This window comes from Micromonospora sp. NPDC049257, assembly GCF_040678915.1.
Classification (GTDB): Bacteria; Actinomycetota; Actinomycetes; order Mycobacteriales; family Micromonosporaceae; genus Micromonospora; species Micromonospora antibiotica.
Window position 1 is genome coordinate 138,979 of the sequence record NZ_JBFAQU010000013.1, and the last position, 57,671, is coordinate 196,649.

Annotated in this window: 54 protein-coding genes and 1 tRNA gene (2 of these 55 only partly in view); 15 read left to right on the top strand and 40 right to left on the bottom strand. The window is 72.2% G+C overall.

The annotated features are described in order from the left end of the window. From mobF to AB0K25_RS20195, 10 genes are all read left to right on the top strand, one after another. Positions 1 to 3,334, top strand: partial view of a MobF family relaxase gene (gene mobF, locus AB0K25_RS20150; protein ID WP_363821823.1) — the 3' portion only. Its footprint begins 935 nt before the window's first position; only the last 3,334 of its 4,269 coding nucleotides appear in the window; its start codon lies beyond the left edge, outside the window; it ends in the stop codon at positions 3,332 to 3,334. Continuing rightward, positions 3,334 to 4,407: a hypothetical protein gene (locus AB0K25_RS20155; protein WP_363821826.1), complete on the top strand. Its 1,074-nt coding sequence runs from the start codon at positions 3,334 to 3,336 to the stop codon at positions 4,405 to 4,407. Before mobF ends, AB0K25_RS20155 begins: the two co-directional genes overlap by 1 nt. Before the next feature lie 212 nt (positions 4,408 to 4,619). After that, entirely contained in the window at positions 4,620 to 5,189 is a 570-nt protein-coding gene (locus AB0K25_RS20160) for a hypothetical protein (RefSeq protein WP_363821828.1), read from the top strand. 161 nt (positions 5,190 to 5,350) lie between these two features. Then, on the top strand, positions 5,351 to 5,860 hold the full coding sequence (locus AB0K25_RS20165; protein WP_363821831.1) for an endonuclease domain-containing protein: 510 nt from the start codon (positions 5,351 to 5,353) through the stop codon (positions 5,858 to 5,860). Positions 5,861 to 6,074: 214 nt separating this feature from the next. Further along, positions 6,075 to 6,458 carry a hypothetical protein gene (locus AB0K25_RS20170; protein ID WP_363821834.1) on the top strand — a complete coding sequence of 128 codons (384 nt, stop codon included), beginning with the start codon at positions 6,075 to 6,077 and terminating at the stop codon, positions 6,456 to 6,458. A 121-nt stretch (positions 6,459 to 6,579) separates the two neighbouring features. Further along, entirely contained in the window at positions 6,580 to 6,876 is a 297-nt protein-coding gene (locus AB0K25_RS20175; protein WP_363821836.1) for a hypothetical protein, read from the top strand. 7 nt (positions 6,877 to 6,883) lie between these two features. Further along, positions 6,884 to 7,414 (top strand): hypothetical protein, encoded by a 531-nt coding sequence (locus AB0K25_RS20180; protein WP_363821838.1) that lies wholly within the window; start codon positions 6,884 to 6,886, stop codon positions 7,412 to 7,414. Positions 7,415 to 7,548: 134 nt separating this feature from the next. Then, on the top strand, positions 7,549 to 8,082 hold the full coding sequence (locus tag AB0K25_RS20185; RefSeq protein WP_363821935.1) for a hypothetical protein: 534 nt from the start codon (positions 7,549 to 7,551) through the stop codon (positions 8,080 to 8,082). 25 nt (positions 8,083 to 8,107) lie between these two features. Beyond that, a complete protein-coding gene (locus AB0K25_RS20190) occupies positions 8,108 to 8,845 on the top strand; it encodes a TIGR02391 family protein (protein WP_363821841.1) in 738 nt (245 codons plus the stop codon). A gap of 947 nt (positions 8,846 to 9,792) precedes the next feature. Next, positions 9,793 to 10,239 (top strand): hypothetical protein, encoded by a 447-nt coding sequence (locus tag AB0K25_RS20195; RefSeq protein WP_363821844.1) that lies wholly within the window; start codon positions 9,793 to 9,795, stop codon positions 10,237 to 10,239. A gap of 189 nt (positions 10,240 to 10,428) precedes the next feature. Here AB0K25_RS20195 and AB0K25_RS20200 read toward each other — a convergent pair whose 3' ends face one another. The 15 genes from AB0K25_RS20200 to AB0K25_RS20270 all read right to left on the bottom strand — a co-directional run bounded on the left by AB0K25_RS20200 (position 10,429) and on the right by AB0K25_RS20270 (position 25,734). After that, positions 10,429 to 11,769, bottom strand: a complete 1,341-nt coding sequence (locus AB0K25_RS20200; protein WP_363821847.1) for an MFS transporter — start codon at positions 11,767 to 11,769, stop codon at positions 10,429 to 10,431. Between the two features lie 84 nt (positions 11,770 to 11,853). Further along, positions 11,854 to 13,236, bottom strand: a complete 1,383-nt coding sequence (locus AB0K25_RS20205; protein WP_363821850.1) for an amino acid permease — start codon at positions 13,234 to 13,236, stop codon at positions 11,854 to 11,856. After that, positions 13,233 to 13,766, bottom strand: a complete 534-nt coding sequence (locus AB0K25_RS20210) for a MarR family transcriptional regulator (protein WP_363821853.1) — start codon at positions 13,764 to 13,766, stop codon at positions 13,233 to 13,235. The genes AB0K25_RS20205 and AB0K25_RS20210 overlap by 4 nt, the downstream gene beginning before the upstream one ends. A gap of 194 nt (positions 13,767 to 13,960) precedes the next feature. Next, complete coding sequence (locus tag AB0K25_RS20215) at positions 13,961 to 15,013, bottom strand: M23 family metallopeptidase (protein WP_363821855.1); 1,053 nt, start codon at positions 15,011 to 15,013, stop codon at positions 13,961 to 13,963. A gap of 23 nt (positions 15,014 to 15,036) precedes the next feature. Next, positions 15,037 to 15,540: a hypothetical protein gene (locus tag AB0K25_RS20220; protein WP_363821858.1), complete on the bottom strand. Its 504-nt coding sequence runs from the start codon at positions 15,538 to 15,540 to the stop codon at positions 15,037 to 15,039. Next, positions 15,537 to 15,758, bottom strand: coding sequence for a hypothetical protein (locus tag AB0K25_RS20225; RefSeq protein WP_363821861.1), 222 nt, complete (start codon positions 15,756 to 15,758; stop codon positions 15,537 to 15,539). Before AB0K25_RS20225 ends, AB0K25_RS20220 begins: the two co-directional genes overlap by 4 nt. Beyond that, positions 15,755 to 16,015, bottom strand: coding sequence for a hypothetical protein (locus AB0K25_RS20230; RefSeq protein WP_363821864.1), 261 nt, complete (start codon positions 16,013 to 16,015; stop codon positions 15,755 to 15,757). Before AB0K25_RS20230 ends, AB0K25_RS20225 begins: the two co-directional genes overlap by 4 nt. After that, positions 16,012 to 16,611 carry a hypothetical protein gene (locus tag AB0K25_RS20235; protein WP_363821867.1) on the bottom strand — a complete coding sequence of 200 codons (600 nt, stop codon included), beginning with the start codon at positions 16,609 to 16,611 and terminating at the stop codon, positions 16,012 to 16,014. Before AB0K25_RS20235 ends, AB0K25_RS20230 begins: the two co-directional genes overlap by 4 nt. Then, the gene (locus AB0K25_RS20240) at positions 16,611 to 18,416 is read right to left on the bottom strand and encodes a TraM recognition domain-containing protein (RefSeq protein WP_363821870.1); all 1,806 of its coding nucleotides are present in this window, start codon (positions 18,414 to 18,416) and stop codon (positions 16,611 to 16,613) included. Before AB0K25_RS20240 ends, AB0K25_RS20235 begins: the two co-directional genes overlap by 1 nt. A gap of 47 nt (positions 18,417 to 18,463) precedes the next feature. Next, positions 18,464 to 20,038 carry a hypothetical protein gene (locus AB0K25_RS20245; RefSeq protein WP_363821873.1) on the bottom strand — a complete coding sequence of 525 codons (1,575 nt, stop codon included), beginning with the start codon at positions 20,036 to 20,038 and terminating at the stop codon, positions 18,464 to 18,466. Further along, entirely contained in the window at positions 20,035 to 21,531 is a 1,497-nt protein-coding gene (locus AB0K25_RS20250; protein WP_363821876.1) for an SCO6880 family protein, read from the bottom strand. The genes AB0K25_RS20245 and AB0K25_RS20250 overlap by 4 nt, the downstream gene beginning before the upstream one ends. Before the next feature lie 13 nt (positions 21,532 to 21,544). After that, positions 21,545 to 23,740, bottom strand: a complete 2,196-nt coding sequence (locus tag AB0K25_RS20255; protein WP_363821878.1) for a hypothetical protein — start codon at positions 23,738 to 23,740, stop codon at positions 21,545 to 21,547. A gap of 4 nt (positions 23,741 to 23,744) precedes the next feature. Next, on the bottom strand, positions 23,745 to 24,284 hold the full coding sequence (locus AB0K25_RS20260; protein WP_363821880.1) for a hypothetical protein: 540 nt from the start codon (positions 24,282 to 24,284) through the stop codon (positions 23,745 to 23,747). A gap of 180 nt (positions 24,285 to 24,464) precedes the next feature. After that, positions 24,465 to 24,839 carry a hypothetical protein gene (locus AB0K25_RS20265; protein WP_363821883.1) on the bottom strand — a complete coding sequence of 125 codons (375 nt, stop codon included), beginning with the start codon at positions 24,837 to 24,839 and terminating at the stop codon, positions 24,465 to 24,467. Positions 24,840 to 24,867: 28 nt separating this feature from the next. Continuing rightward, positions 24,868 to 25,734, bottom strand: coding sequence for a hypothetical protein (locus AB0K25_RS20270; RefSeq protein WP_363821886.1), 867 nt, complete (start codon positions 25,732 to 25,734; stop codon positions 24,868 to 24,870). A gap of 520 nt (positions 25,735 to 26,254) precedes the next feature. Between AB0K25_RS20270 and AB0K25_RS20275 the strand changes: the two genes are divergently transcribed. Next, complete coding sequence (locus AB0K25_RS20275) at positions 26,255 to 26,692, top strand: helix-turn-helix transcriptional regulator (protein WP_363821889.1); 438 nt, start codon at positions 26,255 to 26,257, stop codon at positions 26,690 to 26,692. Between the two features lie 356 nt (positions 26,693 to 27,048). Next, the gene (locus tag AB0K25_RS20280) at positions 27,049 to 27,552 is read left to right on the top strand and encodes a MarR family transcriptional regulator (RefSeq protein WP_363821892.1); all 504 of its coding nucleotides are present in this window, start codon (positions 27,049 to 27,051) and stop codon (positions 27,550 to 27,552) included. 174 nt (positions 27,553 to 27,726) lie between these two features. Here AB0K25_RS20280 and AB0K25_RS20285 read toward each other — a convergent pair whose 3' ends face one another. Next, on the bottom strand, positions 27,727 to 27,993 hold the full coding sequence (locus tag AB0K25_RS20285; protein ID WP_363821895.1) for a hypothetical protein: 267 nt from the start codon (positions 27,991 to 27,993) through the stop codon (positions 27,727 to 27,729). 201 nt (positions 27,994 to 28,194) lie between these two features. Here AB0K25_RS20285 and AB0K25_RS20290 point away from each other — a divergent pair, with 201 nt between their 5' ends. After that, positions 28,195 to 29,376, top strand: coding sequence for a site-specific integrase (locus tag AB0K25_RS20290; protein ID WP_363821897.1), 1,182 nt, complete (start codon positions 28,195 to 28,197; stop codon positions 29,374 to 29,376). A gap of 114 nt (positions 29,377 to 29,490) precedes the next feature. Here AB0K25_RS20290 and AB0K25_RS20295 read toward each other — a convergent pair. The 22 genes from AB0K25_RS20295 to AB0K25_RS20400 all read right to left on the bottom strand — a co-directional run bounded on the left by AB0K25_RS20295 (position 29,491) and on the right by AB0K25_RS20400 (position 54,411). After that, positions 29,491 to 29,564 (bottom strand) — tRNA-Pro (locus AB0K25_RS20295). 183 nt (positions 29,565 to 29,747) lie between these two features. Next, positions 29,748 to 31,145 carry a ribosome biogenesis GTPase Der gene (gene der / locus AB0K25_RS20300; protein WP_091254560.1) on the bottom strand — a complete coding sequence of 466 codons (1,398 nt, stop codon included), beginning with the start codon at positions 31,143 to 31,145 and terminating at the stop codon, positions 29,748 to 29,750. Continuing rightward, positions 31,142 to 31,822 carry a (d)CMP kinase gene (gene cmk / locus AB0K25_RS20305; protein WP_208566873.1) on the bottom strand — a complete coding sequence of 227 codons (681 nt, stop codon included), beginning with the start codon at positions 31,820 to 31,822 and terminating at the stop codon, positions 31,142 to 31,144. Before cmk ends, der begins: the two co-directional genes overlap by 4 nt. Positions 31,823 to 32,015: 193 nt before the next feature. Continuing rightward, positions 32,016 to 32,786 carry a pseudouridine synthase gene (locus tag AB0K25_RS20310; RefSeq protein ID WP_208566872.1) on the bottom strand — a complete coding sequence of 257 codons (771 nt, stop codon included), beginning with the start codon at positions 32,784 to 32,786 and terminating at the stop codon, positions 32,016 to 32,018. Beyond that, the gene (gene scpB, locus AB0K25_RS20315; RefSeq protein ID WP_219460101.1) at positions 32,773 to 33,759 is read right to left on the bottom strand and encodes an SMC-Scp complex subunit ScpB; all 987 of its coding nucleotides are present in this window, start codon (positions 33,757 to 33,759) and stop codon (positions 32,773 to 32,775) included. Before scpB ends, AB0K25_RS20310 begins: the two co-directional genes overlap by 14 nt. Then, positions 33,756 to 34,853, bottom strand: a complete 1,098-nt coding sequence (locus AB0K25_RS20320) for a ScpA family protein (RefSeq protein ID WP_363821902.1) — start codon at positions 34,851 to 34,853, stop codon at positions 33,756 to 33,758. Before AB0K25_RS20320 ends, scpB begins: the two co-directional genes overlap by 4 nt. A gap of 65 nt (positions 34,854 to 34,918) precedes the next feature. After that, positions 34,919 to 35,842 (bottom strand): ParA family protein, encoded by a 924-nt coding sequence (locus tag AB0K25_RS20325; protein ID WP_067315071.1) that lies wholly within the window; start codon positions 35,840 to 35,842, stop codon positions 34,919 to 34,921. Between the two features lie 172 nt (positions 35,843 to 36,014). Then, on the bottom strand, positions 36,015 to 36,968 hold the full coding sequence (locus tag AB0K25_RS20330; protein WP_363821905.1) for a site-specific tyrosine recombinase XerD: 954 nt from the start codon (positions 36,966 to 36,968) through the stop codon (positions 36,015 to 36,017). A gap of 116 nt (positions 36,969 to 37,084) precedes the next feature. After that, a complete protein-coding gene (gene ald / locus AB0K25_RS20335; RefSeq protein WP_208566868.1) occupies positions 37,085 to 38,200 on the bottom strand; it encodes an alanine dehydrogenase in 1,116 nt (371 codons plus the stop codon). Positions 38,201 to 38,585: 385 nt separating this feature from the next. Further along, a complete protein-coding gene (locus tag AB0K25_RS20340; protein ID WP_219460096.1) occupies positions 38,586 to 39,191 on the bottom strand; it encodes an NUDIX hydrolase in 606 nt (201 codons plus the stop codon). Then, the gene (locus AB0K25_RS20345; RefSeq protein WP_219460092.1) at positions 39,188 to 40,969 is read right to left on the bottom strand and encodes a CTP synthase; all 1,782 of its coding nucleotides are present in this window, start codon (positions 40,967 to 40,969) and stop codon (positions 39,188 to 39,190) included. Before AB0K25_RS20345 ends, AB0K25_RS20340 begins: the two co-directional genes overlap by 4 nt. 125 nt (positions 40,970 to 41,094) lie before the next feature. Continuing rightward, the gene (locus AB0K25_RS20350; protein WP_255597528.1) at positions 41,095 to 43,515 is read right to left on the bottom strand and encodes a hypothetical protein; all 2,421 of its coding nucleotides are present in this window, start codon (positions 43,513 to 43,515) and stop codon (positions 41,095 to 41,097) included. After that, on the bottom strand, positions 43,515 to 44,693 hold the full coding sequence (locus AB0K25_RS20355; protein ID WP_363821910.1) for a glycosyltransferase family 4 protein: 1,179 nt from the start codon (positions 44,691 to 44,693) through the stop codon (positions 43,515 to 43,517). The genes AB0K25_RS20350 and AB0K25_RS20355 overlap by 1 nt, the downstream gene beginning before the upstream one ends. After that, on the bottom strand, positions 44,690 to 46,360 hold the full coding sequence (locus AB0K25_RS20360; RefSeq protein ID WP_219460085.1) for a lipid II flippase MurJ: 1,671 nt from the start codon (positions 46,358 to 46,360) through the stop codon (positions 44,690 to 44,692). Before AB0K25_RS20360 ends, AB0K25_RS20355 begins: the two co-directional genes overlap by 4 nt. Position 46,361: 1 nt before the next feature. After that, positions 46,362 to 47,228, bottom strand: a complete 867-nt coding sequence (locus tag AB0K25_RS20365) for a hypothetical protein (RefSeq protein ID WP_219460082.1) — start codon at positions 47,226 to 47,228, stop codon at positions 46,362 to 46,364. Between the two features lie 58 nt (positions 47,229 to 47,286). Beyond that, a complete protein-coding gene (locus AB0K25_RS20370) occupies positions 47,287 to 48,222 on the bottom strand; it encodes a copper transporter (protein ID WP_208566863.1) in 936 nt (311 codons plus the stop codon). Positions 48,223 to 48,249: 27 nt separating this feature from the next. Beyond that, positions 48,250 to 49,428 (bottom strand): putative cytokinetic ring protein SteA, encoded by a 1,179-nt coding sequence (gene steA, locus AB0K25_RS20375; protein WP_208566862.1) that lies wholly within the window; start codon positions 49,426 to 49,428, stop codon positions 48,250 to 48,252. A gap of 119 nt (positions 49,429 to 49,547) precedes the next feature. After that, entirely contained in the window at positions 49,548 to 51,305 is a 1,758-nt protein-coding gene (recN, locus tag AB0K25_RS20380; RefSeq protein WP_208566861.1) for a DNA repair protein RecN, read from the bottom strand. Between the two features lie 226 nt (positions 51,306 to 51,531). Beyond that, entirely contained in the window at positions 51,532 to 52,416 is an 885-nt protein-coding gene (locus AB0K25_RS20385) for an NAD kinase (protein WP_219460079.1), read from the bottom strand. A 109-nt stretch (positions 52,417 to 52,525) separates the two neighbouring features. After that, positions 52,526 to 53,371, bottom strand: coding sequence for a TlyA family RNA methyltransferase (locus AB0K25_RS20390; RefSeq protein ID WP_219460076.1), 846 nt, complete (start codon positions 53,369 to 53,371; stop codon positions 52,526 to 52,528). A 22-nt stretch (positions 53,372 to 53,393) separates the two neighbouring features. Further along, positions 53,394 to 53,666, bottom strand: coding sequence for a hypothetical protein (locus AB0K25_RS20395; protein ID WP_219469843.1), 273 nt, complete (start codon positions 53,664 to 53,666; stop codon positions 53,394 to 53,396). Positions 53,667 to 53,688: 22 nt separating this feature from the next. Further along, on the bottom strand, positions 53,689 to 54,411 hold the full coding sequence (locus AB0K25_RS20400; RefSeq protein ID WP_363821917.1) for a hypothetical protein: 723 nt from the start codon (positions 54,409 to 54,411) through the stop codon (positions 53,689 to 53,691). Between the two features lie 110 nt (positions 54,412 to 54,521). Here AB0K25_RS20400 and AB0K25_RS20405 point away from each other — a divergent pair, with 110 nt between their 5' ends. Then, positions 54,522 to 54,857: an SCP2 sterol-binding domain-containing protein gene (locus AB0K25_RS20405; protein ID WP_208566856.1), complete on the top strand. Its 336-nt coding sequence runs from the start codon at positions 54,522 to 54,524 to the stop codon at positions 54,855 to 54,857. 230 nt (positions 54,858 to 55,087) lie between these two features. On the opposite strand, the gene AB0K25_RS20410 is transcribed toward AB0K25_RS20405, so the two are convergent. Both AB0K25_RS20410 and AB0K25_RS20415 read right to left on the bottom strand, forming a co-directional pair. Continuing rightward, a complete protein-coding gene (locus AB0K25_RS20410) occupies positions 55,088 to 56,107 on the bottom strand; it encodes an HAD-IIA family hydrolase (protein ID WP_219460071.1) in 1,020 nt (339 codons plus the stop codon). Continuing rightward, positions 56,104 to 57,090, bottom strand: coding sequence for a tetratricopeptide repeat protein (locus tag AB0K25_RS20415; RefSeq protein WP_255597527.1), 987 nt, complete (start codon positions 57,088 to 57,090; stop codon positions 56,104 to 56,106). Before AB0K25_RS20415 ends, AB0K25_RS20410 begins: the two co-directional genes overlap by 4 nt. 3 nt (positions 57,091 to 57,093) lie before the next feature. Here AB0K25_RS20415 and AB0K25_RS20420 point away from each other — a divergent pair, with 3 nt between their 5' ends. After that, positions 57,094 to 57,671: the 5' portion of a hypothetical protein gene (locus AB0K25_RS20420; RefSeq protein WP_363821920.1), read on the top strand. Its footprint extends 1,348 nt past the window's final position; 578 of the gene's 1,926 nt are visible here — the first part of the coding sequence; its start codon is at positions 57,094 to 57,096; its stop codon lies off the right edge, out of view.

Genomic DNA, 57,671 nt, shown 5'->3' on the forward strand with positions numbered 1-57,671 from the left:
TGTCGACCGCACCGGACCACCGGCACGCTCGGCGGCGGCGCAATGGCGTCGACGTGCCCAGGACGCGACCCTGCGGACCCGCCGCCCGGCCAAGGGCGCGGAGTCCACCGATCAGGCCGTGCAGCGGTGGCAGGCCGAGGACCGCGAGGCCGGGCTCGACACCCCAGGTCAGGTACGCCGGATTCTCACCGGTGAGGCGCACGACGACACCGCCAACGCGGCACGACGACTCCTGCGCCTCGCCCGTCGGCTGCACCCAGCCGGCGTGGACGAGGAAGCGCTACGCACCGCCGCCGACCAACTGCGGATCACCGGGCCTGAACGCGATCGGGTCGTTGACGCGGCGGTACGTAGCGATGTGCGCCTGGCGCTCGCCCGCGCTGTGCACACCCTCGGCCGCGAGCGTGCCGTGTTCGGCCGCGACCATCTCGAACTGGCCATCGGCCGGGTCCTCGACATCACCCCCGGTGACTCGCCGCACGCCGACTGGCGGAAGGTGCAAACCCTCGCCGGTGAGGCTATCGCCAAGAACCTTGGCGGGCTGCGGGTGCTGACACCACCCGCCCTCGTCCAATGGGGGCCGACGCTGCTGCGCAGCAGCGACCAGCACAGCGAATACACCCGCCACCGCGACCTGCAGATGACCACCCACGCCGTCCTCGCCGCCGAAAGAGAGGTCATCGCCTACGCCGGCCGCCGTGGAGCCCGCCCCGCCCCGCAAGCGGCGATCGACGCCGCCACCACCGCATTCCGGTTGTCGCCGGAGAAGGCCGCAGCGCTGAGCTTCCTCGTCGGCGATGACCGGCGCGTCACCGGTGTCGTCGGGCCCGCTGGCACCGGCAAGACGTACCTCCAGCGCGCCGTCGTCGCCGCCGCCCGGCACACCGGCGTGCCGGTTCTCGGCCTCACCGTGGGCCAGTCCGCCGCACAGCTGCTCGCCGACGCCACCCGCCAACCCGACGGCACGACGCTGCGCACCGAGAACATCGCCCGGTGGCTGCGATCCCACGACCGGCCGCCGCCCGGCACGCGCGCCGCCGACTGGCGCTTCGCACCCGGGCAGTGGGTCATCATCGACGAGGCGTCGCAGGTGTCCAGCCACGACCTCGCCCGCCTCGTCACCCACCTCGACACCGTCGGCGGCAAACTCATCCTCGTCGGTGACCCCGCACAGATCTCCGCCGTCGGGCCCGGCGGCCTGTTCCGCTACCTCGACAGCCTCGGCTCCACCACTCACCTCGCCCAGATCCACCGATTCGCTGACACGTGGGAAGCAGCAGCGTCGCTGCGACTGCGCTCCGGCGACCTCACCGTCCTGGCCGAGTACAACCGCCGCGGCCGGCTCATCGGCGGGCACCGCACTCTGCTGATCGGTCAGATGTTGGATCGGTGGGCCGCCGACATGGCCGCCGGGCATCCCAGCATGATGCTCGTCGAGACCGGCGACGAAGCCGCCGATATCGCCCGCCGCGCCCGCGACATCCTCCTACGCGCCGGCCTCGTCCGCACCGGCCCGACCGCACGCCTGCGCGACGGCAACCATGCCAGCGTCGGCGACATCATCGTCACCCGCCGCAACGACCGCCGTCTCGGTGCCGGTGCCGCCTTCGTCGCCAACCGCGACCAGTGGCGCATCAACGCTGTCACCCCAGACGGGTGGCTGCGGGTCACCAACCTACGCACCGACGCCAGCGCCGTGCTGCCCGCCCCGTACGTCGCGCGGCACGTGCAGCTCGCCTACGCCCTCACCGTCGACTCCGTGCAGGGGCAGACCGTGCACACCGCCCGTGCGCTCGTCGACGACAGCACCACCCTGGCACGGCTGTACGTCATGCTCACCCGCGGACACACCCTCAACGAGGCGTACGTCGTCACCGACGACCACCCCCGCGAAGGCACCCCACCCCAACCGCCCACCGCCCGCGTCGCTGTCCTGGCCGACATCATGCGCCGCGCCACCCCCGACCGCTCCGCCACCGAAACCGAACACCAACTCTGGGCCGACGTCGACGCCCTGCACACCTGGACACCCATCTACGACGACCTGTCCGCCCGCGCCCGCATCCCCGAATACCTCGCCATCGTCGCCCGCATCAGCGGACAGACCACGGCTGACCGACTCGCCCGCGACCTCGCACTGCCAGCACTCATCACCCGCCTCACCACCCTGCGAGAAGCCGGCCACGACCCCGCAGACGTGCTGCGTCGCGCAATCCGGGCCCGGGAACTCGGCTCCGCCGACGACATCGCCGCGGTGCTGTCCTGGCGCATCGACCGCCTCATGAACAGCACCACCGCCGACCCCACCATCGCCACCACCCCGGCGCTCGCCGCGTCCTACACCGACCGCCTGCCCGCCGACCTCACCGGCGACATCGGCGACGCCCTGCGCCAGGTCGCCGCCATCTGCGACCGCCGCGTCACCGCACTGGCTGACCTCGCTACCGAACACCAACCAGCCTGGGCCCGCACGCTCGGTGCCATACCGCAGGACCAGGCAGGCCGCGATCAGTGGCTCGCCCGCGCCGAGATCGTCGTCACCTACCGAGACCGCTACCAGCTCACCAGCGACCACCCCATCGGGGCCGAACCCCCCACCGGTGACATCTCGCGGTGGAACGCTTGGCACCGGGCCCGCGTCGCGCTCGGCGCCGCGACCCTCTCCGGACACCTCACCACCACCGACAACGCTGAACTCGCGCAACTCATCACCGCGCAGCAAACCATCGACGCCACCGCGCCGACCTACGTCGCCGACCAACTCCGCGGCGCGCACCTCGACCTCACCGACACCGAGCACCGCCACCACGACCTCACCCTGCTCCTCGCCGCCATCACCACCGCCGGCCAGCGCGCCGCCACCCAAGCCCAACAGCAGCAACCCCGCTGGTGGCAACGCGGCCCCTCCCGCGCACGGATGCTCGCCACTCAGCAGGAAGCGCACCAGCGCGCCGCAGCCGCAGCCAGCCACCACACCAGCCTGAGCACGAAACTCGCCACCCTCAGCACCGGCATCGACCAGCGCCGCGAACGCATCACCCTCCTCGAAGCCCACCACGGCGAATGGCAGCGCTGGTACACCAACGCCCTCCCCACCCGCTACGCCGGCCTCGCCGCCGCCGCCGAACAAACACGCCGCGCCGCGACCCGCCGCGCCAACCTCGCCGACGCCCTCGCCGCCACCACCGCCCGGGTCCGCGCCATCGACGACACCCGCCCACAACCACACGCCGCACCCGTCACCGAACACCTCACCCACCAGGCCCACGCCGCCCGCCGCCGCGTCCGCCCCACACCCGACCAGACGGTCGCCGAGGGAACGGAACTCGACTGATGCCCAATCACCCGACCGCTTTCGTCGACGAGTCCTGGCTGCAACAACGCGGCAGCCCCGGGGCCTATCTCATGGCCGCCGTCATCATCGATCAAGACGACGTCGCCGCCGCCGAAGCCGCCGCCAGCGCTGCCGCCGGAATCCACGACGGCTACCACTCCAGCGTCCTCTACCACCGGGGACACGTCGGCACCATCGAGGCGATGCTCGACGTCGTCTCCGGGCACGCCGGCTGGTCCGTCGTCTCCGCGCAGGTGCCCCTCAATGCAGGCACCAGAGACCTCCCATCACACAGCCCTCAACACGCCCGCTCCCACCTCGAAAGCCAACGCGAACACGCCCGACAGGTCAGCCTGGAACGGCTCCTGCGCTACCTCAACAGCCAGCGAGTCCGCGACGTTTACCTAGAAAGCCGCGCCAGCCCCGCAGAGTGGCAGCAGGCCCGCGACGCCGGCAGCCGCCTCCCCAGCACCGACCGCAACGACATCCGCGCATACCGTCGGCTACTCGACCAGGGCACCATCAGCCACCGTATGCGCCTTATCCATGTCGACGGCCGCAACGACCCAGGACTCTGGATGGCCGACGCCGTCGCCTGGTCGGCCGGCCGCGCCATCCGCGCCGACGAACCGCAATGGTGGAACCGCATCGCCGACGTCGCCACCGTCATCGAAGCAACAACCGGCGCGGAGCTGCGCCTCAACGAGAGAGGGGCCGCTCCACCAGATGGCGAACGCGACCCCCACAACCTGAGCCAAAGAGCCCAGACCATGTTCTCACCGACAGCGTACTCCGCCAGCCCCGAAACGCACCACGTCGGCGCCATCCTGCAAAGCCTCGTCGCCCAAGCTGACCAGGCCAGAACACCAGCCTCCGACCAGCTGACCCGTGAGGTACTCGGCTACGTACAGCACATCGCCGAACGTGTGGAACAGCTCAGCGAGACCGTCAACCAGATGCTTCCACCAGCCTCAGCATCGGGCGCGGCACCAAACCCCACGGCTGCTCCCCAGCCTCGTCGTGATCTGCACGATGACGTCGAGCCTGCCAACCAGCCCGACATCGGAGAGTGAAGTCGTCAGCAAAGAGCCGCCGCAACCTCCTCAAACGCGATGCCCACAGCCGGACCCCTGGCTCCTACCGGCCTCCGGCCGGTCTTCTGCCGGAACCGGCCAGATGCAGGCCGATCCGGCAGGCTGCCAGATCTGGCGCCACCTGGGCAAATTACGCTTCCGGCAACCACGACGGTCACTCATAGCTGACCGACCTGAATGGAGACGGACGCATGGACTGGCGCGACAGCGATCTGATCCCGTCGACGTTCCTCGACGCGGAGATCGAGCATCCCGCTGCCGAGCAGTGGGCGGCGGAAGTCCTCGCCGGTGGCCACCCGCGGCTGCTGGTGCTCGGGCCGAGTTACAGCGGCAAGACGCACTTGAAGTGGACGGCGCTGCGCCGACTCCTGGTCGGCGGCTACCCCCTAGAGCAGGTCGCGGTGCACGACCGCGTCGGCGCTCTCAGGGGCGGATACAGCCCGAGCATTATTGACGACGGCCCGCCGGTGATCGCGCTCGACAACATCACCGACCGAATCGACAACATGGTCGGTGTCGCCGAACGCTACCGAGGCACCGACCAGCCCGAATTGCAGGCGATGATGGCCGCGGAAGATGCGTGCGTCTCCGACGCAGTCGCTCGGCTCGCCCGCCGCCCCAACACCTCGTGGATCATGTGCGCGTCCGGGGTCAAGCAGTTGACCACCTTGCACGGTGAGCAGACCGTTGCGGTGGTCACCTCGCTCGCCGAGACGGTCACGTTGCAGAAGCGGTCGCTGAACACGGTCATGGACTGGTAGCGCTGCGCGCCCAAGGTGGAGCACAACAGAGGAGCCCGTGATCTCGATGCAGACGGGGACGAGGGCAACTCTCTCCCGCGACGCCGGGGCCCGCCTGGGCCGGGCCTTCCGGGGTGTGCCGTAGGGCCCGGGTACCTCCGGTCCCACGGCACACTCATGTCGTGAGCACACCGATGCCGCTGCCGGTCCTGATCGCCGTCACCGTGGTGTCCTCGTACGACGGGTGCTGCGCGGCGCTGCCGGTGCGGGCGCTGTCCCGGCACCGGCTGACCGCCGACGAGTACCGGCGGCTCCGCAACGCCCAGGACGGACTGTGCGCAATCTGTCGGCAACCACATGTTCGGAGCAACGCACTGGTGCCGCTCTACATCGACCATGATCACGCCTGCTGCCCGGACCACCACAACACGTGCGGCCGGTGCGTACGCGGGCTGCTCTGCAGCGGCTGCAACGGCTTCCTTGGCGAGATGGAGCTGTGGGGGCGACGGCCGGGCCTGGAGGACTACGAGTGGTGGTGGGTCGCGGCCCGCGACTACCTGGCCCGTGCCGGCTGCGACCCGGACGACCCAGCCCGGGTCGAGGCCCTCGCCGCTCGGCACGTAGTGCGCCGGACACGCCTCGGGATGCCGTGCAGCTGCCGGCACTGCGACTCGCTTGCCGGTCGGACGTAAGGACCCGGTGGACGGCACGATCTTCCGCAGGTTCACGGCCGGGATTGCCACTGCCGCGTGCCCTGCTGGGCCTCTGCCCCGGGTCTCGGTGTGGCCGACGTCGCCCAGCGCAACCCCGTGTCGGCCCGGCGTTTCTCGCCGAACCGGCCGGTTACCAGCAGGTTCAACCTGGATCAGGGCGGACCTGATCCTGGCCCGATTCGTTGAGCAGGCCATGACGGATGTGCACCACCTGCGGGAGAACCCGGCGCGCTACTACGAGGTGCTGGGGCGGGTCATGTCGGCCCTGCGCGAGACCGGCGCGCTCAACGGCGCCACCCATCTCGACTGGTGGCCCGGCAACGGTGGCCGGACCTGGGAAATCGAGTGGCAGGGCGGCCCCTTCCCGGCCGAGGTTGCCGCGCGGCTGCTGGGGGTGCCGGATCCCGGCGTTGGCGATGACCAGGGTGAGGATGCGGTACGCGGCCTGATCTCGCCCGGCCGGGGTGAGAACGAGCGAGCGCACGTGGTCGTGCTCGACGTGCCGGTGAACCTTCGCGCGATCGACCCGATCGGCACCAGGCAGGTCTGGGCAACCCTCACCCTCGCGCAGGGGTAGGGGGAGTCTGGATCGCGGCGCTAACGCCTGACTCGCCCAGCTTGACACCGGCGGCTATCGGCCGTTGCGGCTCACAATCGAGCACACACGCGTGATGATCCGATGCCCTAGGGTTACCGGCATGGTCGATGGGGACGACGAACTGGACCACCAGGGCATGGCGATCGAGCTGATCGACGCCTTCGCCGAACGCGACGCGGCGGGCCTGGCCACGCTCGACGCCGCTGGCCGGGCAGCACAGGCCCAGGCCCGGCAGGCGCTGTACGACTACGTCGACCGGATCTGGGAGGATGCCAAGGCCCGTGGCCTGGACCCAGCGGTACGACCGGACTGGAACGCCGTGGCGGGGCTGCGGGACCTGACCAACGCGCTGGTCGAGCAGGCCGGGCAGGCGCAGGCCGACGCCGGCGAGGACTGAGCCGCCGATGCCCGACACTGGCTCAAGTGAGGCCGAGATCCAGGATTTGGTCGCCAGCACGGCGATGCTCGGCCGGGTGTCCGGGCGTGAGCCGTGGCGCGAGCTGCTCCTGCGGTTGACCGGAGGCCGGTGGCCGCGTCGGTCCGGCTGGCCGGTCGTGCCTCGGCTGGCCACGCCGTGGCAGGACACCGTCTCGAACGAGCGGATCGGCTGGCGGATGCGCGCGGCGAACCTACGCGGCCACGACCCCGACGACGCTTCCACACGGGACGAGTTCGTGTTCGAGGTCGACTACCAGATATGTCATCGGTGCCGGATCGGCTGGGTCGAGCAGCCGCACACCCTGCCGGCCTACCGCCGCCGCGGCCTGGCCGCCGCCGGCCTCGCGGCTCTGCGCAGGGAAAACCCCGGCTACGCCTGGCACACGCTCGGCGGGCACATCGACGGATCGCCGGCGTTCTGGGACACCATCGGCGCCGACGCCCCGGGCGGCTACCGGCCCCGCCGGGTATGCGAGCACGTCACCGCCGGTGGCTGAACGGCCAGGCCGTCAGATCGGTGCCTGAGGTGGTCGAGGTAGGTGCGGCGGCCGGGGAAGGTGAGGGTGCGTCGGACCCCCTCCGTAGGCTGGACCGGAAGGTAGGACAGTCAAAGGAGAGGACCTTGGCGAAGGTGACCATCAACAAGCAGGGGATCGCCCGGATGATGCGCGAGATGCAGCGCGAGTTCGACAAGCACCCCATCCAGGTGACGACGGTCGCCGACGCGCCGACAGACCTGCGCGGGGTGGAGCGGCCGACGAGGCCGACGACGATCACCTACAACGGGCCGGTGATCCATGGCGGGGCCGCAGGCGCTCAGCTGGCCTGGAACAACACCGGCACCGTCAACCAGCAGCAGACGCGCAACGAGCAGATCACGCCTGGCTTTGAGGCCCTGGCCCAGGCCGTGGTCAGCACCCGACAAGGGCTGTCGGCGGTTGGGCTGTCGGAGCAGGACCTGCAGGACGCGGAGGCTGCCGCCGACGAGGTCCTCACCGAGGTCACCCAGGAGACGCCGGACCCGAGCCGGCTGCGGCGGGGCGTCGCCGCGCTCAAGGGACTGCTTGCCCCGATCGCCACCGGCCTGGCTACCGGTGCGGGTGAGGGAGCCCAGGCTTGGGCACAAACCGCCATCGAGCAGTTGGGCAACGCCGCCATCGGCTGATTCAGATCCAGGAGCCTCGACCACCGTGCAGAACTGGACCCTCACAGCCGACGAAGTTCGCGCCCTACCCCTCGACGAGCTCGCCCTGCGGGTGCTGGCCTCCGCGCAGGATGCGTGGAACTGGCGCAACTGGCTACTCGAAGTCCGGCAGGACCACTACCCCCGGGATCCGGAGACGGTTCAGCTTCTGGCCGAGGCATGGGGCTGGCTGCAGGCCAAGTGTCTCATCGCCTGGACCGTTGACCAGAGCGCCGCCGAGGCGTTCACCACCACACGACGCGGTCGCGAGTTCCTACGTCACGGTGCCCACTGGCTCCAGGCGGTCGAACGGCTCGACGTCGACCTCGTTCCTGAACTGGAGTTCACCGCCCGGCCCCAGTTCCTGCGTGGCGACTACGAGACGGCGGCGTTCACGGCGATGAAGGAGGTCGAGGTCCAGGTCCGTCGCCGTGCCGGGCTCTCCGACAGCATGGTGGGGACCAAGCTGATGCAAGAGGCATTCCGCCCGCCGAAGAACCCCCGCGACCAAGCCGGTCCGCTCTGGCGCGATGACCTTGATCCAGGCGAATCGGTGGCCCAGATGGAGTTGTTCAAAGGCGCCATCGGGCTGTTCAAGAACCCATCGAGCCACCGCCGCGTCGACTACTCCGACCCCACCGAAGCCGCCGAGACCGTCCTCCTAGCCGACCTACTTCTCAGGTTGCTGCGCAAGATCCCCGAGGGTCCCTTCGCTGGTGAAGGCGCGGACCTCCACGGCGACTGACCCTTCCCATCGCTTGAGTGCCAGATGGAGCGGTCACGGCTAGCGGCAGCGTCGCTGCAGCGCTACCTGGCACCACTGGAGAGTTCACCGACCGGTCCGCGTCCCGGGTCACCGCCGATTTGACCCGCCAGGTCGTGGAGTGGAGCGTGGAGCACGGATGGTGGACGGCGAATGCGCCATGAGGTGCCCAGCATCGCTGGTCTACCCGGCCCACGCCCTGACGGGCCTGGATACCTGAATGTCGTGTGTCAACGGCTCGACGGGCCGCCGATCGCCATCGAGATCGCCCGCACCGCCAAGCAGTGGTCAAGCCGGAAACTACTGCGCGAGGCCAACGCCGGTGCGACCCGCTCTCGTTGCGCTGAACGACGCGAAGAACTGGGCCGCGCCCGACCTGATTGGAGTAGTCCGGGTACCCACCACCCGCCGGAGGACCGCCGGGCGACTGCTCTACTCCCGGGCTGCCGCCGAGCATATGCGCAGACGCCCATGACGCAACCAGTGCCACCAGTCAAGGAAGCGGTAGTCCTGCAGCCTGCAGACCCGGCGCGGCCGAGCGCACACTGCTCGGCTGTCACCCGCGATCCTCGGGTACGCTTAGAGCGTCCTCGGCAGTCGGACTTGGGAGGGGCTACTAGGGATGAGCCCGCCGGAGAGGCTCTTTACGGCAATTTTCGGCTAATGGCCATCTAGCCGATGCTGCCCAAAATCCGGCAGAAATCATCAAGATCGGCTTCGCGTTAGCGCTGGTTACCGGGGCTCTCACCTTTTCCTACCACTTCTCCAAGCAGTTGGCTTCAATCCTCGGCGCGGTGGCCGCTGGCAAGCTCTCTGAAGCCTCGTCCACTGGGCCGGTCCGGCCGGAAGGCTGTTACTGCGACGGTCAGCGGTGTCGACCGCCAGTCGTGATCTCTGCGCAGCCCCGTCGTGGGAATCATGAAGACACGGTGAGAGTGCAGGACACCACGCCGCATGCGGGGTTCGGCACGACCATCAACCACTATGGCCCGGTCATTCACGGCAACGTGGACAGGACGCAGTTGGCTTGGGGGAACAACACCGTCAGCCAAGCGCGCGGCTGTACGGAGCAGGCCGCTCCGGGGTTCGAGCTCATCGCCAAAGCAGTGGCAGACGCGGTAGAGAAGCTGGCCGCCATTGGCTTGAGTGAAAATGATCTCCGCGAGGCGCGGGTGGCGGCTGCCGATGTCTTTGTTGAGGCTACGAAGACTGAACCTGACCGGGGAGAGGTCCGTCGTGCCGTCAACGCTTTGAAGGGCCTCCTCGCTCCAGTAGCGATGGGCGTGGTGGCTGGCAGTACGGCAGTGGCTGGCAGTACGGCAGGTGCTCAGGAGTGGGCTCGCACGGCAATCGAGCAGCTCAGCGTGCCGTTCTGACGGCATGGTGGTTCAACACACAAACCTGCACGACGGAACTCGCGTCGCGGATCACTGAGTGCATGAGCTTTGCCGTACTGCCGCTGCTCATCTCGCTCTCTGCACGCAAAGTTACTGATTGACTTACATGCTGCCACATAAGAGGTGTGCCGTCGGCCGCCAGCGGCGTCTCCTGCCCAAGCTTGCCTATCACCGTTCATCCGCGCAGCTCTCCCGCTGGGGCTTGCGCAGCGCCGCATGCGCGGCTGCCGCGCTGATCGCCGGGAGCGCGGCCATGGTGGCGAGTGCGGCGGGCAGTCCCCATGGGTTCCACAACGCCGAGCACGTCGCGGCACCCAGTGCGCCGCCGATGAAGAACATGAGGTTCAGCGGGCCGAGTGCCCCTCCTCGTTGGCGAGGGTCGAGGTGAGCGGTGATGGCGGCGGTCAGGGTCATCTGCGCGATGGCCAACGCGGCGAACCCGGCAGTTGTCGCGAAGATCAGCGCTACCTGCTGCCCGTCCCAGGCGGCGAGCAGCAGGCTCGCGCTGAACAGCGCGCTCGTGGCGGCCAACACCCGGCGCCGGGTCAGATCGGCCGTGGCGCGGCCGGCAAGACGGGCAGCCGCCGCCGCAACAATCGCGCCCGGCACGAGCACCAACCCGATGCTATGGGCGGTGTATCCGAGGCGGGTGAGCATCTGCGGGACGGCGAACACGCAGCCGAACAGGCCGCCGTAGATGCCGGCACCAACCAGGCCGGCGAGAAGGAACCGTCGCTGGCTGGTCACGGCGGGGATGAACCCATCGGGCTGCCGACGGCGGTGCCGGTTCAGCAAGATCGCGACCGCGCAGGTGCCCGTGAGAAGACCGAGAATAGGCAGCGGTGGGAAGTGCAGTGTGGGGGACTGAATTGTCAGCAGCAGCCCGGTTGCGGTGAGGACCAACAGGCCCGCGCCTGCCCAGTCGAACCGCGCCGGCATGGCGGGGCGGGACGGCGTGAGCGGCCAGCATAGGGGTATGGCGGTCAGCGACAGGGCAGGCAGGACGAGCGGCGCCTGCCAAGACGTAGCAACGGTGAGGGCCCCGGCGAGCGGCGCGGTGGCGGAGAACAGTGCCATTGCGGTGCCAAGTCGGGCCAGCACCGCCGGCCGCTGCGCTGCCGGCCGGCCTGCGGCCAGGGTGAGAGCAGTCGCGGTCATCGCTCCCGATCCGGTGGCGAGCAGCCCACGGCCTGCGACAGCTACGACGAGAACGGTCGCCGCCGCGCAGAGCACCGTCCCGGCCGCGAGCAGCACCGCCCCGAGGGTGAGGACGCGTCGTGGCCCCCAGACGTCGGTGGCGCGGCCGGCGACGGCGGCACCGACTCCGAGGCCCAGAGCGTGGATGGTCAGGATCCATGCGGCCGTTGCCGGCGCGGTGTGGAGGCCGTCAGCGGCGGCGGGCACCGCGACGGCAGCGGCGCTGACGCCGTAGACCGCCGGGCCGTAGAGGGCGCCGAGGCGCCAGCCGACGCTGGCTGCCGAGGTTGCGGTAGATGCAGTGGATGTCACCAGAGGGTCCTTTGCCGGTCACGGGACAGGAGGCCCTAGTGGTCGCCAGCCAGGGAAGTGCCGACGCCCACCAGGGGCTGACCGCTATGGGCTGGGATGAGGTCGGCGGGACACGGCGGTCCTGGCTGCCGGATTGACGAGGTCGTACGCGCGGCGGCGTTGAACGTCCACCTCCGCGACGCGTCGTGGCCTCGTACCCCCGGCGGGTTTCGGCACCGGCCTGGAGGCCGCTGGGTCGCGCGGCACGGAGCGGTATCGCCGCCACGTCAGGGCAGCGACGGCGACGACCGCCGGGAGAACGAGCAGGGGGCCGCCGCACGCGGCGACTCCGCCGACGACGACCGCGCCCAGGGCCGCGCCACCTCGGATCAGCGGTGAGCTGAGGAGCCGCGCTGCTGCGGTGAGCCCCAGCAGGGTGACCGATGCCAGCAGGACCGAGAACGCGCGCATCAGCAGGTCCACGTCGACCACAGTCGGTGCGGCCAGCACCGCGACGGCGACCACCGCCGCGCCGCTTGCCTGCACGGCGAGGCTGCGCCGCGGCACCCCGGCGCGGGTGACGGCGAACCAGCCCGGGAATGCTCCGTCACGGCCCAGGGCCGCGCCGGCGCGGGCCGCTGCGGCGATGAAGGTGAAGCACGCGCCGAAGGCCAGCAGCAGCGCGCACAGCGCCATCACCACCGCAGCGACGCCGACCTGCGGTCCGAGTAGGCGCAGCAGCGGCACCTCGCTGCTCCCACCGGATGCGCCGAGCACACCGACGGTGCAGATCGCCAGGCCGGTGTAGAGGATCGCGATGATGCCCAGACTTGCCCCGGCCACGATCGGTAGCTGCCGGCGGGGGCGCGTGAACTCGCCCGCCAGGTGGGCGGCGGCTTCCCACCCGCAGATCGCGACGAAGAGCACCGCTGCGGCGTTACCGACGCCCGCAGGGCCCTCGGGAGCGAACGGTGTGAACTGGCTGGCCTTGATGTGGGGTGCCGACACGACGATCACCGTGATCAGCAGCGCGCAGAGGCCACCGGTGAGCGCCAGATGCAGGCGGCCGGACCGATGCAGCCCGACGACGTTCAGCGCGTATGCCGCCGCGAGCATGCCGGCGACGGTCACCGCCGTAGCGCCCGGCCCGCCGCCCAGCGCGGTGGCGGCGTACCGGGCGCCGGCCATCGCCCCGGCGACCATGCCCATCGGCACGGCCGCGTAGAACCACCAGCCGACAACCGTTCCGGCCGCAGGTCCGAACGCCCGTCGGGTGAACGTCGCCACCCCACCCGCGTCGGGATAGCGGATGCCGAGCGCGGCGAACGCCGCCGCGATCGGCACCGACACCGCAAGCATCATGGCCCAGGCCAGCAGCGACGCCGGCCCGGCGGCCTGCACGGCGAGCGCGGGCAGAACCAACACGCCAGGCCCGAGCACCGCCCCGACGTACAGGGCGGTGCCGCGGGCTACCCCGATGCCGGTCACCGGGTTTCGTCCAGCTCATCGGTGGTCCTGTCTTGCTGTGAGCGGGTGGCGAGGGATCGTAGGACGCGGGCGAGGCTGTCTTTCGAGGGCATGCCCGGTTCGCTGAACAGCCGGGCTTGTGCGGCTTCCAGAGGGCCTTGGACACGGCGGGCCAGTTCCATGCCGGCCTGGGTCGGACGCAGGACCACCCGCCGCCGGTCCTCCTCGTGGAGGTCGCGGCGGACCAGTCCCCGGTCGACGAGCGACACGAGGGCGTGGGTGAGGGTGGCCTTGGCGATGCCGACTTCGACGGCCGCCGCGCGGGTTTCTACCGCCCGGCGGGCACAGACCAGCACGAGCACGTCGTAGGTGGTCCAGGTCAACCCTTCGTCGCGCAGCACGTCGCGTTCGATCTGCGCGCGCAGGGTGTTGGCGGTGCGCACCAGTTGCGCCAGTGGGCCCGGCCGGGGCGGCGGCATTCGCGGCGGGTTGACCGGTGGCCGGTAGACGCCGCCGACGCGGCGTGGCCGGCGGTCGGTGGCGGCGTTCATCGCATCCACCTGCGCTGGGGCGGGCGCCGGTGGGGCTTGCGGTTGCGGCGCTGGCCGATCTGCCCGCCGCGGTCCTGCGGCGGCGGTGGTTGCGGTGCCAGCCGGTGCGGACGCTCGGTGTCCTCATCCTCGTCGTACATGCTTGTCTCCCCCGTGTGGTGGCTGATACCTGCCTGCCGTCTTCTGCCGGTGCCTCACCCCCTTTCGCCGAGTGCCGCACCGCGTTGGCGCATGAACGGCACCGGGTCGACGGAGTTGGCGTTGCCCAGGTCGCAGCGCGATCCCGCGCACACGCCTTCGTGGGTTTGGAAGTGCAGGTGCGGGCCGGATGAGTGGCCGCTGGTGCCGACCAGGCCGATCTGTTGTCCGGCTTGCACGGTGTCGCCCTCGCCGACGTCGGGTCGGCGGACCATGTGGCAGTAGCGGGTGCCGTGCCCGGCGGCGTGCACGAGGTCGACGTACCAGCCGCAGCCCCGGGTGCTCGGGCTGCCGTCGATGTCGCAGTTGCCGGTGCTCGGGTCGCAGCCGGACCACACGACCTTCCCGGTGCTGGCCGCCCGGATGACGGTGTTGCGGGGCACGCTGAGGTCCACGCCGGCGTGCAGCCGGCCGGCGCGTGGCCCGTAGCCGCTGCCCACCGCCGCGCGCACCGGCACCGTCCACCCCGACGGCGCCACCGTCACCGACCCGTTGGGGCAGGTGGCGAGGCTGGCCCCGGGTAGCTCGGCGATCGTGGCGACACCGGCTACCGCGGCGACGACCTGCTCGGCGTCGTTCTCGTACTGGCCGTAGCGGTCGGGGAACGCGGAGACCTGCACCCGTTGCGCGGCGACGGACAGGGGCAGGGTCTCCCACCCGTCGATGCGCTGCAGTTTGTCGTAGAACTTCCCGCTGGCGTAGGCCGGGTCGAGGATCTGCGTGGGAGTGCCCCATCCCTGGCTGGGTCGCTGCTGGAACAAGCCGAGGGAGTCGCGGTCACCGCCGCGCAGGTTGCGCAGGCTCGACTCGACCATCGCCGTGGCCACCGCGATGACCCACCCCCGGGCCGGCACACCGCGCTGCCGTCCCACGGCGACGATCTGCGCGGCGTTGCCGACCTGTTCGGCATTCCACCGCCCCACCACCGCGATCCTGGCGGCGGGTGCCTGTGACGGTCCGGTGGCGGTGCACGCCGCCGCCGGCGCCTCGTCGGTGAGCACCACCGTCACCGGCAGTCCACACAGCAGTAGGACGGCGATGAGTGCCACACCGATTCCGACACGTGCGCGGTTCACTGCGCCGCCGCCTCCTGCCGGATGCCCAGCGTGGCGACCACCCACCGGGCGCCGTCGCGCACGCACCGCACTCGCAGCACCCCGGCGTCGGTGCGGACGTCGACGTCGACCCGCTCCGCCGTGGCCGCCACCACCTGCCCCCCGCCGGTGACCTGAGTGGCGGGAACGTTGGTCGGATCCACCGTGGCCAGCAGATCCGCGTAGGCGGAGACGGCGTACGGGCGCACGCCTGACAGCCACCGGTCGGCGGGCAGGTCTGGTCGGGCCCAAGCGCGCACGAACCGCATCGCGGTGGTCACCGCCGCCGCATCGGCGGCAGTCGGTGTGGCGGGTAGGACACCGTCGGGGTCGGCGGGCAGCGTCCCGGCTGGCACCGCAGGTGCGGCCGTGGGGTCGTTGGCAGGTGCGTCGCCGGTCGGAGCCGGGCCGGTCCCGGCGCAGGCGGTGAGCAGCAGGGTGGCCACCCCCGCGATGGCCGCCCTGACGGGGTGTCGTGTCACTGCTGTTCCTCGGGCGGGACGGGCTCGGTGGGCGAGGCGAGAGCGGTGTTGAGGTGTTGTCCCAGCAGGCGCACCTGGTGGTGGATCTCCACGAGCTGCGGACGCGCTTGCGGGTGACGGGCCACGACGTCGACCAGGGCGTCGATGTCGCGGCGTAGTTGCTCCAGGCCGACGCCGATGCGCGCGAACGGAGCCTTGGCGGGGCGTACGGTGTTCATTGCGCGACGTCGGGGGTGTAGTCCCCGTCGAGGTGCCCGTCGCTGGCGAAGTCCAGCTCCGTCTCCCGCCGCGTCATCTCGTCGAGTTCCGTCCATCGCTGCTTGTCCTCCTGTTGGTCGTCGCGCCAGTCGTGACGCGCGTCGTGAATCTCGGCGATGTAGCCCCGGAGCGCGTCGATGCCCTCGCGCAGTCCGAACAGCGCGGCTTCGAAGCGTTGCCAGTCCCAGACACTGGTGACCTCGGCTGGCTGCGTCATGTCGTCCCCCCTCCCGGTTGCGCCGCCATCCCGCTTGGGCGGGCGTCGATGTCGTCGGTGACGGCCCGCTCGGCGTCATCCGGCCACGGCGGCGACCAGACCGATTCGCCGCTGCGGGGGTGGTGGTGGCCGTGGCGGCAGCGGGTGGTGTCCCAGTCCCGCCACCGGTGCCGGGCGCGGTGCAGCGCCTCGTGCCAGCGCACCGGGGCGTCCGGGTCGCCCTTACCGGAGTAGGCGTGGTGCCAGGCCACGCTCAGCGCGGTCAGCTCCTCCACCAGGGCCGGGTGCGCCGGCCAGCACGCCCCGAGGTCCTGGGCCAGGCCGTAGCGGTCCACGAGCCACCGCGTCCACTCGGCCAGCCATGCCCACAGCTGGCGTGCGGCGTCGGCGTCCAGGTCGCGCCAGCAGTAACCCGCCGGCATCCACTCGCCAGTGGCATCTGAGGCGTCGACGCGTTCGGCGAGGGCCACGTGCGCCTCGGCGAGCTGTTCCACGCTGCCGCGCAGGGTGTCGATGAGCCCGGCGAGCTCCGCAAGTGCCCGCTGTTCCTCGGATGCCTGCTGCGGCAGCTCGAACTGGAATGTGCGCGGCGACATCACCCCCGCCGCCCTTCGAGGCGTGCCGTGAACGCGGCCTGCGCGGCATGGAACCGGTCGGCGTCGGGGCGTTCCCACCACGCCGGCTGCACCACCTCGACCGGGGGCATGTTCCCGAGCAGCACCAGGGCGTGCCCGGTGGGCAGGGTCCGCAGCTCGGCCAGGTCGAGCAAGCTCTCCCGGCGGCTGTTCTCCTGCACGCTGGCGCGTCCGCCGCCCCAGGACGCGGCCGACGTCAGTTCCTGCACCTGCCCGAGCAGCGACTGCGCGTCCTTGAGCGCCGACACGTCCTGCGTGCCGCCCATGACGAACTTGGCGTTCGCTCCGTCGCGTAGCGCTTGGCCGCCGTCGCGGCCCCACCGCTCCTGCAGCTGGTGGGTGTTCTGGCAGGAGATCGACAAGGCGATCCCGGCGCCGCCGCCCTCGGAGGCCAGTGCGGGCAGCGACGGCAGCGGCGCGATGTTGGTGATCTCATCGCCGACCAGATACAGGCAGGGCTCCACCCGACCGCCCGGCGCGACGAATGAGCGTTGCAGGGTGCGGTAGATGATGTCCTCGGCGATCGCGGCGAACAGCGGCGCCACGAGTGCCTGCCCGCTGCGGGTGCCGACCAGGTAGAGGGTGCCGGACTCATCGAGCCACTGCTCCGGCCGGAACTGCTCGCCGCGCGGCGGGGAGCAGGCGTGCAGGATCCGCGGGTTGCTGAACGCGTCCAGGGCGCCGAAGACGACGGACTGGATGGCGTCGCGGCTGCGGCCGGTGGACTCGCGGTGGAACGCCAGCCGGTCGGCCCACACCGTGTGCTGGTGATGGCGCAGGATCCGCTCCGCGCGCGGATCGGTAGGGTTGGCCGCCCAACTGGCCACGTCGGTCATGGTCGTCTGCTCGTCGAGAGCGGCGGCGTGCAGCAGGCCACGGATGACAGAGGCGGCCTGGTCCTGGAAGTACTGGCCGTTCTCGACGTCGCCCTTGAGGCCAGCGCCGGCAGCGAAGCCCTTCGCCCGCAGCGCGGCGATGTCCGGGTCGTGGGCCCCCTCGATCGGCGACCACCGCAGCCGCGGCAGGCCGGGCATCTGCCCCTGCGGTTCGAAGATCCACGTCGGGCCGATCTGGGCGCGCAGGTCGTAGGTGACGGCGGCGACGTCCAGACGGGTGGAGGTGGAGATCACCGCGCCTCGGGCGTCCGCGACGCGCGGCACGATGTACCGCGACGTCTTGTTGGCGAAGCGGGCCGCGCCGGCGAGCAGTTCGGTGTACTCGTTGGCCAAGTACAGCGGCTCCCCCGTGAGCGCGTGGCTGCCCAGGAAGCGGGCCACCTCCAACGGGTCGGCGCGGCGTCGGGTCTTCTCCTGCACGGTGGTGGGGCGGTCGGTTGCCCGGATGGTCAGGCCGGGGCGCAGTACGTCGACGCGGCGGAGCACCGCCGACGCGGTCACCACCTGGTCGAGGTCCCTGCGGCGGGCGAACCCGTGCCGCTGCACCCTGCGCCGTGCGAAGCGGACCGCCGGAACTGCGAGGCCCACGACCGTGGCGCTGAACAGCGCGAACCACAGCACGTACAGCAGGCCGCTCGGAGGCAGGTCCGCGCGGGCGGCGGCGGGCCACGCCGCACCGGGATCGCCGCGGTGGATGATCATCCGTGCGGCGATGCCGGGTGCGTCCGCTGGTGTGCTGTCCGGCCACGACAGGTGGGTGAGCAACCCGCCGAGTTGCCCGGCCAGCCACAGCGTCACGGTGCCCAGTACCACGACCGTCGCGGCGATGCCCAGCAGCGTCAGCCGGGCCAGGATGTCAGCCCGGGGCATGCCGCGCCTGGGTAGCCGGTGTCCGGGGGACATGAGGGAGCCGGCCATCACGGCACCTGTCCCACTGCCGCGGACTCCCGCGCCTCGTACTCCGCCTCCGTCAGTGTCCTCCCGGTGTGGTCCGGGTTGCGGCGCATTCGACTGTCGGTGTCGACCATGGCCTGCTCCATCGTGGATAGCTGGTGCTTGACGACGTAGGAACGCAACCCGACCTTCCACAGGCCGACGCCACGGCGGAGGTGCAGCAACAGGTTGGTCTCCACGTCGGTGGTGCCCAAGAACTCGCGAGCGGCGTCCAGCGAGCCCGCCGCTTGGCGGTAGGACACCCGCACGCCGGTGTCCTCGATCAGGCCGCGGGCGATGCGAACCTGCTCGGAGTCGGCGCTGCCGCTGGCCGCCAAGTCCGAGAACCGGTGGAACGCCAGGATGTTCTCGGTGCCCAGCGCGCGGGCGAGTTTCAGCTGCTCGCGCATCCGCCGAACGAGACCGAGGTGGCGGGTGACCAGGGCGAACTCGTCGTACAGACACACCCTCGGTGGGGCGTCAGGGCGGGTCAGCTCCGCCTCCAACCATGACTGGGCGCAGGTCATCGCCATCGCCGTCATCTGGTCCGAGGTCCGCACCGCCCGCAGGTCCAGGATCGCCCCGGGTTGGTCGAAGTCCACCGTCAGCGCGGCGGCGGTGGGGGCGTCGAAGATCCCACCCAGTACACCGGTGATCAGCCGCTCCAGCGCGAGACGGACACGTCGGCTGTCGGCGGCGAACTGGTCGACGTCGTAGTGCACCCCGGCGAGGCGGTGCGCCCACGCGCACGGGTCGCCCATCGCACCCAACACCGAAGACAGCGTCGGGGTGGCCAACCGGTCGGCGCTGGTGCCGTCGTCGCCGCGGGTCACCGCATCGAGGGCGTACTCGGTCAGCGACCGCTCAGCTTCACTGAGCGGGCCGCCGAGCTGGATCTCCAGTAGTCCCTCCAGCAGCAACAGCCGACGTGCCCGTTGGATCTGCAGCCATTCCGACTCCCCCTGCCCCGGCTGGCGGCGGATCCCGGCCAGAGGGTTCATCACCACCCCGGCACCAGGCCCGATGCGTACCGGCCTGATCCCCGCAGCCTGGGCGAGGGCGTCGTACTCACCCTTGACGTCGACGATGTAGAAGCGGGTGCCGAACGGGATCCCCCGGAACGCGATCGTCTTGAGCAGCGACGACTTCGCCGAACCAATCTCCCCGGTCACCACCATGTTCGGGGCGCTGAGCACCCCGGCCCGATACAACTCCCGCATCGAGAAAACAAACCCGGACCGGGAGTACACCTCCTGCCCGATCAGGGGCCCGTCCACCCCGAGGCCCGGGTCGGCGACGAACGGATACACGCTGCACAACTGCGCGCTGGTGGTGACCAGCGGCGGCAGCCGCAGCCGCCAGAACACCCGCCCGGCCGCACGCCCCAGGGCACCGCGACCGTCAACCGGCGGCGCACCCAGCAGCCGCTGCGTTGCTCGGCGCACAGCACGCTGCTCGCGCGCCACGTCGGCCTGCGCCACCGACAGATCACGCCGCTGCGCCGCCTGCGCGACATGCTGCGCCAAAGACCCCTGTCGCCGCACCCTCGCCCGGCTCACGCCAACCACCCCCGCACCGGCTTGAGCCCCCGCGCCAAGGGCAGTGCCCCAGCGACGAAGCCCTGATCCTGCTCCCCGTAGAGCACCACCGCCTGACAGCCGGTGCGGCCCAGGACGCGTTTGACCGCGCGCACGTCGTGGCGCAGCTGCTCCTCACTTCCGGCGGTGACGGTGACGACGACCGCGTAGCGGTAGCGCACGTGCCCTGCCGCCTGCTCCCGGTCAACCTGATCCACCGAGCGGGCTTCCTCGTCCTCCCGCGCGGTGCGCACCAACCGCATCTTGCGTTTGGTGATCTCGTCACCGGCGCGGGCGACCTTGTCGCGCCGCGTCGCCAACTGGGCCAGCTGTGCGGGCACCGGCTCCGCGACGACCGTCACCGCACGCCGACCGGTGGTGCGGGTGAACAGGGCGGTCATCCATGTCATGGCCACCGGCTGGCGCGGCATCTCGTACACCCACAGGCTCTGCGAGAACCCTGAGTCGTGACGGTAGGACGACCAGCCGATGCTCTCCGCGGCGATGGGCCCCGCCGTGTGCGGTGCCACACCACCCGCGCTCGCGGTCCGCATATCCGTGTGCGGCTGGTCCTCGGGGTCGAACTGGGTACGCAGCACCGCCGCGTACTGCGGTGGCGTCAACCAGCCCACGGTGTCGACGCCGGCCTCCCGGACCGCGGCTTGCACACCGCCGAGCTTGTCGAGTACCACAGTGGCGATGGCCGCGCCGGTGCCGCCCGCGTCGGCGATCTCCGCCGACAGTTTCTTCGTGTCGAACACGACGCTGAGATACACCTCGTGGCGTTGCGTCGACGGTGCCGCCCCGGCGGTCAATTCCGCGAGGGACTGGTACGCGGCAGTGTCGGTGTTCACCGCCGCCTGCACCAGATACCGCTGTGCCCGGTTCCCGGCATCCGGCACGGCGCGTGCGGTCAGCGCCCACCGGGTCAGACCACTGTCGGCGTACTCGGTGCCGAGCAGATTCAGCACCTCCGCCCACGCCGACAGGCGCTGCTGCTGCACCGCACTGTCGGCCAGAACCAGGTTGCTTCCCGCGCAAAGCAGGGCCGCGGTGACGGTGCTCTCGCGGCGGTGGTGCAGCAACCCCACCTCGGTCAGCCCATCGGCGGCGACCGCCGGCAGCCAGCGGTACCCGGCGGCCGGACCCGGAAGGTGCAGGTGCGCACTGCCGGGGGTGGCGGCGAAGACACCGCCCCGGTAGCGGTCCTGCCGGGCGGCACGCTGCACCAGCGCGCCGACGATGATCGGCGTCCACTCGGTGACGCGGCGGCCCCGCAGCCGCAGCAGGCCGACGGTGAACAGCAGCAGCGCTGCCAGCAGCAGGCCGCCGGCGCTGCCCTGCCGACCGGCAACCAGAAGGTTCGCGGCGATGACCAGGCAGATCACGCCGGCGACGGCCATGCCGATCTGTCCCCACGAGAAGCCCATGATCGAGCCCCGCGTGGACCGCGGTGGGAACTGAAACTGGGTCATCTGGTCTCCTCACCTAGACCGGAACGATGGGTACCTCGGCGGCGCCGCCCGCAGCGGCACCGCCCGTACCACCGGCACCCGCACCGGTGGCGGCGCCGCCCTGTGGCGGTTGGCTTGAGCTGAGCGGATCGGCCGCACCACCTGACGGGCTGTGCCCGCTCCCATCCGGGACCGGAGGCGGGGACACCGGCGAGTCGGCTGGCCGCGTCGCACCGGTCGACGCGGGTGCGCCCTCATCACTCGCTGCCGGCGCAGGCTCTGCGCCCTGCGGGCTACCGGACGGGTCGGCCGCACCACCTGACGGGCTCTGCCCGCTCCCATTCGGGATCGGGGCCGGGGGCAGCGGAGGGCCGGCTGGCGGCGTCGCACCGGTCGACGTGGATGTGCCCGCACCGCTCGTTGCCGGCGCGGGGTCTGGGGCCTGCGGGCTGCCGGATGCGGAGGTATCCGTGGCGGTGGCCTTCTCACCGATGGCGTTCGGCGTTACCGGTAGCGCCGGCTGCCCAGTCGCGTCACCGGGCGCGGTGAGTTGCCCCTTGGCCATATCTCCCTGGGCGGTGCGGGAGTCCCTCTCGATGCCCTCGGCCTCCTGGGTGTTCTCCCCACCGTTCTGATCAGCGCCCGGCTCACCAGCCGGCCGCCCCGCCTGGTCCCCGTCACCGTGAGCTTGCAGAGCCTCCACCGCCTCGGGCATCGCGCCGGGTTGTACGCCATGCGGATCGGTAGGGTTCGTCGGGATGGCGTCGGAGTTGCCCTGCATCAACGACGCGGCGTCCGTATCGCCGTCCCCACCGCCGCTGAGCGGATCAGCCAGGCGTCCGGCGGCGGCGTCCAGGCCCACCGCGCCGGCCGCTGCGGTCAGGAAACCCCGGGCGTCGACGTCGGCCAGGTAGCCGTCCCACATGCTCGTCAGCCGCAGCAGGATCCACGGCGCGAGCACCATCAGGATGATGATGAACATGCCGCGCAGCACGTTGATGACGTTGTCGCTCTCGTAGGTGCTGCGCGTGCCGTAGATCCACAGCGCGGCGATGAAGAACTTCGAGCTGGCCAGGGCGTTGCAGGTCCAGAACCACTTGCGGCCCCACGAGCGGGTCTCGGCCATCACCTGCCCGGTCATCGCCATCGCCCCGAACAGCGCCGCGCCGGCAGCCAGCAAAGACCGGAACAGCAGCATCAGAAACACCAGCACCAGCCCGATCACGCTGATCACCGCGACGACGAAGGCCAGCAGGATCGTGCCGGTGTCCGCGGTCAGGGCGTTGAGCGCGTCCACCCACATGCTGGGCTGCCAGTCACGCTGCTGGTTACGTGCGATCAGTGCCACCGTCGCCTCGTCCCACGCCGCCATGAGGATGTAGGCGATGCCGCCAGCGAAGGCGACACCGAGCAGAGCCCGGACCAGTCCGCCCAGGGTGGACAAGGGGCCGGGGCCATTCAGGCGCAGCCCGCTGATGGCGGTCGAGATGAGGAAGAACAGCAACACCACGATGATCAGGACACCGGAGATGTCGTTGTAGACCAGATAGAAGGGCTCATCCGGCACCGCGGATGATTGTTCGAAAACCACCTCGGCCAGCTTGCTCAACATCCACGCGAAGCCCGCCACGCAGATGTCCGCGAGGCCCTCGAACCCTGAGCGTGCGGCACCTTTGACCTGCTCGCCGACCTGGCACCCCACATCGAGGGCCTTGCAGCCCGGCACCTGGAGGGAGGAGAAGGGCAGTAGCGACGCACGCACCGCCTCGCAACGGTGCTGCTTCGCCGTCCAGCGGTCGGCGTTGCCCTCGTCCTCGGCGGCGCGGTCGGCGAACCGTTCGCACCTCACCGGCGCAGCGCCACCTGTCGGCAGCGACTCGTCGAGGACCGACCGTATGCCCTGCGGCGGCGGTGACTGCACCGTGAGTGACACCGCGTCGCAGCGTTCCTGCTCCACCGCGCCGCCGGCCTTGCCGCAATCGGTAACCCAGCCGTCGCCGGCTTTCCACCGTGCCCACGGAAGACACCAGTTCACCTGCGGCGCCGTCTGCTCCCCACCGGGCTGCGACGGCTGCCCGGAAGACGTCGGCGCGGGGCAGGCATCGACTGCCGAGGCAGACGGAACCGGGGCCGGGGCCGCCGCAGCCGGCATCGGCAGTGTTACGGCGGCCACCAGAACCAGTGCGGCGGCGATGCCGATCCCGCGTCGGCAGGTCGTGAGCCATGACATGAGATCAGTCCGTCCCCGGCACCCAGGAGCGCACGCTGAGCACCTCAAGCAAGGGTTGGGTGTCGCGGGGACCACCGTCGCGGCGGGCACCCCGTTGATCCGGCGGCGGCACCGGCACCGGCCGCTGCACCGCCACCACACGCCACCGGTCCTGGGTCCAGCGCACCGTCACCGACTGCACGTACCAGCCACCCGCAAGACCCGCTTCCGGGCCGGCGACGAGCCCATCGGTCATCGCCCCGGCGAGCGCGCACACCAGCAGCCGCGCCGCCACCTCACCGCCAGCCGGCACCTGGGCGTCAAGGTCCACGTCGGGAACCCACACCCGGACGGCCATGCTCTGCGCGATCCCCGCACCGTCAGACGGCGGCGATCCCGCACCCATCATCTCGGCCACCGCCGGACCCGAACCGTCCACAGCGATGGCGTCGACCAGCGCTTGCCGCTCCCCGGCCGGCCGGGCCGCCGCAGCGGCCACCGCCACCACGTACGCCGCCGCCGCGTCACCTGCCCCGCGAGGGGTGCCGGCGAAGCCAACCGGCACCCCCCTGACGAGACGCTCGCTAGAGCCTTCCGGCCCAGGCCGTTCGGGTGCGCTGGCGCGTCCCACGACGAAGGCTGCCGTACCAGCGGCCACGACGGCGACAAGGAGCAGAAGCGCCGTCGCCGGACCACGCCGACCGTCGGTCGTCTTGTATCCCGAGTTCCGCATGGGGGACACCTGCTAGATCTCGCTGAGCAGGAACGCGACGATCGACGTCGCCGACCCCACGACGATCGCCACCAGCCCGGCCTTCCACATCATCGACTTACCTCGATCACTGATGATGTGTGCGCCGAAGATCGGTCCGATGCCGAACGCGATCGCACCGGCCGCCAGGCCCGCCACCGCGGAGATCACGCCGAGGAACAGCGCCGCGTTGGCGAGCTTGTAGAACAGATCCGAACGCGGCACCGCTGCCGGGTCCGGGCTGATCCGGCCGAAGTCGAACCCCCCACCGGACGGCGTCGGCGTTGGCGTCGGATCGGGGGCCAGCACCGCCACCACCGCAGGCGCCCGCGCCGTCAACACAGCCGCTACCCAATTCACGATCACCATCAGTTCCTCCCGTGAGACGTCGCCGTCCTCAGGCGACAGGAGCAGCCCCGCGCGGGTCAGGGGCAGCAGGACAGCGGTCGACCACCGCTGCGGCGACCTCGGTCAGCGCGGTTCGCGTGGCCTTGCTCAGCGACCGGGGATCGAGCGGGTCGGGACGCGCGAGCACCGGGTCGAAGGGCACGCGGACCAGATGCGTCGCCGCCTGCCGCGCGAGGTGTTCGACCGCGCGAACCTCCCGCGCGGTGGAGTGGGTGGTCGTCATGACCACCACCACCGCGGACTCCGCCACCTGACCCAGTCCCGCGGCCTTCAGATGCGCCAGTAACCGCATGGTGTGTTGCAGGGCGTCGACGGTGGCACGGGTCACCAGCACCGGCACGGTCGCCCACCCCAACGCCCGCCACGTCGGCGTGTTGTCCGCCGCGGGAAGATCCAGCAACGCCATCGCATACACCGACCGCAGATGGCCGATCACACCGAACATCTCCGACCAGGTGGGAGGACGCCGCTGCGCCGTCATCCTGCTCTCACCGACCAATACGCGCAGGCCAGTCGGCCCTCTGCGCATCAGCTCCTCGGCGACCTGCGGGTCGGCCAACCTGTGCTCTGCGACGCTGGCGTCCCACGCCGTGGCCGAGCCGCCTCGGATCACGCGGTGGCCCACACCGCCCCATGCCCGTCCGGTCGCATCCACCGCCACGATCGGAGCTGGACTTGCCAGCGCCAAGACCCCACCGAGTGCCACCGTCAGCGTCGAGCGCCCGACACCGCCGTCGGCCGATGACACACTCACCAAGGGGCAGCCGGCGTGCAGCGACGCCGTGCGCAGCCACAGCGATTCGACTCTGCTGCCGCCGCCGAACTCGCGAGGAATCTCCCGCGGTCCTCGCGTCACGCCCGGCGCCCACCAGGGCCCCACGCTGTCGAGACTTTCGCGGTGTACCGCAGGCTGGTGGGGTTCGGGTGGCGGAGCGGGCGTCGCCCGCTCCGCCACCTCCCCCCGTTCGCCGTCCGCCACCTCGGAAGAGGTCGCGGCGCTGGCGAGGTGGCCTGCTCGTGCAGTCGATGGATCCGACACGTCCGCCTCCCCCGAAGGCTTGCCGTACAGCACTAGCCAGCGGCGACGAGCTTTCGTCGCCGCGGGCCGGTCCCCCGTACCGTCACGACCTGGACGTCGACCACACGAGCAGGCCCGTCGAAGACCGTGTCACCACAAGGCTTCGCGGTCGTTCGACGAAGCGAATCGGAGCCCCACAACCCCCTCCGGCGAGGCCGACCGATGCGCTACCCTCAACCCACCAAGTTGGCGCTCGTCCAACTTGGTGTGGCTCGGGCACTGAGAGTTAAGCACAGCCGGCGTGGAACTTCCACACAAAGTTGGGTTGCAACCAACTCTAGTTGCAGTTTGGGGCGTCATGGCGGCACCGCACGAGAACCCATCAGGCGGCTCAGGCCCGGCACTCATTAGAGACAGGCTTCGATACCTGTACGCCCATCACCACCCCCAGGGCCGAGGTCCGTACACGGACGCCGAGGTATCGGAGGCACTCAAAGCCCGAGGTCATCGCATCTCTCCCGAGACCCTGCGCAGACTGCGCACCGACGAGCACAACAACCCCACCGCCGCGACGCTGACGGCCCTGGCCGAGTTCTTCGACGTCTCGCCAGCCTTCTTCCTGGACTCATCCCAGAGCAGCGCCGACGTGCAAGTGCTCACCCGGTCCATCGAAAAGCTGTCACCCGGAGCACGCCAAGGCATCGCCGCGATCATCCAGAACATCCTGACCATGGAGCAAGCCGCCCAGAATCCACCCGACCCGCCCACAAGCACGCACCGACACACGAGCAAGTAACCAAGGCAGCCCGCAGCCGAGGGCCGAACAGACCCATCCCTTCGCCGAGCCTGGATCGACAACAGGCCAGCGAGGCTCCTCCCCCACCGCCGACGGCGGTCGAGCACGTCCACGTCTGCCTGCCACTGCCTTCCCAGCCGTCAGCCGGCCTCGCCCACCCTCCGATGTAGCCAATCGTGGCCGGAGCCCCGCCGAGACCGAAACCACAGGTCACCGCCGCCGCCGAGCAACCAAGCCCGCACACCAAGCAGCTCCGCGACTGGCCAGAACAGGAACGCACCATTACGGTCACGAGGCTCAGGTGCCCGTCGGGATCAGGGCCACCGACCGCACGCGGGACGGAAAGGAGATACCGCATGGCAGAGCGATGGGCCGTAGAGCGCGCAGTTCGAGACGCTGAATGCCGCCTCAGCCCTTCCGGACGACACCTTATCCTCACACTCTTAACCTGGACAGACACCGCAACCGCAGTAATCCCGCCGCAGTTCTCCCCGAGCTTGACAGACCTAGAACGAGCAACAGGAATGGCCCGCTCCACAATCACTGTCTGGCTCAACCGCCTTGAGGAACTGGGCTGGGTCACACGATTCAGGCCGCGGGTAGATGACGCTCGACGCAAGAGAGCAAGGACCGCCTATCGCCTTCGAATCCCCCCACGGCCGGTAGCTGGTTCGACCACAGAACTAGAGCTAGTCCGACAGCCGGACAGAACTGGTCCGACCACCGGACCGGATTCAAACACCAAACGTCGCCCCACCGCGCGAGGCTCGTCGAACACCAGCCAAAGCCACCCCTACCTCCAAGGACCCAACGGCTACTGCTCCTTTCCCAACTGCGGCAGATCCGCGCCACTCCATTAAGACGACAAGCTGGCCGCCCGCACGCTATTAGGGAACTCCAGGCAACTGGTTGGAGAGCAGGCGGCAGTCTTGTCTGCACGACCTACAAAGCAGTCTGTTTCAAAGGCGCTCGGAACCGACCATGGCCGGTCGGAGCGGATGTCGCGATTCCTCAACCACCACGACCCTCCCGGCTCACGTGGGCAGGCGACCAAGCCGATCCGATCCCGAAGGTTCGCCTTCAGACTGATCAGCGGCGGATGCGGCCCAGGACGGCCGATAACGTCCGCCAAGCACGTCGTCAACGAGCAAGGCGACGACCCCGGACGGAGCCAAATCCGGCCGCAGCTCCCCGAGCCTCTCGATCTCCGACGGCGTGAGCCTGATCTTGACCTGCTGGTCCCGTTTCTCCCGCGTGGGCAACGGCGGCAGGTTGTCGGCGACAGGACGCTGTCGCGGCATGCCTCACCTCCTCAGCAAGCGGATCGAACAGGGCCGCATGACCAGTCGAGCGTCCCACATCTCCCCCCAGTCATCACCATCCACCACGGCACCCCCATGAGGTACCTTGATTCGGTACCTTCTTTAGGTACCTCGCCGGAGGGTCGTCGACAAGACTCAAACGGCACCGCCCCTCACCTGCGTGAAGGAACAGAGACCAACATGTCCAGCTCGGATCCAATCAAGAAGATCACGCTCAAGAACGGCAAGACCCGCTACCGCTTCGTCATCGACGTCGGCCGGAAAGCGAACGGCCGTCGGGACCAGCGGACCTACACCTTCGACACCAAGAAGGAAGCCCGAGCGGAATACGCCCGGATCAAGCACGAGACCGACCGCGGCACCTACGTACGCCCCGGCAACGTCACCGTCAACCAGTTCCTCGACGAGTGGCTCAAGTCGGCCACTCGCGACGTGGAGAAGGCCACGGCAGCCAACTACCGAGACGCGCTCCTGCCGGTACGCGCCCGCCTCGGCGACAGGGCGATCCAAGAGGTCACCGAGGACGACATCGAAGCCCTGATCGACTGGATGCTGACCGAGGGACGCAGACGCGGCGGTAAGCCCGGCACCGGCCTGGGCGTCCGATCAGTACGCCTGACTCTCGGCCGGCTCCGCACCGCCCTCAACGTCGCGGTACGCCGCCAACTCGTGGTGCGCAACGTCGCGGCGTTCGTGACCATCCCCCGGACCGCAGCCAAGGCCGCCCTCGAAGCACAGGCCGCCCGCAAACCGTGGACGCAAGAAGAGGTAAGAACCTTCCTGACCGGCATCACGGACGAACGCCTGCACGCCGTCTGCCTACTGTCGCTGATGGGCCTACGACCCGCCGAGGTATGCGGGCTGCGCTGGTCCGACATCGACTTCGAGGCCGGCACGATCGCCGCCGGCGACAACACCCGGACACTCGTCGACGGCGAGATCGAGGAGAAGGAGGCCAAGTCAGCGGCGGGCAGACGCGGCCTGCCGATGCCGGCCACGGTGATGAAAGCGCTGAAGGCGTTCCACACCCGGCAGAAGAAGGAGCACCTCCAGGCCGGCGACGCCTACCTCGCCAGCGGCTACGTCCTGGTCGACGAACTCGGCCGACCGCAGCGCACCGACTGGCTGCGCCGCCGGGTGTACGAACTGATGGCCAAGCTCGGGATGCGCAAGGTCCGGCCGTACGACGCCCGGCACGCCTGCCTGACGTACCTCGCCGGGGTCGGCGTACCCGACGTCGTGCTCGCCGCGTGGGCTGGACATGCGGACGGCGGCACGCTGGCAAAGCGGGTCTACGTCCACCCCGACAGCAGCCACCTCAAAGTGGCCGCCGACCACCTCGAGACAGGACTGTTCCGGTGACGCCGGGACCGCAAATTTTAACAGTACGAGCGTACGTGATTAATTGTGAGACGGCACAGCCAAAGAGCCCTGATCCACGTAGGTGAATCAAGGCCCTGACCTGCTAGAACTCTGTCGGGACGGCCGGATTCGAACCGACGACCCCTTGACCCCCAGTCAAGTGCGCTACCAAGCTGCGCCACGTCCCGATGCTCTCCGCCTGGTTTCCCCTGCGGCAGCCGGTACAGCTTAGCGCAGGATCTTCGCACCGCGCGCACAGCCCCCTGCCGCGTCGGTGCGCACCGCCACCACCCCTAAAGCGTCCTAGGAAAGGAGGGGCACGGGAGGGCTGCCGTCCCCGGGTGGGAGCGGCAGCCCTTGGAGGTGCCGGGTCAGCCGTGGGCCTTGCCCCGGCCGCCGGGGCCGAGCTTCTTGCGGGGGCGTACCGAAATCTCCACCGGGCTGCCCTCGAAGCCGAACTCCTCGCGGAGCTTGCGCTCGACGAAACGCTGGTAGCCGGCGTCCAACGGCGCGGTGGTGAACAGCACGAACCTCGGCGGGGAGACACCCGCCTGGGTGGCGAAGAGGATCTTCGGGGCCCGACCGCCGCGCACCGGGTGCGGGGTGGCCTGGACCAGGGCGGTGAGCCACTGGTTGAGCTGCGCCGTGGGCACCCGGGTCTCCCAGCTCGCCAACGCCTTGCGCAGCGCGGGGGCGAGCTTGTCGACGGCCCGGCCGGTCTGCGCCGACAGGTTGAGCCGGATCGCCCAGGGGATCCGGCGCAGCTCCCGGTCGATCTCCTTGTCCAGGTAGTACCGGCGGTCGGCGTCGACCAGGTCCCACTTGTTGAAGGCGATCACCAGGGCCCGGCCGGCCTCGACGACCATGGTCAGGATCCGCTGGTCCTGCTCGCTGATCGGCTCGCTGGAGTCGAGCAGCACCACCGCCACCTCGGCCGCCTCGATGGCCCCGGCGGTACGCAGGCTGGCGTAGTACTCGGTGCCGCTGGCCTTGCCGACCCGCTTGCGCAGCCCGGCGGTGTCGACCAGCTGCCAGGTTTCGCCGCCGATCTCCACCAGGCTGTCCACCGGGTCAACGGTGGTGCCGGCGACCGAGTCGACGACCGCCCGCTCCTCCCCGGAGAACCGGTTGAGCAGGCTGGACTTGCCGACGTTGGGCCGGCCGACCAGCGCGACCCGGCGGGGGCCGCGCGGCCGGTTCTCGACGATCTTGGGCGCGTCGGGCAGCGCGTCGAGGATCGCGTCGAGGAGTTCGCCGGAGCCCCGGCCGTGCAGCGCGGAGACCGGGAACGGCTCACCGAGGCCCAGCGACCACAGCGCGGTCGCCTCCATCTCGATGGCGGTGTTGTCGGTCTTGTTGGCCACCAGGATCACCGGTTTGGCGCTGCGCCGCAGCATCTTCACCGCGGCCTCGTCCACATCGGTCGAGCCGACCATGGCGTCGACCACGAAGATCACCACGTCGGCGGTGACCACCGCCGTCTCGGCCTGGGCGGCGATGGCCGCCGCCCGGTCCTTCGCGTCCGGCTCCCAGCCGCCGGTGTCCACCACCGTGAACGAACGGCCGTTCCACTGGGCGTCGTAGGGCACCCGGTCCCGGGTCACCCCGGGGACGTCCTCCACGACCGCCTGCCGCCGGCCGATGATCCGGTTGACCAGCGTCGACTTGCCCACGTTCGGGCGACCGACCACGGCCACCACGGGCTGCGGGCCGGTCGGCTCCTCGACGGTGACCTCCGGCTCGCGCAGCTCCACCCATCCGTCGCTCATGCCACGCCCCGCTCGGTGAGCAGCTCCCGCAGTTGGGCGACGACCTCGTCGATGCCCAGCTCGGTGGTGTCCAGTTCGACGGCGTCGGCGATCTGCCGCAGCGGGTTGACCGCGCGGGTGGAGTCGAGCCGGTCCCGCCGGGCCAGGTCCGCGGCGGTCGCCGTGACGTCGGCGGCGTCCTCGGCGCTGCGGCGTCGGGCGCGGGCCGCCTCGGAGGCGGTCAGGTAGACCTTCAGGTCGGCGTCGGGGGCCACCACACCCCCGATGTCGCGGCCCTCGACGACGATCCGACCGGCCTGGGCGATCAGCTCCCGCTGCCGGGCCACGAGCAACGCCCGCACCGCCGGCACGGCGGCCACCGCGGAGACCGCGCCGGTCACCTCGGGGCCCCGGATCTCCTGGTCGACACCCGTCCCGTCGACGGTCACGCCGTACCCCCGGGGGTCGGTGCCGATGCGCAGCTCGACCTCGGCGGCGACCTTGCCCACCGCGGCGGCGTCGGCCAGGTCGACGCCGGAGCGCAGCACCGCCCAGGTGATCGCCCGGTACATCGCACCGGTGTCCAGGTAGCGGGCACCGAGGTCGACGGCGAGCCGCCGCGACACGGTGGACTTACCCGAACCGGACGGTCCGTCCACCGCGACCACACAGCGCCCGGCCCGTACGTTTTCCTCCACCGTTGTCCTCCTCAGCCCGTACCTCGCGGGTCACCGGTTCCTCCGGTGCCGTTGAGCGGTCGTCCATCGTCGTCCATCATCCCGCGCCTCGCGGGTCGGCCACGCGCGCCGCCGTCGGGGGCGACGCACGCCACCCGTCGGCCCGTTGGGCCGCGGGGAAGCCTACCGGCACACCTACCCGCTGCGACTCCGGTCAGTCACCCACGGCCTTGAACAGGGCGGCGACCTCCGCGTTGGTCAACCGCCGGATCCGCCCGGTGCGCAGGTCACCGAGCTTGATCGGACCGATCGAGGTACGCACCAGCCGGGACACCGGGTGCCCGACCTCGGCCAGCAGCCGCCGGACGATGTGCTTGCGCCCCTCGTGCAGGCTCAGCTCCACCTGGGCGGTTTTACCCAGGGTGTCCACCACCTTGAACGAGTCGACCTTCACCGGCCCGTCCTCCAGCTCGACCCCGGCCAGCAGCCGCTTGCCGAGGTTACGCGGGATCGGCCCGGCCACCTCGGCCAGGTAGGTCTTGAGCACCTGGTACGACGGGTGCATCAGCTTGTGGGTGAGGGTCCCGTCGTTGGTGAGCAGCAGCAGGCCCTCACTGTCGGCGTCGAGCCGCCCGACGTGGTAGACCCGCTGCTCGACCCGGTTGCCGATGAACTCGGCCAACTCGTTGCGGCCCTTGTTGTCCGACATGGTGGTGACCACCCCGCGCGGCTTGTTCATCGCCACGTAGACCAGGCGGTTGTCGGCCTGGAGGCGTTCCCCGTCGACGTGGATCACGGCGGTGGCGGGGTCGACCTTGTCGCCGAGGTGGGCGACCCGGCCGTCCACGGTCACCCGACGCCGGAAGATCAGATCTTCGCAGGCGCGTCGGGACCCGACACCGGCGGCGGCGAGCACCTTCTGGAGGCGTTCGGCACCTTCGTACACGGGGGCGTCGGGCTTGGGGGAACGGTCATCGCGTGGCATCGGCAAGCTCTTCTACGTCGTCGGGGAGGAACGGGGCGAGCGGGGGCAGGTCGGCGACCGAGTCCAGGCCCAGCTTCTCCAGGAACATCGTGGTGGTCCGGTAGAGGAACGCCCCACTGTCCGGTTCGGCGCCGCACTCCTCGACCAACCCTCGGGAGACCAGGGTACGGAGCACCCCGTCGCAGTTGACACCCCGGATGGCCGAGACCCGACCCCGGGTCACCGGTTGCTTGTAGGCGATCACCGCTAGCGTCTCCAGCGCGGCCTGGGTCAACCGTACCGACTGCCCGTCCAGGACGAACCGCTCGACGTGGGCCGCGTATTCCGGCCGGGTGTAGAGCCGCCAGCCCCCGGCCGCCCGGCGCAGTTCGAAGCCGTGCCCGGCGGCGGTGTAGCCGGCGGCGATGTCGTCGAGCACCGGCCCGATCCGCTCCGGGGACTGTTCCAGCACCTGGGCGAGTACCAGTTCGCTGACCGGCTCGTCGACCACGAGCAGGATGGCTTCCAGGGCGCCGCGCAGCTCCGCGTCGTCGAGTTCGGGTGCCGGTGGCGGCGTGACGGTCACCCGCCGCCGGCCCGCCGGCCGCCGCTTCGGCACGCCCACCGGGTCCCGCTCCCCCGCCGCGGCGGCGTCCGGGCCCGAGCCGACACCAGCCCCGACCGCACCGACCCCACCCGCACCGGTCCCGTCCGTTGTCGCCGGCTCGGCCGGGGCTCCGGGAACAGCCGGCTCAGCCGGGGCTCCGGGAACAGCCGGCTCACCAGCGGCTCCCGGACCCGTTTGGGCGGTGGGGCCTGCGGACACCGCCTCCGTCGGCGGAGCACCCGGATCGGCGGGTGGTGCCGTGTCCGCCTCGCCGTCGGGGCCGGTCGGGGCGGGCGCGGGCTGCTGCCGGGCGGTGGGGCGCTCCCACGGGGGGATCCAGGCCGCGGCCTGATCGGCCAGGGAGTCCTGGCGCTCCTCGTCGCTCATCGCGTCTCCTGCGTCGTCGCGGCTTCGCCCGCCGGGCCGGCGGACCCCGGGCCGGCGGACCCCGGGCCGGCGGACCCCGGGCCGGCGGACCCCGGGCCGGCGGACCCCGGGCCGGCAGACCCCGGGCCGGCGGGGCCGTCCGGGGCAGCCGCCGGGGCGGCGGGTCCGCCCGGGGCGGGACCAGTGTCGTCGGCGTCGGCGGGGGTGCCGGCGTACTCGTCGACGTGCAGATCGGCGTCACCGTCGGCGGGGCCGGTCCAGCGTACGGTCAGCTCCTCCAGGGCCTCCTCCTGCACGAAGGCCACCAGTCCCTCCCGGTACAGCTCCAGCAGGGCCAGGAAGCGGGCCACCACCTCCAGGGTGATCTCGCAGTCCGCGCAGAGCAGGGTGAAGGTGGCGATGCCGGCCCGGCGCAGCCGTTCGGCCAGGATCGTCGCGTGCTCCCGGACGCTGACCCGGACCAGGTGCACGTGCGCGATGGACACCTCGGGCACCGGCTTCGGGGTCATCGCCCGCACCGCCAGCCGCAGCAGCCGCTCCGGGCCGACGCCGAGCACCAGGTCGGGCAGGGCGTCGGCGTAGCGGGCCTCCAGGGTGACCGCGCGGGGGTAGCGTCGCCCGCCGACCGCCTCCAGTTCGGCGATGTGCGCCGCCGCCTCCTTGTACGCCTTGTACTGCAACAGCCGGGCGAAGAGCAGGTCCCGCGCCTCCAGCAGGGCGAGGTCCTCCTCGTCCTCCACCTCGGCCGAGGGCAGCAGCCGGGCCGCCTTCAGGTCGAGCAGGGTGGCGGCGATGAGTAGGAACTCGCTGGTCTCGTCGAGGTCCCACTCGTCGCCCATGGCGCGGATGTAGGCGATGAACTCGTCGGTGACGGTGTGCAGGGCCACCTCGGTGACGTCCAGCTTGTGCTTGCTGATCAGTTGCAGCAGCAGGTCGAACGGGCCGGTGAAGTTCGCCAGCCGGACGGTGAAGCCGGCGCTCTGCCCGGCCTGCGGCACCCCCGCCGGGTCGGTCGCCAGGTCGGCGGCGACCTCGGCAGCCAGCACGGGCGGCTGCTGCGGGGTCGTCGGCGGATCCAGCGGTGGCGCGGTCACCGGACGACCGTAGTCCACGTCTCGGACGTCGTCGCCGTCCGGGACGCCCGAGGGTGCACCCCGACCTACCGGTCGGCCTGGGCCGCGATCACCTCACGGGCCAACTGCCGGTAGTTGCGGGCCCCCGAGGAGGCCGGGTCGAGCGTCGTGATCGGGGCACCGGCCACCGTGGACTCGGGGAACTTCACCGTCTTGGTGATGACGGTCTGGTAGACCTTGTCGCCGAACGCCTCGACCACCCGCTGGAGCACCTGCCGGCAGTGGGTGGTGCGGCTGTCGTACATGGTGGCGAGGATGCCTTCGAGTTCCAGGTCGAAGTTGAGCCGCTCACGCACCTTGTCGATGGTGTCCAGCAGCAGCGCCACCCCGCGCAGGCTGAAGAACTCGCATTCGAGCGGGATGAGCACACCGTGCGCGACGGTCAGCGCGTTGATCGCCAGCAGGCCCAGCGAGGGCTGGCAGTCGATCAGGATGTAGTCGTACTCCTTGCGCACGTTGCGTAGCACCCGGGCCAGGGCCATCTCCCGGGCGACCTCGTTGACCAGCTGTATCTCGGCGGCGGAGAGGTCGATGTTGGCGGGCAGGATGTGCAGGCCGGCCACGTCCGTCTTGATCAGGACGTCCTCGGCCATGACGTCGTCCTGCATGAGCAGGTTGTAGACCGACAGGTCGAGGTTGTGCGGGTTGACGCCGAGACCCACCGACAGCGCGCCCTGCGGGTCGAAGTCGACAAGCAGCACCTTGCGGCCGTACTCGGCCAGGGCAGCACCCAGGTTGATGGTGGTGGTGGTCTTGCCCACCCCACCCTTCTGGTTGGCCATCGCGATGATCCGGGCCGGGCCGTGCCGGTCGGTGGGCATCGGCTCGGGGATCGGCTTGCGCATCGTGTAGGCGGCCGGGTCGGCCGGACCAAGGTCGGCGCCGAGTGACGCCTGCTGCTCACGGAGCTCCGACGTCCAGGCGTCGGCACGATCACCGTTGCCAGCCATGTCCTCGTTGCCCCCTCCCGACGACCACCCGGCATCGGAGCTGTCCGACGTCCTTCGCGGCGCCGCTGCGCACCCCGGTTGTCGCTCCAGGAGGTCCGCGCCGATGCCGACTCTACGCCACCGACGACCAGCGCGTTCGGCACCGGTCCGGCGTGTCGGGCGTAGCGGCCGGTCAGCGGCCCGACGGCGGGTCCGCGTCCCGGGCCCGGGGGTGGGTCGTGGCGTACACCTCGCGCAGCCGTTGCACCGTGACCAACGTGTACACCTGGGTGGTGGTCACCGAGGCGTGGCCGAGCAGTTCCTGCACCACCCGCACGTCCGCGCCGCCGTCGAGCAGGTGGGTGGCGTAGGAGTGGCGCAGGGTGTGCGGGGAGACCGCGTGCGGTCCGTCCACCGGCAGCCCGGCCCGCCCGGCAGCCCGCCGTAGCACCGTCCACGCGCCCTGCCGGGTCAACGCCCCGCCCCGGGCGTTGACGAAGACCGCCGGGGTGCCCCGACCGGGGGCGACCAGGCCCGGCCGGGCCCGCACCAGGTAGGCCCGCAGCGCCTCGACGGCGTACCCGCCGATCGGCACCAGCCGGGTCCGGCCGCCCTTGCCGCGCAGCAGGGCGGTGCCCTCGTCGACGTCCAGGTCGTCGACGGCGGCACCGACCGCCTCGGAGATCCGCGCGCCGGTGCCGTACAGGAACTCCAGCAGCGCCCGGTCACGCAGGGCCAGCGCCGCCCCGTCGCCGGTGGCGGTGACCGGGCCGGCAGTCTCCAGCAGCCGGGCCACGTCGTCGACCGGCAGCGCCCGGGGCAACCGGCGGGCCGCGGGCGGCGGGCGGACGTCCCGGCTGGGGTCCGCCCCGGCCAACCCCTCCCGGACGGCGAAGCGGTGCAGCCCGCGCACGGCGGAGGCGGCCCGCGCCGCCGAGGTCACCGCCAGCGGCGGGTGGTCGTCGTCGCCGGCGCGCAGCCGGGCCAGGTGCGCCTCGACCTGCCCGGTGCCGACCGACGCCAGGTCGGTCACCCCGGCGGCGGCCAGGGTGCCCAGGTAACGCTCCAGATCCCGACGGTACGAGGTGAGGGTGTTCGCCGACAGGCCGCGCTCCACGGTGAGGTGGTCGAGATAGCCGCGCACCATCCGACGCAGGGCCGGCGCGGGTTCCGCACCCGCCCCGGCCCCGTCGGGTGCCGTCCCACGCACCCCTCGCCCGGCCGCGCGGGACACGCCGCCTGCCGGGTCGTGCGGCTCCTCGGTCAGGCCAGCACCTCGGCCAGCGGGAGGGTGGCCATGCCGTGCGCCTCGGCGACCGGGCCGTAGACCACCTGACCGTCGTGGGTGTTCAGGCCCGACGCCAGGGCGGGGTCACGGCGCAGCGCGTCACGCCAGCCCCGGTCGGCCAACTCCAGGGCGTACGGCAGGGTGACGTTGGTCAGCGCGTACGTGCTGGTGTGCGGCACCGCGCCGGGCATGTTCGCCACGCAGTAGAAGATCGAGTCGTGCACCTGGTAGGTCGGTTCGGCGTGCGTGGTCGGGCGGGAGTCCTCGAAGCAGCCACCCTGGTCGATGGAGATGTCGACCAGTACACTGCCCGGCTTCATCCGGGACACCAGCTCGTTGGAGATCAACGTGGGGGCCTTCGCGCCCGGGACGAGGACCGCGCCGATGACCAGGTCCGCGTCGAGCACCGCCCGCTCGATCTCGTACGCGTTGGAGGCGACCGTCTGCAGGTGGCCCCGGTAGATGGCGTCGGCCTGCCGCAACCGGGCCACGTTCATGTCCAGCAGCAGCACCTCGGCCTGCAGGCCCAGCGCGATGGCGGCGGCGTTCATGCCGGACACGCCCGCGCCGACGACCACGGTCTTCGCCGCGTACACCCCGGAGACGCCGCCCATCAGGATGCCCCGGCCGCCGCCCTGCCGCTGGAGGTGGTACGCGCCGACCTGCGGGGCGAGCCGACCGGCCACCTCGGACATCGGGGCGAGCAGCGGCAGCGACCGGTCGGGCAGCTCGACGGTCTCGTACGCGATGCCGGTGACCTGCCGGTCGACCAGCGCGTCGGTGCACTCCTTGGAGGCGGCCAGGTGCAGGTAGGTGAAGAGCACCTGCCCGGCGCGCATCCGGTGGTACTCCTCGGCGATCGGTTCCTTGACCTTGAGCACCAGCTCGGCGGTGTCCCACACCTCGTCGGCCGTGCCGAGGATGGTGGCCCCGGCGGCGACGAACTCGTCGTCGGTGAGGCTGGAGCCGACACCGGCGCCGGCCTCGACGAAGACCTGGTGACCGTGACGGACGAACTCGTTGACGCCTGCCGGCGTGATCGCCACCCGGTACTCGTGGTTCTTGACCTCGCGGGGGATTCCGACCTTCACGTGAGACACCCTTCTCCGGGGTGCCGCACCCCGGACTGCGCGGTGCCCCGCCGGCTCCGTTGCCGACGCGGTTCACCGGTCCCGCCGGCGGCAGTCTAGGCGGGCCGTCCTCCTGCGACGGACGGCACAGTGACAACCGGTGCCCGGTCCACCTGACGGTGTGTCAGGCATACCGCGCGGGCCTGCCGTTCGGCGTACCCCCCATCGTCGCACCGCGCGGCCCCGCCCGCCGGACGGGAACGCCGGCGGACGCACCGTGTCCCGTCGGCGCGACGCACCACGCCGGTGGGGTGCACGCCCGCCGGCCGGCCCCCGCGCCGGCCGGCGGCAGGGACGGCGCAGGGGCCGCGCGGCGTACCGCGGCGGCCCCTGTCGGCGTACCGGATCAGCGGTGCAGGGGGGTGTCGGCCCGGCGCAGCACCGACCAGCCGGCGTCGCGGGCCCGGGCGGCGGCCAGCAGCCCGGCCACGCACGGCCCGTTGGTGACCTCCCCGGCCAGCACCATGCCGACCGCCTCGTCCAGGTCGATCCGGACGATCTGCAGGTCGGCCTCCTCGTCGTGCCGCTCGTGCCGCTGACCGACGGGCACCTCGGCCAGGCCCCGGGCGAGGAACACCCGGACCACCTCGTCGGAGAAACCGGGCGAGGTGTGCACGTCGACCAGCAGGTCCCACCGGGCGGCGGTCAGGTCGGCCTCCTCGGCCAACTCCCGGCCGGCGGCCACCGCGAGGTCCTCCCCCGCGACGTCCATCAGGCCGGCGGGCAGCTCCCACAGGTGCCGCCCGACCGGCTGCCGGTACTGCCGCACCAGCACCACCTGACCGGCGTCGTCGAGGGCGACCACGGCGACCGCGCCGACGTGCCGGGCGTAGTCGCGGGTGGCGGTGCCCCCACCGGGCATGGTCACCTCGTCGGTGACCACGGTGAAGATCCGACCGGCGTACCGCTGCACCCGGGAACGCAGCTCGTAGCGGTGCTCGACGGCGCTCACGACGCGGACGACGCCGTCGCCGACGCGCCGTTGCGGGCCGCGTTCTTCGGCGTCGGCGCACCCTTCTTCGCCGGCTCGCTCTTCGCCGCCCCGGCCACCGCGTCGAGGTCCACCGGCAACTGGTCGGCCTGCGAGTACGCCACGGCCGCCTTGACGAACCCGGCGAACAGCGGGTGCGGGCGGGTCGGACGGCTCTTCAGCTCCGGGTGCGCCTGGGTGGCCACGAAGAACGGGTGCAGGCTGCGGTCCAACTCGACGAACTCGACCAGCCGGCCGTCCGGGGACGTGCCGGAGATGTGCAGGCCCGCCGTGGTGAGCTGGTCCCGGTAGGCGTTGTTGACCTCGTAACGGTGCCGGTGCCGTTCGCTGATCTCGGTGGCGCCGTACGCCTCGGCGACGATCGACCCCTCCGCCAGCGTCGCCGGGTACGCCCCGAGCCGCATCGTGCCGCCCAGGTCACCCCGACCGGCGACGATGTCCTCCTGGTCGGCCATGGTGGCGATGACCGGGTGCTTGGCCTCCTCGTCGAATTCGAGGGAGTTCGCCGCGTCGAGGCCGGCCAGGTGACGGGCCACCTCGATGGTCATGCACTGCAGGCCGAGGCAGAGCCCGAGCAGCGGCACCCCGTTCTCCCGGGCGTACCGGGCGGTCCCGATCTTGCCTTCGATGCCGCGGACACCGAACCCGCCGGGGATGACGATGCCGTCCACGCCGGACAGGGCCGACGCCGCGCCGGCCGGGGTGACGCAGTCGTCGCTGGGCACCCAGCGCAGCTGCACCCGGGCCCGGTGGCCGAAGCCGGCGGCCCGGATCGCCTCACTGACCGACAGGTAAGCGTCGGGCAGGTCGACGTACTTGCCGACGACCGCCACGGTGACCGTGTGGTGCGGCTGGTGCACCCGCTCCAGCAGGTCGTCCCACCGGGTCCAGTCGACGTCGCGGAAGGACAGGCCGAGCCGGCGCACCACGTACGCGTCGAGCCCCTCGCGGTGCAGCACCTTGGGGATGTCGTAGATGCTCGGCGCGTCCGGGGCGGCGACGACCGCCTCGGCGTCCACGTCGCAGTAGAGGGAGAGCTTCTGCTTCAGTTTCTCCGGGATCTCCCGGTCGCAGCGCAGCACGATGGCGTCGGGCTGGATGCCGATGTTGCGCAGCTGCGCCACCGAGTGCTGGGTCGGCTTGGTCTTCAGCTCCCCCGACGGGGCCAGGTAGGGCACCAGCGAGACGTGCAGGTAGAAGCAGTTGTCCCGGCCCAGGTCGTGCCGTACCTGCCGGATCGCCTCCAGGAACGGCAGCGACTCGATGTCGCCGACGGTGCCACCGACCTCGGTGATCACCACGTCGGGGATCTGGCCGTCGGCGTCCGGGTCGGCCATGCCGACGATCCGGGCCTTGATCTCGTTGGTGATGTGCGGGATGACCTGGACGGTGTCGCCGAGGTATTCGCCGCGCCGCTCCTTGGCGATCACGTCGGAGTAGATCTGGCCGGTGGTGACGTTGGCCTTGCCCGACAGGTCCCGGTCGAGGAAGCGCTCGTAGTGCCCGACGTCGAGGTCGGTCTCCGCGCCGTCCTCGGTGATGAAGACCTCACCGTGCTGGAACGGGTTCATCGTCCCCGGGTCGACGTTGAGGTAGGGGTCGAGCTTCTGCATCACCACCCGCAGCCCGCGTGCGGTGAGCAGATTGCCGAGGCTGGAGGCGGTGAGGCCCTTACCGAGCGAGGAGGCGACGCCCCCGGTGACGAAGATGTGCCGGGTCGTGCGTGCTGAAGGGGCCAAGGCCTGCTCCCGTGTCGTCCGTAGCGGTCATGCGAACCGCCGTGCCGATCAAGTGATCACGCGATCCACGGGATTCCACGGTAACACCTCCCCCGGGGCCACCTGGCGTCGCACCCGACCTCGGGCTATCCCGCCCCGGCGGCGGACCGGCCGGCCGCCGCCGAGGTCCGGGCCGGACCCACCGCACCGGGGGTACGCGCCGTCGGCACCGTCGCCGCGTCCCGCCCCACCGGTCGGGTGCCGGAGGTGTCGTCCGGTGCGTCGGCGTCACCGTCGCGCGGACCGTCCGCCCCGGCACCGCCGGGCGGCGTCACCGCTGCGGTGGGCAGGTCCTTGCCGTCCCCCTCGCGGGCCGCCGCCTCCCCGCCGTCGTCGGGCCGCCCACCGTCGGGGGTGCCGCCGGTCGGGGCCGCACCGGGTGGGCCGTCCGGGCCGGGGTGACCCGTGCCGGGCAGGGTGCGGTCGGTCGAGTGGTCGAGCACCCGCAGCGAGGCCAGCGCCGCCATCGGCACCACCAGCGCCGCCGCCGCCCCGGCCACGTCCAGCGCGGCACCCCCCAGCAGCCCGGCGATGACCGCCGCCAGGGCCGTACCGGCCAGCGCCGCCCGGATCGCCGGGTAGATGCCGAACAACCGCATCAGCCCACCCCAGGGCTGGAGCAGCGCGAACCAGACCAGCAGCAGACCGACCACCGCCAGCACCGTCAACGGGCTGTTCACCAACGTCTGGAAGTTCGCCGTGCTCGACCGGTGCACGGTCAACCCGCCGGTGCCCTCACCCAACGCGGTCAGGAACCGGCCCAACGCGCCCCGCTCCTCCACCGGCCGACGCAGGTCCACCACCGCGAAGCCGATGGTCAACGCCAACCCGGCCATGGTGGCCCAGACCAGCCGGCTGACGGTCAGCCAGCCGCCGGTGCTGATCGCGGCGGCCACCGCCACCCCGGCGGTCAACGCGATCGCGCCGATGGAGTCCGCACCCAGGTAGGGGCTGCCGATCACCACCACGGCCGACCCGCCCACCGCGACCACCACCATCGGCCGCCACTGCCGGCGGACCCGCTGGGCGAGCCAACCGGCGCTGAGCAACGAACCGGCGAGGAACACCCCCAGGCCCACGGTGCCGAGGCCGGAGAACCGGCCGCCCTCCAGCGCGGAGTAGCCGACCACCCCGTTGAGCTGCAACCGGGCCCCGCTGAGCACGTCCGCGCCGACCACCAGGGTGGCCAGGCCGGCGACCGCGCCGAGCGGGCCGAGAGTGCGGTCGTGGCCGGGGGCGAACCGGACCAGGGCGGTGCCGCCGACGATCAACGCGACCGTCACCAGCGCGAAGTAGCCGCCGGCGTGGTCGCCCCGCCACCAGGGCACCGCGTCGGCGAGCAACGCCGCGGGCACCGCCAGGGCGACGGCGATCAGCAGCAACTCCACGGTCGCCACGATCCGGCGGGACACCGGCGGCGGGCTGTGCGGGCCGGCGAGGCGGCGGGCCCGGCGCAGCAGCGGCAGCACCGCGACGGCCAGCACGACCTGGGCGGCGGCGAGCAGGGCGAAGAACCAGCCGGCCACGGCCCGCTGGGCGGCGGCCTCCCGGTCGGCGTCGGCCGGCGCGCTGATCGCGGCGGCCAGGTCGTCGGGGCGACCGTCGACCTTCACCGCGGGACGGCCGAGGAAGAGCCGCTCCGGCATCGGCCGGCCCAGCGCGACCAGCGCGGTCGGCGCCAGGTCGACCAGTTGCAGGTAACCCTCCCGGCCGGTGCTGGCGGAGGTGAGCCAGCCGTTCTCCCAGCCCGGGCCGTCGGCGACGACGACGTGCAGCCGGGCCGGCGTCTCGGTGTCGGACACCCCGGCGACCAGTACCAGCGACCGTTGCGGCCGGGCGGCGAGCACCTTCGCCAACGCCTCGTCGGCACGCCGGGCGTCCGCCCGCCGGTCCGCCGGGTCGGTGCCGCTGACCGTGCCCAGGTCGACGATGCTCAGCACGCAGGAGCCGAGCAGCCCGGCCGGGTCGGCCGGCAGTCCCGGGGCGTACCGGTCGACGCGGCCGAAGGGACGGGCGGCGGCGACGGCGGCACCCGGGCCGACCGCCACCGAGCAGCGCACCGACTCCGACAGCGAACCGGGCACCGCGCCCCAGGGTTGCCGGTCGGCGTTGTAGGCGACCACGCTCTCCTGGTTGGGGAGGTTCGCGCCGATGCCGTCGGGCTGCTCGACGGTCACCGCGGCGGGCGGGCAGCCGCCGGGCTGCCGGCTGCCGTTCCAGCCGGCGTAGCTGCCCGCGCCGAGGGTGAGCCAGCCGTCCACCGGGCAGGTCGGGCGGTGCGCGGAGCGGGTCGACAGCGAACCGATGGACCCCTGCTGGGCCATCCGCCACAGCGTCGGGGTGCTCTGCGGGTCGACGTCGGACCAGCGCAGCCCGGCCACCCCGGCGAGGACCACGAAGTCGGCGGTGCGTCGGGGTGGGCTGCTTTCGGGGCGGGCGGCCAACGCGGTGACGCCGAGCGCCACCACGATCAGGGTGAGCAGGACCGGGGTGAATCGGCGCAGCATCAGGCGCGTCCCGTCGAGGGGGTGTCGGTGCCGGGGACCGCCGACCCGGTGCGGCCGGGCCGACCGTCGGCGTCGAGTTCGGTGTAGAGGTCCCGCAGCGCGGCGACGGTGTCGGCCTCGGTGGGCCAGCCGGCCGCCCGGACGGCCCCCCGGTGGGCCAGGTCGGCGCGCAGGTCCGGGTCGTCCAGCAGCGACCGCACGGCGGCGTCCACCGCGCCGACGTCGCCGGCCGGCACCAGCAGCGCGCCGTCGCCGACCAGCTCGGGCAGCCCACCGACGGCGGTCGCCACCAGTGGCACGCCGGCGCGCAGCGCCTCCTGGGCGAACAGTTGCCGCGCCTCCCAGTCGCTGGTCACCACAGCCAGGTCGGCCCCGGCGAGCAGGTCAGCCACGTCGGTACGGTGTCCGAGCAGGGTCACCGGGGCCCGGGCGGCGGAGATCCGGGCGGCCAGCGGCAGGTAGGCCGGGCCGCTGCCGGCGATCACCACCACCGGTGGCGGGATGCGGGTACGCCACCGCGCGGCGGCGTCGACGAGCACGTCGTAGCGTTTCTGCGGGTGCAGCCGGCCGACGGAGAGCACCAGCGGCTGCCCGGCGGTGACACCGAACTCGGCACGGACGGCGGCGCGGCGGCGACGTGGGGCGGGCAGGGCCGGCGCGGCGACCGGGGCGAGCCGGGCGTCGGTGGCGCCCAGCGCGGCGGCCCGGTCCACCAGGTCCGCCGAGGCCCCCAGGGCGACCCGGGCGGACCGCGCGACCATCCGTTCGGCGAGCCGGGACAACCGCCCGCGTAGCCCACCGGCGAGCACCGCGTTGTGCCAGGTGACCACGAGTGGTACGGCGGGCCGGGCGAGCGCCGCGACGAGCCCGGCGCGCAACCCGTGGGCGTGCACCACCCGGACGTCGGTGTCGGCCAGCGCCCGGCGCAGCGCGGTGACCGCCCGGGCGTCGGCGGGGGTCGGGTTGGCCGAGATCTCCACCGGGGTGAACCGGGCCCCGGTGGCGGCGAAGTCGAACTGCTCGCCGGTGGCGGCCGGGCCGCAGACCAGCACCGGCTGGCCGGCCTCGACGAGCCCCCGGGCCACCGAGCGGACGTGTTGACCCACCCCGCCGGTGCTGGAGGCGAGCAGCAGCACCACCGTGCCCCGGGGTTCGGGGGCGGACGTCGCGTCGGTCATGGGGAGAGGGTCTCCTTCCCGTCACCGGCGTCGCGGGCGACGCCGTCCTGCGGGTCACCCGCCGGTCGCCGGCCACCCAGCCGGCGTCGTACGCCGGTGAGCAGCGGCCCGACGTCCCGCCGGTCCACCAGCCAGGCGACGGCGAGGAACAGCACGCCGACCACGGCCCCGGACAGCATGCCCTGCACGAGTGCCCCGGCTGTCGTCGGGGTGCCGCCGCCGGCGAGCAGGCGGGCGGTGAGCAGACCGGCCGGGGCGGCCAGCAGCGCGGCCAGCAGGCCGGCGGTGGCGGCCCGACCGGCACCGGCGAGGGCGGCCCGACCGGCGGCCCGGGACACCGCGCCGACCAGCAGCGCCCCGAGGACCAGCATGCCGACGGAGTTCGCCAGGGTGACGGCCAGCACCCGGTCGGCGCGCGGCAGCAGCGCCGCGAGTGGCATGGCGACCAGGGGCACCAGCAGCCAGCCGGTGGTGATGGCGGCGGTGGCCACCCGGGTGGCCCCCCGGGCGTAGAGGGCCCTCGACAGCACCGCGAACAGGCCGTAGCCGACCAGTCCGGGGGCGAACCCGACGATCGCGGCGGCGGTGGGTTCCGCGCCGAGCGGGAAGAACCGGCCGACCGGTTCGGCGGTGCCGACCAGGGCCGCCGCGCCGAGGAAGCTGAACAGCAGCACCCCCCGGGTGGTCGCGGCGACCGTCGTCCGGTAGCCCTGCTCGTCGCCGGTCGCGGCGGCGGCGGACAGGCCGGGGTACGCGGCGACCGCCAGCGGCACCGCGAGCACCGCCCAGGGCAGCAGGTACATGGTCTGGGCGAGGTTGTAGACCTGCGGGGAGCCGGTGGGGCCGCCGGAGACCCGGTTGAGGATGACCACCAGGGCGAGTTGTTGGGCGGTGACGGTGACCGCCCCGGCGACGGCGAGCCCACCGACCCGGGCCCGCGCGTCGGCGGGGAACGTGTAGCCGGGCCGCCAGGTCAGCCCGAGCTGGCGCAGCGGGACCAACAGCGACAGCGACAACACCACCACCCCGACGGTGGTGCCGCCGGAGAGGATCAGCTCACCGGCCCGGCTGACCTGCGCGATGCTCGCGTCCCGGCCCTGGGTGACGCCGAAGACGACGTAGACCCCGACGACGGTGAGACTGGACAGCAGCGGCGCGACGACCGGCCAGGCGAACCGGCGGTGCGCCTGGAGCACCCCGGTGAGCACGATGCCGATGCCGTAGAGCGGCAGTTGCGGGGCGAACACCCGCAGCATCCGTGCCCCGGCGGCCAGCTCCGCCGGGGACCGCCCGTCGGAGATCACCGCCACGATCGGGTCGGCGAACACCGCCACCAGCGCCGCCAACGGCACCAGCAGGGTCACCGTCCAGGTCAGCAACGCGCCGGTGGTGGCGGCCACCACCCGCCGGTCACCCGCCGCGACCGGCCCCGCCAGCAGCGGTACGACCAGACTGGCCAGCGCCCCACCGGCGACGATCTCGAAGATGATGTTGGGGACGGTGTTGGCGATCACGTACATGCCGCCGAGGTCGCTGTCCTGGACGACCCAGGTGAAAACGGCGGTACGGCCGAAGCCGGCGAGCCGGGCCAGCACGGTGAGCACGGCGATGAGTGCGGCGGCGCCGGCCACCCGACCGACGCCGGCGAGGGGTGCCGGTCTGGTCACGTCAGTCGGATCGCCGGCCCAGCGCGTCGAGTTCCCGCAGCACCGGGGTGCGCTGGATGACCGCCGTGAAGCTGACCTTCTCACTTGCCGCGGTGAGGCCGGCGAGGACCGCGAGCAGACCGGCCCGGCCGAGCGGGCCGGTGCGGGCGGCCAGGGCCACCCCGAGCAGCGCGCCGAGCGCGTTGGCTCCGCTGTCGCCGATCATCACCCGCTCACCGAGGTCCTCGTCGAGCAGCCCGGCGGCGGCGCCGACCGCACCGGCGGCGATCCCGGCGTGCGGGCCACCGGCCAGCGGCACGCCGAGCAGCACCCCGGACTTCAACGCCCGGCCGGGACGCAGGTCCAGCAGGTTGAGCAGGTTGGCGGTGCCGGCGACCACGCCCGCACCGAGCAGCACGTCGACGGTGCGGCCGAGTGCGCCGTGACGCTGCCGGCGGGGGTGCGCGGCGACCTTCGGATCGGCGGCGAGCAGCACGGCCGCAGCGAGCCCGGCCGCACCCACCCCGGCGACCTTGACCATGCCGGCGGTGACCCGGCCGGCCCGCAGTGCGGCGAGGTGACCGGCGAAACCCTTGGCGGCCTTCTGCTCCGGGCGGGCACCCACCACGTCGTCGTAGAGCCCCACGGCGCCCGCGCCGAGGCCGGCGACGAGCACCGCCGCGCCGGCCGGGACGCTGGCCGCGCCGAGCGCCCCCGCGCCGGACGCCCCGACGGCCAGCGCCGGTCCGGCGGCGAGGCTGACGGTACGGCCCCGGAAGTTGGTCCGCTCCAGCGCCGGCCCCGCCGGGGAGGTACGGGCCTCCCGCAGCGCGTACCGGGCGGCGGCGGCTCCGGCGGCGGCGGCGAGCAGCCGCCCGATCCCGCTCACGCGGCACCGCCGGACGGGGCGGGCGGGTGGTAACCGGTCACCGGGGTACGTGGTTCGTTCACTGGGGCAGTCTAGGCACCAGCGTGGCGTTGTCGCCGACGCCGTACTGACCGGCCCGCTTCTCGGTGAGCTGTTGGACCAGGGCCAGGCTGGTGACCAGCTGCCCCTGCACGGTGTTGGCGTTGTCGACGGTGGAGATGGTCTGGGCCAGCACCGGGTCGCCGCGTACGACAGCCACCAGGTTGCCCCCGGCGGAGCCGTTGCCGCCGACGACGATCGCCCCGGTGCGGTCGAACTGCTCGGCGACCTTCACCACCGACTCGTCCTTCTTGGCGGAGTCCTTGTCGACGTAGGGCTGCCCGCTGACCACCACCACGGCCTCGGCCGGCCCGGTGACCTTCTCCTCGCTGGTGAGGTACCCGGCGTTGGCGTACGCGGCCAGCACCGCCCGCCGGTCGGCGTCGGTGACCGGCGGGGTGCCCGGCGTCCGGTCGAGCAGGACGCTGGCCAGCAGGGCGCTGGAGGTCTCCACGCCGTTGCCGTTGCCGGGCAGCGCCGAGGCGGGCGCGGTGGGGCGGGCGGCGGTGACGGCCAGCTCCATCAGGTTGGTGTTGTTGTCCGGGTTGATGAACTTGTCCTGTACGTCGACCCGGCCGGTCACGGTGGCCCCGGCGGTCTGGAGCATCTTGAGCACACCCTCGGTGTGCTCCCGCCCGGTGGGCAGGCTGAGCACCATGACGCGCTTGCCGGTGAGCTTGCCGGGCAGGTAGAGCTGCGCCATCTCGGCGGCGAAGTCCTCCTCGAGGTCAAGCTCCTTCTGGAGGCTGTTGACCGACTGCCGCATCTGCTGGTTGTCCTTGCGCAGCGAGTTGACCGTCTCCTTGAGGGAGTCGGCAACCGGGCCGTTGAGGGCGGCCGTACCGACCACCAGGCCGATCGCCAACGCCAGGAAGACCGCGGTCAGGGACACCACGTGGTACCGGAAGTTGATCACGCTTGCAGCCTCTTGATCGGTCGGGAGCTAGAAGAGCTGGCCGAGCTGGAACACGAAATTGTCCCACCACTCGGAGACCACGCCCAAATACGCCTTGCCGACGGTGGAGACCGCCACGGCGGACGCCATCGCGGCGATCGCCGAGAGGACCAGCAGCAGCAGGGACGAGCCGGAGATGCTCTGCCGGTAGAGCCGGCTCACGCCCTTGGCGTCGACCAGCTTGCCGCCGACCTTGAGCCGGGTGAGGAAGGTGGAGGCCATCCCGCCGCGCCCCTTGTCCAGGAACTCGACGAGCGTGGCGTGGGTGCCGACCGCGACCAGCAGCGAGGCGCCCTTCTCGTCGGCCAGCAACATGGCGAGGTCCTCGCTGGTGGCGGCGGCCGGGAAGGTGATCGCCGGCACCCCGAGCCCGTTGACCCGGGCCAGACCGGGTGCCCGGCCGTCCGGGTAGGCGTGCACGATCACCTCGGCGCCGCAGCGCAACACGTCGTCGGTGACCGAGTCCATGTCCCCGATGATCATGTCGGGGGTGTACCCCGCCTCGACCAGCGCATCCGCCCCGCCGTCCACGCCGATCAACACCGGCTTGAACTCCCGGATGTACGGGCGCAGCACGTCCAGGTCGGCCTTGTAGTCGTACCCCCGCACCACGATCAGGCAGTGCCGACCCTGCACCGGGGTCTGGATCTCGGGTACGCCCACCCCGTCGAGCAGCAGGTCGCGTTCCTGGCGCAGGTAGTCCATGGTGTTGGCGGCGAACGCCTCCAGCTGCACCGACAGACCCTCGCGGGCGTCGGACATCGCCTTGGCGACCGTCTCGGCGTCCTGGAGGTCACCGTGCGCCACCGGCTCGTCGCCGACGAAGACGGTGTTGCCCTCGATCCGGACGGTGTCGCCCTCCCGCAGCCGCTCGAAGACCCCCTCACCGAGGTCGTCCAGGAGCAGGATGCCGGCCCCGATCAGCACCTCGGGGCCGAGGTTCGGATACCGGCCGGAGACCGACGGCTTGGCGTTGAGCACCGCAGCGACCCCGACCGCGACCAGCGAGTCGGCCGCCACCCGGTCCAGGTCGACGTGGTCGATCACCGCAATGTCACCGGGGCGGAGCCGGCCGACCAGCCGTTTGGTACGGCGGTCCAGACGTGCGGTGCCGAGAACTGAGTCCGGTTCCGCGTTCCGGGTCCGGCGCAACGTGGGTAGACGCATCGTGACCATCCTGGCATGGGAGGCAGGCATTTCCGTTGCGACATGCCTGAGCAGGGCCGCCTACCCAGGGAAGCACACCGGAGCACAGGCCGGTGTGCCTCCGCTCACAATCGTTGCGGTCAGGGCCGTCTTTCCTTGGCCGCGACGGCCAGAAGCTCCTCGGCATGGGCGATACCCAGATCCGAATCCGGCAAACCCGCCAGCATCCGGGCCAGCTCCCGGGCCCGCTCGGTGTCCTCCACCACCCGCACCCCGCTGGTGGTCACCGCGCCCCCGGTGTCCTTCGCCACCACCAGGTGCCGGTCGGCGAACGCCGCCACCTGCGGCAGGTGCGTCACCACCAGCACCTGGTGACTACGCGCCAGCCGGGCCAACCGCCGACCGATCTCCACCGCCGCCTGCCCACCCACACCCGCATCGACCTCGTCGAACACCAACGTCGGCGGGCCGCCCGAACCGGCGAACACCACCTCGATGGCGAGCATCACCCGGGACAGCTCACCGCCGGAGGCTCCCCGCTGCAACGGCAGCGACGGCGCACCCGGGTGGGCCAGCAGCCGCAACTCCACCTCGTCCGCACCGTCCGGGCCGACCCCGCACTCGACCCCGTTGACCGACAGCGTCGGCTCGGACCGGCCGGCCGGCCGGGGCAGCACCGCCACCTCGATCCGGGCGTGCGGCATCGCCAGCCCGGCCAGCTCCACGGTGACCTGCTCGGCGAACCGGACCGCCGCCTCCTGCCGGGAGGCCGACAACCGGCCCGCCAGCTCGGCCACCTCACCGGCGAGGCGCTGGGCCTCCCGGTCCAACTCGTCGAGCAGCTCGTCGGAGGTGTCCAGGTCGGCCAGCCGGGTCCGGGCCCGCTCGGCCCAGGCGATCACCCCGTCGACGTCGTCGGCGTACTTACGGGTCAACGCACGCAACGCGGCCCGCCGCTCATAGATCGTCTGCAACCGGGCCGGGTCGGCGTCCAACGCCGCCAGATAGGTCGACAACTCCGCCGAGACGTCCGCCACCAGGGTGGCCGCCTCCTCCAACCGCCCGGCCAGCTCACCCAGCGCCGGATCGGTGCCGGCCTGCGCCTCCAGGGTGCGCCGGGCCGTGCCCAGCAGCGCCGTGGCGTCCGGGGTGTCGTCGGCCGCCTCCACCCCGCCGGCCACGCACAGGTGCGCCAGCTGCGCCGCCGTCCGCAGCCCCTCGGCGTGCTCCAGCCGCTGCGCCTCGGCCTTCAGCTCGTCGTCCTCGCCGGGCTGCGGGTCGACCCGGGTGATCTCGTCGAGGCCCAGCCGCAGCAGATCGGCCTCCTGGTGCCGGGCCCGGGCGTTGCTGCGCCGGTCGGCCAGGTCGTCGACCACCTGCCGCCACCGCCCGTACGCCTCCCGCAGCGCGTCGACCAGCTTCTCGTGCCCGGGACCGGCGAACCGGTCCAGCGCGGCCCGCTGCTCGGCGGGGCGTAGCAGGCGCAACTGGTCGGACTGACCGTGCACCGCCACCACCTGCTCGCCGACCTCGCCGAGCATCGACACCGGCATGCTCCGGCCACCCAGATGCGCCCGGGACCGACCCTCCACGGTGACCGTACGGCTCATCAGCAGCGAACCGTCGTCGTCGGGTCCACCACCGGCGTCGACGATCCGGGCGTGCACGACGTCGGCCACCCGACCGCCCAGCCGCAGCCGCCCCTCGACGGTCGCCCGACCCGGCGCGGCCCGCACCCGGCCCGCGTCGGCCCGACCGCCGAACAGCAGGCCGAGGCCGGTCACCACCATCGTCTTGCCGGCACCGGTCTCACCGGTGATGACGTTCATCCCGCCGGCCAGCGGCAGGGTGGTGTCCTCGATGACGCCCAGTCCGGTGATCCGCAGCTCTTCCAGCACAGCACCCGACAGTAGACGCGTGCTGGGACAGTTGACCAGCCGGCACGGCCCACCATCCGGGCCGGGGACGATCCGCTCTGCTGCCGCGGGGGCAGCACCGCTGGTGGACGCCTCGGTGGCACCGGTGGCACGCCAAGGGTGGCCACGAACGATCCCGTTGTCGCCGGCCGCAGGTCTCGGCGACTCCGGGCGCCCAGGGCGATCCCCGCCCGGGTCCGCCGCAGGATCAGCGGCGGCTGCCCCGCCAGCCCTGCACCGGCAGGTCGAACTTGGCCACCAGCCGGTCGGTGAACGGCCGGTCCCGCAACCGCACCACCCGCACCGGCAGCGCGCCCCGACGCACCGTCACCGTCGCCCCCGGCGGCAGGTCGTAAACCCGCCGACCGTCGCAGCACAGCACCGCCAGGGTGGTGAACGGGTCGACCGTGATGACGAACGTGGAGGTGGGCGCGGTCACCAGCGGACGGCTGAACAACGCGTGCGCGCTGATCGGCACCAGCAGCAGCGCCTCCACCTCGGGCCAGACCACCGGCCCGCCCCCGGAGAACGCGTACGCGGTGGAGCCGGTGGGGGTGGCGCAGACCACACCGTCGCAGCCGTAGCGCGACAGCGGCCGACCGTCCACGTCGACCAGCAGCTCCAGCATCTGGGCGCGCTCGCCCTTTTCCACGCTGATCTCGTTGAGCGCCCACGACTCGATGGTCGGGCCACCGTCGAACTCGGCGGTCACATCGAGGGTGAGGCGTTCGTCCACCGTGTAGTTGCGCCCGACCACGTCCCGTACCGCCGTGTCGAGGTCGTCGATCTCCGCCTCAGCGAGGAAACCCACCTTGCCCAGGTTGATGCCGAGCAGCGGCACCTTCGTCGGGCGGGCCAGCTCGGCGGCGCGCAGGAAGGTGCCGTCACCGCCGAGCGCGAAGACGATCTCGGCACCCTCGGCCGCCCGCTGACCGGCCATCGGCACCACCCCGGGCAGGTCGAGATCCTCGGCCTCCTCGGCCACCACCCGCACCTCGAAACCGGCCGCGATGAGATCGGCGGCGACCGCCCGGGCGTGCTCGGTGCTCCGGCGACGCCCGGTGTGCGTCACCAGCAGCGCGGTCCGGCTCACCGACGCCACCGCCCCTCGGGCACCCGAAGGGCCCCGCCGTCGCTGAGGTCCACCGGACCCGCCTCCCGTCCACCCTCGCGGGACACCGTCCCGACGTCGCACACCACGCTCACCCTGCCACCTTCCCCGAAACCGGGTCCGGCCCGGGGCCGGTCGGCCCGGCGGCCACCACGGCGTGCACCCGCTCGGCGTCGGCCGACGGGGCGTCCCGGCGTAACCACACGAAGAACTCGACGTTGCCGCTCGGACCCGGCAGCGGGCTGGCCGCCACGTCCGCCAGCCCCAGGCCCAGTCCGGCGGCGGTCGCCGCCACGGCCAGCACCGCCTCGGCCCGCAACGCCGGGTCCCGCACCACACCCCCGGCGCCGACCCGCTCCTTGCCCACCTCGAACTGCGGCTTGACCATCAGCGCCAGGTCACCGTCGCTCCTGGTGCAGCCGGCCAGCGCCGGCAGCACCAGGCGCAGGGAGATGAACGACAGGTCGGCCACGGTGAGGTCCACCGCCCCACCGATCACCTCCGGGGTGAGGGTCCGCACGTTGGTGCGGTCCAGCACCCGGACCCGTTCGTGGGTACGCAGCGCCCAGGCGAGCTGCCCGTAGCCGACGTCCACGGCGACGACCTCCGCCGCGTCGGCCCGCAGCAGCACGTCGGTGAACCCGCCGGTCGACGCTCCGGCGTCCAGGCAGCGCCGGCCGGCCACCCGCAGCCCCGCGGGACCGAAGGCGGCGAGCGCGCCGGCCAGCTTGTGACCGCCCCGGGAGACGTACTCGTCGGCCGGGTCCGCGCCGGTGACCAGCAGCGGATCGGCCGGATCGACCATCGCGGCGGCCTTGCGGGCGGGCACCCCGCGCAGCTGGACCCGACCGGCCTCGATCAACGCCCCGGCCTGCTCCCGGGACCGGGCCAGGCCGCGACGGACGAGTTCGGCGTCCAGCCGGGTACGACGTGCCATGGGGTGGTTCTCTCCGGTCCGCTCAGGCCTGGTCGATGGTGGCGAGGGTCTCCCGCAACGTCTGGTACGCCGCCTCGTACTGGGCGATCTGGTCGGCCGGGGGCAGCCCCTCGGCGTTGGCCATCGCCTGGACGGCGGCGTCGACGGCGGGATGCCGGGCGTCGTCGACATCATCGTCGAAGCCGACACCCACCGACGGACCGGGGCGGGCCGTGGGCGCGGGACCCGGACGACCGCCCAGCGGCAGACCGGGCCTACCCGCCGGGGGCGGGCCGGGGCGGAACGGGCCGGTCACGACCGGCCGCCGGTGGAGCTGGTCACGCGGCACCACCGGTGCCTCGTCGGTCGGGGCTGGTCTTCTTGACCGGTCGGGGCGGCGGTGCGCCGTCGTCGGCACCGCCCGGCCCGGCGGAGCCTTCCGGCGGACCCGCCTTCCGCACGGCCTTCTTGGCCACCGCCTTCTTCGCCACGGTCTTCTGCGCCACGGTCTTCTGCGCCGCGGTCTTCTGCGCCGCGGTCTTCTGCGCCGTGGCCCCGGTCACCGGGTCGCCGGCAGTCGACGGGCCGGACGTCGTCGGCACGGCGGTGGCAGCCGACGGGGCAGTCGTTTCCGGCACGGCGGTGTCGACCGGCGGGACAGTGGTGTCCGGTGGGACAGTGGTGTCCGGGGCGGCGGTGGCGACCGACGGGACGGTCGTTTCCGGCGCGACCGGCCCGGTCGGCGGGGTGCCCGGTCCGCTCTTCGCCTCACGCAGCTGCCGTTCCAGCTCGTGCACCCGGCGGGTCAGTTCGGCGACCTCGTCGGCGGTGGCCAACCCCACCGCACCGAGCGCCCGGTCGACCTCGAACCGGACCAGTTTCGTCAGCGCTTCCCGGTTGGCCGCCCCGGTGGCGAGGATTTCCTCGGCGAGCGACTGGAGTTGCCCGGCGGTCGCGCCGCCCGTCCCGACCAGCCGCCGGGCGGCGTCCTGGGCCCTCTTCCGGGGCGCTTCCGTCAGGCCCAGGGCCAGCTCCAGGTAGGCGCGCCACGCGTCCTGCATGACTGAGTCCTTCCGTGGGGGCAGTGTGCGGCCCTCACGCTACCGGGCGCCCCGGGTCGCCCATTGCGGTACGGTGCCGGAAACGGCGTGGCGGGTGTGAGGGAGACGATGTGGCCACCGTGGACGAGTGCCGTCAGGCGCTGCGGGATCTTGCCGACCGCCTGGACCGGCACGCCGACGTGTCCAACAAGATCGATCTGGACCGCACCCTGGCCTGCCGGATCACCGACCTGGAGACCGCTTTCCACGGTCGGATCGCCGGTGGCCGGCTGCTCGATCTCACCGACGGCGACGACCCCAAGGCAAAGATCGCCCTGGTCACCAGCAGCGACGACCTGGTCGCCCTGGTGCACGGCCAGCTCGACGTCACCAAGGCGGTCGCCGCCCGGCGGATCTCCATCAAGGCCAGCCCGTTCGACCTGCTGAAGCTACGCAAGCTGCTCTGAGCGGGCGACACCGCCGACGACCCGCCACGGTCGGCCGACAGACAGGCCGGGGCGGCACCACCCGCTGTCGGGTCGGTGCCGCCCCGGGCCCGCTGTTCAGCCGGCCGAGCTGGCGGCGAGGTGGCCGGAGCTGGCGGAGCCGTCCGCAGGTGGCCGGCCGGAGCCGGGCCCCGGTGACCGGGCTGGCCCCAGCTCGGCCGGCCGGCTGGCTCGCTGGCTCAGAGAGCCGGTCAGGTGGCCAGTCCGAAGCCGGCCAGCACCTGCTCCGCCTCCGGCGAGGCCGGTCGGACGTCCGCACCGGTGCCCGCCGCCCAGGCGACCGCGCAGAGCGCGGCCAGCGCGTCGAGCGGCCGTCCGGCACCCCGCAACTCCACCGCCCCGTCCACCGCCGTGGCCGACCATCCACCGGCCTGCGGGGCACCGGGAACCCGGACCACCGCCGCCGGGTCGAAGAGCCCGGCCAGGTCCACCGCCACATGGGTCGGCCGCCGTTGTTCGGCAGCCGCCAACAGTTCGGGTACGTCGCTGACGCCGGTCAGCACCAGCAGGCTGTCCAACCCGGCCCGGCGGGCACCCTCGATGTCGGTGTCGAGCCGGTCGCCGACCACCAGTGACCGGCCGGTGCCGGCCCGTCGGGCGGCGGTGGCGAACAGTGCCGGCTCCGGCTTGCCGACCACCACGTCGGGTGCCCGGTCGAGGGCGTGCCGCAGGGCCGCCACCAACGAGCCGTTGCCGGGCAACGGACCACGTCCGCTCGGCAACGTCCGGTCGGTGTTGGTGGCCACCCAGGTCGCCCCGGCCCGGATCGCCACCGACGCCTCGGCGAGGTCCACCCAGCCCACCTGCGGGCCGTACCCCTGGACGACGGCGACCGGCGCGGCGTCGGCGCGGTCGACGGGGGTGAGCCCGACGGCGCGGATCTCGGCGCGCAGCGCCTCGGCCCCGACGACGAGCACCGCGGCACCGGCGGGAAGGCGGTCCCGCAGCACCTCGGCGGCGGCCGCAGCCGAGGTGAGCACCTCCGCCGGATCGGCCGGTACGCCCATTCCCGTGAGCAGGTCGGCGACCTCGCTGGAACGGCGTGAGGCGTTGTTCGTGGCGAACGCCACCGACCGGCCCTCGGCCCGCAACGCGCCGAGGGCCTCGACCGCGCCGGGGATCGGCCGGTCGATCAGGTAGATCACTCCGTCCAGGTCGAACACGACCAGGGCGTACCCGTCGACAAGCCGACCCCCGGCGACCTCGGTCATCGCTGGTCCGTCTCCGCGCCGCGCCCGTCCACCGGCCGGCCCTCGACCGGGGTCGGCGCGTCGTCGACCTGACCGGCCGCACCCGCACCGGGGTCGAGTCGGGTGGCCGCGGCACCCGAGGGGCTGTCGTCGGCGTCGTCGCCCGCAACACCGGCGTGGGCGGCCGGCTCGTCGTCGGGGTCGTCGTCGCGCCCGCTCTGCTCGGCGCTCTCGCCACGGTCGTTGTCACCGGTACGATCCTCGGCGCGCTCGCGGTCGCCGTGACCGTCGCGGATCTCGTCGTCCAGGTCCGCTTCCCCGTCGGGGTCGTCCTCGGCGACATCGGCTTCCCCGTCGAAGTCGTCCTCGTCGTCGAAGTCGTCCTCGTCGTCGCGGTCGCCTTCGGCGCGGTCGTCGGAGGTGGTGTCCGCCCCGGCCGGCAGCGTGCTGGCCTCGGCGGCCGGTTCCTCGACCGGCTCGTCGTCCTCGTCGTCGCCCTCGATCACGACGCCGTCGAGTTCCAGCAGCCGCTCCGGGGCATCGGTCTCACCATCGGCGTCCACGTCGGCGGCCCGCGAGAACCACTCCCGGGCCTCCTCGCGCCGACCCACCGCGAGCAGTGCGTCGGCGTAGGCGTAGCGCAACCGGGCGGTCCACGGCTCGGCGACGTCGGTGGTCAGCTCCGGGACCTGGAGCATCGCCACCGCGGCGTCCTTCTGCCCCAGGTCGGCGCGGGCCCCACCGGCAACGATCAGCAGCTCGACCGCGACGGCCTTGTCGAGCTTGGCGCTGTCGGCCCCCCGGAACAGATCGATCGCGCGTTCCGGTCGACCCAGGGCGCGCTCACAGTCCGCGAGCACCGCCAGGTGGCTCTGCAACCCGGTCATCCGGTGGTAGGTGCGCAGTTCGGCGATCGCCGTCTGCCACTCCCCCGCGTGGTACGCGGCCAGCCCGACCGCCTCACGGACGGCCGAGATCCGGGACGCCAACCGCCGGGCGGCCATCGCGTGCGCGAGCGCCTCCGTCGGGTCCTCGTCGATCAGTTGACCGGTGGCGACCAGATGCCGCGCGACGGTCTCCGCAACCGGCTTGTTCAGCGAGAGGAGTTCGGCACGAACGGCCGTGTCGAGGTCGCTCGCGAGGATCTCGTCCGGCAGTGCCGGCGCAGCCGGACGGGCGTCGGCCTCGTCCCGGCGGTCCCGGTCGGCGCCGAACCCGCCCTCGCGGCGGTCCTCGCCACCGCGCTGGTCGTCGCGGCGCGGCCGGTCATGGTCGCGCTCGCCGCCACGGAAACCGCCCTCACGACGGTCACCGCCCCGGAAGCCACCCTCGCGGGAGTCGCCGTCCCGGCGGAACCCGCCGGGGCGGGAGTCACCCTCGCGGGGGCCGGAGCGGAAACCACCCTCGCGGCGGTCACCACCCTGGAAGCCGCTTCCACCCCGGCTGCCACCGAAGCCACCCTCACGACGGTCACCACCACGGAAACCACCCTCACGGGAGTCCCCACCACGGAAACCACCCTCACGGCGGTCACCGCCGAAACCACCGGGCCGACGCTCGCCCCCCGCAGCGCCCTCGCGACGAT

Coding starts and splice junctions, on each gene's coding strand:
- AB0K25_RS20155 (WP_363821826.1), top strand. CDS start 3,334: ATGCCCAATCACCCGACCGCTTTCGTCGACGAGTCCTGGCTGCAACAA.
- AB0K25_RS20160 (WP_363821828.1), top strand. CDS start 4,620: ATGGACTGGCGCGACAGCGATCTGATCCCGTCGACGTTCCTCGACGCG.
- AB0K25_RS20170 (WP_363821834.1), top strand. CDS start 6,075: ATGACGGATGTGCACCACCTGCGGGAGAACCCGGCGCGCTACTACGAG.
- AB0K25_RS20175 (WP_363821836.1), top strand. CDS start 6,580: ATGGTCGATGGGGACGACGAACTGGACCACCAGGGCATGGCGATCGAG.
- AB0K25_RS20180 (WP_363821838.1), top strand. CDS start 6,884: ATGCCCGACACTGGCTCAAGTGAGGCCGAGATCCAGGATTTGGTCGCC.
- AB0K25_RS20210 (WP_363821853.1), bottom strand. CDS start 13,766: ATGAACGCCGCCACCGACCGCCGGCCACGCCGCGTCGGCGGCGTCTAC.
- AB0K25_RS20225 (WP_363821861.1), bottom strand. CDS start 15,758: ATGAACACCGTACGCCCCGCCAAGGCTCCGTTCGCGCGCATCGGCGTC.
- AB0K25_RS20230 (WP_363821864.1), bottom strand. CDS start 16,015: ATGACGCAGCCAGCCGAGGTCACCAGTGTCTGGGACTGGCAACGCTTC.
- AB0K25_RS20235 (WP_363821867.1), bottom strand. CDS start 16,611: ATGTCGCCGCGCACATTCCAGTTCGAGCTGCCGCAGCAGGCATCCGAG.
- AB0K25_RS20240 (WP_363821870.1), bottom strand. CDS start 18,416: ATGCCCCGGGCTGACATCCTGGCCCGGCTGACGCTGCTGGGCATCGCC.
- AB0K25_RS20250 (WP_363821876.1), bottom strand. CDS start 21,531: ATGACCCAGTTTCAGTTCCCACCGCGGTCCACGCGGGGCTCGATCATG.
- AB0K25_RS20255 (WP_363821878.1), bottom strand. CDS start 23,740: ATGTCATGGCTCACGACCTGCCGACGCGGGATCGGCATCGCCGCCGCA.
- AB0K25_RS20265 (WP_363821883.1), bottom strand. CDS start 24,839: ATGGTGATCGTGAATTGGGTAGCGGCTGTGTTGACGGCGCGGGCGCCT.
- AB0K25_RS20275 (WP_363821889.1), top strand. CDS start 26,255: ATGGCGGCACCGCACGAGAACCCATCAGGCGGCTCAGGCCCGGCACTC.
- AB0K25_RS20280 (WP_363821892.1), top strand. CDS start 27,049: ATGGCAGAGCGATGGGCCGTAGAGCGCGCAGTTCGAGACGCTGAATGC.
- AB0K25_RS20285 (WP_363821895.1), bottom strand. CDS start 27,993: ATGCCGCGACAGCGTCCTGTCGCCGACAACCTGCCGCCGTTGCCCACG.
- AB0K25_RS20290 (WP_363821897.1), top strand. CDS start 28,195: ATGTCCAGCTCGGATCCAATCAAGAAGATCACGCTCAAGAACGGCAAG.
- der (WP_091254560.1), bottom strand. CDS start 31,145: ATGAGCGACGGATGGGTGGAGCTGCGCGAGCCGGAGGTCACCGTCGAG.
- AB0K25_RS20310 (WP_208566872.1), bottom strand. CDS start 32,786: ATGCCACGCGATGACCGTTCCCCCAAGCCCGACGCCCCCGTGTACGAA.
- scpB (WP_219460101.1), bottom strand. CDS start 33,759: ATGAGCGACGAGGAGCGCCAGGACTCCCTGGCCGATCAGGCCGCGGCC.
- AB0K25_RS20325 (WP_067315071.1), bottom strand. CDS start 35,842: ATGGCTGGCAACGGTGATCGTGCCGACGCCTGGACGTCGGAGCTCCGT.
- AB0K25_RS20330 (WP_363821905.1), bottom strand. CDS start 36,968: ATGGTGCGCGGCTATCTCGACCACCTCACCGTGGAGCGCGGCCTGTCG.
- AB0K25_RS20350 (WP_255597528.1), bottom strand. CDS start 43,515: ATGCTGCGCCGATTCACCCCGGTCCTGCTCACCCTGATCGTGGTGGCG.
- AB0K25_RS20355 (WP_363821910.1), bottom strand. CDS start 44,693: ATGACCGACGCGACGTCCGCCCCCGAACCCCGGGGCACGGTGGTGCTG.
- steA (WP_208566862.1), bottom strand. CDS start 49,428: ATGCGTCTACCCACGTTGCGCCGGACCCGGAACGCGGAACCGGACTCA.
- AB0K25_RS20390 (WP_219460076.1), bottom strand. CDS start 53,371: ATGGCACGTCGTACCCGGCTGGACGCCGAACTCGTCCGTCGCGGCCTG.
- AB0K25_RS20400 (WP_363821917.1), bottom strand. CDS start 54,411: ATGCAGGACGCGTGGCGCGCCTACCTGGAGCTGGCCCTGGGCCTGACG.
- AB0K25_RS20410 (WP_219460071.1), bottom strand. CDS start 56,107: ATGACCGAGGTCGCCGGGGGTCGGCTTGTCGACGGGTACGCCCTGGTC.
- AB0K25_RS20415 (WP_255597527.1), bottom strand. CDS start 57,090: ATGGCCGCCCGGCGGTTGGCGTCCCGGATCTCGGCCGTCCGTGAGGCG.